This window comes from Rhizobium favelukesii (assembly GCF_000577275.2).
Lineage (GTDB): Bacteria > Pseudomonadota > Alphaproteobacteria > Rhizobiales > Rhizobiaceae > Rhizobium > Rhizobium favelukesii.
Window position 1 is genome coordinate 3,841,605 of the sequence record NZ_HG916852.1, and the last position, 57,671, is coordinate 3,899,275.

The window sequence follows — 57,671 nt, forward strand, 5'->3', positions numbered from 1 at the left end:
GTCGAAATCGGGAATACCCTCCATCACAGGGTCATGGTGGCGCGTGACGTTGACGCGAAAATCGATGATGTTGCCGGGATGGGCGACCCAGGTCACGCCGGAAACATAGCGGAACGGAGCACTCTCTTTGAACGAGGTCGCAAGCGCGCCGTGATGCCCGCCGAGGCCGAGACCGCCGCGCACGGCCTCCACCAACGCATTGGCATGCGCCTTCTCGATCTTCTCGCCGGTGATAACAGGTACCAGCAGATCGGCGGTCGCGATCGCTGCTGAGCCGAAGATGCCAAGGTCGCCGGTCACCTCGACGGCAAAGCCATCCTCCTGCAACAGTTCCCCGACGCGGTGCGCGCACGCTTCAGGCTCGTGGCCGCTCCAACCGCCCCAGACGATGATCGCTTTGCGCATGCGCACCTCCCTTACCGAACGTACTGGGCCGCCGAAAATGGCCAACTCTTCCTTACGACAAGACTGCCGGCATAAGCCAGTGCGAGCCTTTGCCGATCACATTTTTTGGCGGCGGTCGGAAGACGGAACTTTTCCAACCGACACGGCGTTTGTTTGACGGAAAAAGAGGAGTGCTTGCCATGCGCATAAAACTGACGGTGCTTGCATTCGCATATCTCATTGTCAGCGGCCTGCTGCTCGCAACCGCCTATAAGTCGACGGGACCGATCACCACGCCAAAGACAGACAGGGTCGCAGGTTCGACCTTCCTGATGGAACGCTTCGCCGGCTGATCGGATAACTACGCCACCCGAATATCATTGCGCACAGGCTTCCCCCCGGCGATAGCCTGCGCAACCGCTGTTGCGCGTTCGATTTCAGGCGCGGTTGCCACAACGCCTGTCAGCACAACGGCATGGTCCTCAACCGTCACCTTCACATCCGCCGCATCGATGCCGCCTGCCACCGCCAGAGCATTCGCCACGGCCTCCTCGAGCGAAGCATCCTCGTCGCCTGTTTCCGGATCAAAGGGTTCGCCAAAGAAGGTTGGTTGCTTGAAAACCATTGCACTTCCTCCTGTTTCGACTTCAACAAAACGCGGCGATCGCCAGTTGGTTTCGCGCAGGGTCATCGAACCTGATCTGCGAAAGCAGCGAACGCCTAGCCAGCTGCCGGATTTCTGCTGCGCGGCACACTTGCCGCTCATTTCAATCCCCTGTACAGCCAGAGCCAATGCAAGAGTTTTGGCGAAATCACCGATGATGGCACGCGAACGTGCGCCCAGGCGCCTCAGTATTTTTGGCTCAACCGGCTCGATCGGACAAAATACGCTCGACGTTATCGAGCAACTGGGCGGACGGGACGGCTATGAGATCTCGGTCGTAACCGGCAACGAAAACGTCCAGCTTCTGGCGCAGCAGGCCAAGTCGGCGGGCGCCAAGCTTGCGGTCACGGCTAGCGAGGACAAATATCACTCGCTGAAGGACGAACTCTCAGGCAGCGGCATCGCGGTGGCCGCCGGCGTGTCCGGCCTGGCGGAAGCTGCCGACCTCGATGCGGATTGGGTGATGGCCGCCATCGTCGGCACGGCCGGGCTGGCGCCGACACTGGCTGCCGCCCGCAAGGGCGCCACGATCGCGCTCGCCAACAAGGAATGTCTGGTTTCGGCTGGCGATCTTTTCGTCGATGCCGTGGCGAAGGGCGGCGGACGACTGATCCCCGTCGACAGCGAACACAGCGCAATCTTTCAGTCTCTTGACGAGGACCAGCGGCATGCGGTCGAACGGATCATCCTAACGGCGTCCGGCGGTCCGTTCCGCACCTGGTCGCGCGCCGACATGGCGAATGTGACGGCAGCTACAGCGCGCGCGCACCCCAACTGGTCGATGGGACTGAAGATCTCGGTCGGAAGTGCCTCGATGTTCAACAAAGCGCTGGAGATGATCGAGGCAAAGCATCTCTTCGGTGTTCGCCCGGACCAGATCGAAGTGATCGTTCACCCGCAGTCGATCGTCCACTCCATGGTCGGCTACACGGATGGATCGATCATAGCTCAGCTCGGCAGCCCCGACATGAGGACGGCGATCGGCTATGCACTCGACTACCCGCGCCGGCCGACGCTGAACGTCGAGCGGCTGGATTTTGCCAAGCTCTCGCGCCTGGACTTCGAGGCCCCTGATGAAGAGCGCTTCCCGGCGCTAAGATTGGCGCGTACCGCGCTGGAACGCGGCGGCCTGCAGGGTGCCGTCATGAACGCGGCTGAGGAAATTGCCTTTCACGCCTTCGTCGAGGAACGGATCGGTTTCCTGATGATGGCCGATATTGCCGAAGCGGTCATGGACAAGATGATCAAAACGGGCGAAGCGCGGACGATGGACGACGTGTTTGCTGCCGATGCCGAAGCCCGAAGGCTCGCTGCGGAACTGATCGCTCTTAGCGAAAAGGCCGCCTGACGGCGGCCAATCTTTTCGCAAACCAAGAGCGGCGTTAAGCAACGTGCCGGGCGAGCGCGCAGCGCGACCAGAGCGCATGCAGCGCATCCACGAGATGCTCGATGTCGGCATCGCTGTGGAGCGGCGTCGGGGTGATGCGCAGGCGCTCGGTCTTTTTCGGCACCGTCGGGTAGTTGATCGGCTGCACATAGACGCCGCAATTGTCGAGCAGCAGGTCGGAGATCCACTTGCACTTTGCCGCATCGCCAACCATGACCGGAACGATATGGCTTGGGTTTGGCATGTGCGGGATGCCGCGCTGATCGAGCAGCGCCCGCAGCTTGCGGACACGATCCTGGTGACGCGCACGCTCGAAGGGACTGACCTTCAGATGCTGGATCGAGGCGACCGCACCGGCCGCCAGTGCCGGCGGCAGCGCCGTCGTGAAGATGAAGCCCGATGCGAAGGAACGAATGAAATCGCAAAGCGCCGTCGAGGCAGCGATGTAGCCGCCCATGACGCCGAAGGCCTTGCCGAGCGTGCCTTCGATCACCGTCAGACGATCCATCAGGCCTTCGCGCTCGGCAATGCCGCCGCCGCGCGGTCCGTACATGCCAACGGCATGCACTTCGTCGAGATAGGTCATGGCGCCGTACTTGTCGGCCAGGTCGCAGATTTCCTTGATCGGGGCGATGTCGCCATCCATCGAATAGACGGATTCAAACGCGATCAGCTTCGGCGCCTTCGGGTCGGCGGCCGCCAGCTTGGCTTCCAGATCGTGGATGTCGTTGTGCTTCCAGATCACCTTCTCGCACTTGGCATAGCGGATGCCTTCGATCATCGAGGCATGGTTCAGCGCGTCGGAGAAGATGATCAGGCCGGGGATCTTGGCGCCGAGCGTGCCGAGTGCCGCCCAGTTGGACACATAGCCAGACGTGAAGATCAGCGAGGCTTCCTTGCCGTGAAGATCGGCAAGCTCGCGCTCGAGCAGAACGTGGTAGTGGGTGGTGCCAGAGATATTCCGGGTGCCTCCCGCACCCGCGCCACAGTGATCGATGGCATTCTTCATCGCCTCGATCACCTTCGGGTTCTGGCCCATGCCGAGATAGTCGTTGGAGCACCAGACCGTCACTTCTTTCGGACCGTCTACCGTATGGCGCGTGGCGCGCGGAAAGCTGCCGCGGTGACGCTCAAGATCGGCAAAAACGCGATAACGGCCTTCGCTGCGAAGCCCGTCCAACTCGTTTTTAAAGAACGCTTCGAAATCCATCATCTGCTCCAGTTTCGTGCGGGCGTTTGTTGCCAACAGACGCGCGCACGTCAACCCTTTGCCCTCGCTTTACCATCAACTGCGGCAAAAGGCCCATAGTCTTGAATTATTTTAATTAGAAATTGTCTGTTTTGGCCAGACGCAGCGAAAATCGCGAGGCAGAGCTGCCTCGCGATCGGGTGGGTTTCGTCAGCCTGCCACGGCAACGGCACGCTTGGCCATCACTTTGATCAGGTTGGCGCGGTATTCCGCACTGGCATGCAAGTCCGACATCAGCCGAGCAGGGTTGACATCGATGCCAGCGACAGAGCCGGAGGACCAGTTCGCGCTGAGCGCGGTTTCCATGGCCGTCTCGCGAAAGACGCCGTTGGATCCAGCCCCGGTGACGGCAACCCGCACGCCGCCGGCACCTTTGGCAACGAAGACCCCCGTCATCGCATAACGCGATGCCGGATTTGGAAACTTCGAGTAGCCGGCTTTGTCGGGCGCATCGAAACTGATCGCAGTCAGCAGTTCGCCATCCTCCAATGCCGTCTCGAAAAGACCGGTGAAGAAGTCGTCAGCGGCGATCTCGCGCTTGTTGGTGAGGATGCGCGCATTCAGCGCCAGCATCGCCGACGGGTAGTCGGCCGCAGGGTCATTGTTGGCGATCGAACCGCCGATTGTGCCCATGTGGCGGACATGCGGATCGCCGATCATGCCGGCGAGGTCGCAGATCGCGGGACAGACCGCGCGCAGAGCCGCCGACGCAGCGACTTCGGCATGCGGCGTGGCCGCCCCGATGGTCACCTTGCGACCATCGATCCTGATGCCCTGCATCGCGGGAATATGCCTGAGATCGACAAGGTCGCTCGGCGCCGCGAGGCGTTGCTTCATCGTTGGGATCAGTGTCATGCCGCCGGCAACGTATTTGCCTTCCGATGTTCCCGAAATCATCCTGACGGCTTCATCGACCGAGGATGCGCGGTGATAGTTGGTCTGATACATCGTCGTTCCTCCTCAATGAGCCGCGCGCGCTGCCATCCACACCTTCTGCGGGGTGGCGGGCATCGTCAGCATGTTGTTGCCGATGGCATCGGTGATGGCATTGATGAGTGCCGGCGGAGACCCGATCGCGCCGGCCTCGCCGCATCCCTTGATGCCGAGCGGATTGCTCGGGGATGGCGTCACCTGATGCGAGACCTTGAACGAGGGCAGATCGTCGGCGCGCGGCATGGCATAGTCCATGAAGCTCGCCGTCAGAAGCTGGCCGTTTTCGTCATAATGGACGGCCTCGAGCAGAGCCTGACCGATACCTTGTGCGATACCGCCATGCACCTGGCCTTCGACGATCATCGGGTTGATGATGTTGCCGAAATCATCTGCCGCAACGAACTGGATGATCTCGGTCTTGCCCGTTTCGGGATCGACCTCGACTTCGCAGATGTAACAGCCCGCCGGGAACGTGAAATTCGACGGGTCGTAGAAGGCAGTCTCCTTCAACCCGGGTTCCATGCCGCCCGGCAGATTGTGCGCGGTGTAGGCGGCGAGCGTCACCTGGAACCAGGGAAGGCTCTTATCGGTACCGGCAACCTTCAGCTCGCCGTTCTCGATGACGATATCGCCCTCGTCGGCTTCCATCAGATGGGCGGCAATCTTTTTGGCCTTGGCTTCGACCTTGTCCAGCGCCTTGACCACCGCAGACATACCGACGGCGCCTGAGCGTGAGCCATAGGTGCCCATGCCCATCTGCACCTTGTCGGTATCTCCATGCACGATCGACACGCTCTCGAGCGGAACGCCGAGACGGTCCGAAACGAGCTGGGCGAAGGTCGTCTCGTGGCCCTGCCCGTGGCTGTGCGACCCGGTGAGCACTTCTATCGTGCCGACCGCATTGACCCGCACCTCCGCAGATTCCCACAGGCCGACGCCTGCGCCAAGCGAGCCGACCGCCTGCGAGGGGGCGATGCCGCATGCTTCGATGTAGCAGCTCATGCCGAGACCGCGCTTCATGCCGCGGTTCGCCGCTTCGGCCTTGCGCGCCTGGAAACCGTTCCAGTCGGCCGCCTGCATGGCGGCATTGAGCGATGCTTCGTAGTCACCCGCGTCGTAATTCATGATCACGGGTGTCTGATGCGGGAAGGAGCGTATGAAGTTCTTCCGCCGCAGCTCGGCCGGCGAAATGCCGAGTTCGCGCGCTGCCGTTTCCATCGTCCGCTCGAGCAGGTAGGTGGCCTCCGGGCGACCGGCGCCGCGATAGGCATCAACCGGCGCGGTGTTGGTGTAGACCGTGCGCACATTGGCGTGGATGGCCGGGATATCGTACTGGCCCGACAGCAACGTCGCGTAGAGATAGGTCGGAACCGCCGACGAGAAGAGCGACATATAGGCGCCGAGATTGCAGATGGTGTCGACCTTCAGCCCGATGATGCGGTTTTCGCTGTCAAAGGCCATTGTCACCTTCGAGACGTGGTCGCGGCCATGTGCGTCCGTCAGGAAGGCTTCCGTGCGATCGGAATTCCATTTCACCGGCACACCCGTCTTCTTGGAAGCCCAGAGACAAACGATCTCTTCGGGATAGATGTAGATCTTCGATCCAAAGCCGCCGCCGACGTCCGGTGCGATCACCCGCAGCTTGTTCTCGGGCGCGACGTTGTAGAAGGCGCTCATCACGAGACGGGCGACGTGCGGGTTCTGGCTCGTCGTATAGCAGGTGTAATGATCTTCAGCGGCGTCGTAGATACCGAGCGCAGCGCGCGGTTCCATCGGATTGGGCGACAGGCGGTTGTTGTGAATCTCGATCTCGGTGACGTGTGCCGCTTCGGAAACCGCCTTGTCGGTTGCGGCTGCGTCGCCAAGTTCCCAGTCGAAAATCAGATTATTCTGAGCTTCCGGATGAATCTGGGGTGCGCCTGATTTCAGCGCGTCGACCGCTTCGACGACAACCGGCAATTCCTCGTAGTCAATCACGACGGCTTCTGCCGCGTCCCGCGCCTCGGCAAGCGAATCCGCGACCACCACTGCGACGGCATCGCCGACGTAGCGGACGGTCTCTGTCGCAAGCGGGCGCCAGGCGCCCATCTTCATCGGCGAACCATCCTTCGAATGGATCATCCAGCCGCAGATGAGGTTGCCGATTCCGTCGGCGAGCAACTCTTTGCCGTCGAGCACATCGATGACGCCCGGCATCGCCTTTGCCGAGGCTGCATCAATCCCCCCGATTTTGGCGTGTGCATATGGACTGCGGATGAAATAGGCGAATTTCATGCCCGGCACGACCATGTCGTCCGTGTAACGGCCCTTGCCGGTCAGGAACCGCTTGTCTTCCTTTCGCGCAACGCGTGCACCAATTCCTTCAACACCCATAATGTCCTCCCAATGGGGTTTCGGGCCTGGCATTCCGCCAAAGACAATCGTGTTCGGCAGTCAGCCAGACAATTCCTGAGAGCTATTCGGCCGCCTGCTTGGCAGCGCCATGCATCTGCTCGTTGGCAGACAGGACGGCTTTGACGATGTTGTGGTAGCCGGTGCATCGACAGATATTGCCGTCGAGCTCATGGCGAACCGTCTTCTCGTCCAGGTGACCGCTGTGGCGCGCAATCATGTCGACGGCCGTCATCACCATGCCCGGCGTGCAGAAGCCGCATTGCAGGCCGTGATGCTCCTTGAAGGCAGCCTGAACCGGATGCAGTTCACCGTTGGTGGCGAGCCCCTCGATGGTGGTGATCGTCGAACCCGACGCCTGGACGGCAAGGATCGAGCAGCTCTTCACCGACTTGCCATCCATGTGAACGACACAGGCACCGCATTGATTGGTATCACAGCCGACGTGCGTTCCCGTCAGACCGAGTTTTTCGCGAATAAAATGGACAAGAAGCGTACGCTCTTCACAGTCGCCGCTGACTGCCCGGCCGTTCACCGTCAGTTTCACTTTCGCCATGATTTCCTCCTCGCGCCTCCTCCAGGCACGAGCGGTATCATTTGACGTTTTCGCTTTGGGATCAACCACTACTTTAGGGAGGCTCATTAAATTCGGCGTGTTCGGTTGCGCCGAATTTGGGCGAACGTTGCAACAGCAATTGTGTGAAAAGCGAGCATCGAAAACCAGCGCTGCTTTTTTTGCGCCACAGTTTGACGACTAGCATGACAAAAACAAGAATCAGGGACGGCCAGCGCTCTTTGAGAGCGACCAACCTAGGAGAAGAATTTGATAAAGAAGATTGTCGCATTCGCCTTGATCGGCCTGTCGATCGCAAGCTGCACGCCAACCCAGCAGGGCGCTGGCATCGGCGCAGCATCTGGGGCCGTGATCGGCGGGGTGGTCACCGGCAATGTGCGTGGAGCTGCCGTCGGTGCAGCGATTGGCGGTGTTTCTGGCGCCCTCATCGGCCGCGTCGCTGAGCAGCCAGGACAGTGCTACTATCGCGACCAGTATGGTCGACGTTACATCGACGATTGCCGCGGCGGCTATTGAGGCCCGAGCAAAATCATCTCGAAATCCTGGGTTCGCAGCCCAGGATTTCTCATTTTTTCCACCATTTCAGCGGCTAAGCGATTTAAAACGGTACACGCCGAAGAAATTTGCCGCTAAGGTTGCCGCCGGCCGGGGGGCACGAAGCTTAATTCCAATGTAACCAAAAGCGGCGGATGCAAATTAGAGGGAAGGCACCGAAACCGGGTATAGCGTATCGGCGCGCAGGCACCATGTTGGTGATCGCGGCTGCATTTGCGTTTTCGCCGGCTCTCATCTCAGAGGCTTTCGCCTTCAAGCTTTTCGGCATCACTTTGTGGGGCAAGGATGACGAATCGGCCAGCGATCAGGTGCCCGATCCGGTTCGCTACAACGTGACTCTGACGACCGACGCGGACGATCCCGATCTCAAGGAAGCACTCGAAAACAGTTCCCGCCTGGTGGGTGACAAGGACCGACCTGTTTCCGGTGATCTTGGCGTCGTCGTCAAGGCAAGGGACGATCGCGACCGACTGATCGCCGCCCTCTTCGAGAAGGCCCGCTACGGCGGCGTGGTGACGATCAGGGTCGATGGCCGAGATATAGACACCCTTCCACCCAATCCGACCTTCAATCGCTCGCGCCCGATCCCGGTGACGGTCAGTGTGGCGGCAGGCCCCGTCTTCAAGGTCCATGAGGTGCAATTCGGCGGCGACGCCGCGCGACGCGATCCGGCAGATTACGATCTTGCTCCAGGTGAGACGGCCGGTTCGCTGACGATCATCAAGGCTGGCGACAAGATCGTCGAGCAGCTGAAAAGCGAAGGCCGCCCGCTGGCGACGTTGACGACCCGCAAAGTCATAGCCGACCACAGGACGAACACGGTCGACATCGTGCTCGCCGCCGAGGGTGGTCCGGTCGCGCCGATCGGCGACGTCGGCGTCGCGGGTGAGAAAACCGTTCGACCGGGCTTCATCCAGCGCTATTCCCGGTTGAACAAGGGCGAGCAGTATTCGCCGGAGGCATTGAAGAAAGCCGGTGAACGACTGCGCGCACTGGGCGTCTTCTCGAGCGTCACCATTCATGAGGCAGACGCTCTGGCGCCGGACGGAACATTGCCGATGACGATCGAAGTATCGGAGGGCAAGCAGCGCTACCTCGGCGTTGGCGCCCAGTATTCGACAACCGACGGCTTCGGCGTCAACGGCTACTGGGGTCATCGCAATCTCTTCGGAGAGGCCGAAGCGCTGCGCGTCGAAGGGTCCGTGGGCCGATTGGGCGAAACGACCAATATCGGCGATCTCGACTATTCAGCCGGCGTCACCTTCACCAAACCTGGCGCGTTCTTGCCGGCCGCGACGTTACGGGCCAGTATCCTTGCCAAAACCGAGAACCCGGACGCCTACACTGCAAAGCTCGTCACTGCCTCCCTCGGCCTTTCCTACGAGCTGTCAGATCTGGATACGATCACCGGCGCCGGCGAAGTCAGCTGGGAACGGGACGACGATGCCTTCGGCAACAACAGCTACCTGACCTTCGCGCTGCCCTTTCAGTACGATCGCGACGCCCGCGACAACAAGTTCGATCCGACCGAAGGCTATCGGGCGACGCTCAAGGCAACGCCAAGCTACGAGGCCTATAACGGGACCTTCTTCTCCGGTTTCGAGGGCTCGATCACCGGATATCAGGGCCTGGGGGCGGAGGACCGCATCGTTCTTGCCGGCAAGCTTTCCGCAGGTTTTCTCCTCGGAGCAGACGATCTCCAGAACATTCCCGCCACACGCCGTTTCTTTGCCGGCGGTGGTGGCTCGGTTCGCGGCTACGGCTACCAGGAGATCTCGCCTCGCAACGCTGACAATGAAGAGACCGGTGGCGCCTCTTATGTCACTGCCTCGTTCGAGACCCGGGTAAAGGTCACCGATACGATCGGCATCGTGCCCTTCATCGATGTCGGGACGGTTTCAGCCGACATAGCACCGGACTTTTCCGACATTCGGGCCGGTGCGGGTATCGGCATCCGCTATGCGACACCATTTGGTCCGCTGCGGCTTGATTTTGCCGTACCGCTGAACAAGTACGAGGATGGCACGGATTACGGCATCTATGCCGGCATCGGACAGTCATTCTAACACACTCGCAGCTCACTGCGCTCGTGCGCCTTGAGCCGCCATAGAAACGGAGTAATGTCCGCGACCATGCAGACACTGGCGAAAATCTTGAACTGGATCGTGCGGCTGCTCGGTTTTTCCATCGGCGCCCTCCTGGTCCTGCTTGCCATCGCCATCGGTGTCTTCGGCTTCACGTCTTTCGGCGCACGCATCGTCACCGACAGGGTCGCCTCGAGCCTCTCAAACCGGGATATGACCATCAAGGTTCAGGACCCCGAGGGGCTGCTGACTGGCGGACTACGCGCCAGCCAGATCGTGCTCTCCGACACCAAGGGCGTCTTCGCACAGGTCGACGGCCTTGCCATAAGTTGGAATCCCCTAGCGCTCTTCACCGGCAGGTTCCACGCCAGAAGCGTCGAAGCTGCGGCAATCCACGTCCTTCGGCAACCGGTGCGCACGCTCCCGTCGCGTCCGGCCGCAGCAGGCGAAGCCGACAGCGGCTTTTCACTGCCGCTCAAGATCGACATCGACAAGATCGCCTTGCCGGAAATCAACCTTGCCCAGCCTCTGATCGGGCGGGCCTTCTCGCTTGCAGCGGACGGCAGCGTGCGCGCCGACAACGAAGGTGGGAACGCATCGATCAACGTCCACCGTCACGATGCTCCGGATGCAAAGCTGATCGCCGATGTCGCTTTCATGCCGGATCGCAATCAGTTGCGACTGAAGGCAAAACTGACGGAACCGAAGGGCGGACTGCTCGCAGGTGTCCTGGCGCTGCCCGGCAACCCGGCTGTGGAAATCAGCCTGACGGGTGACGGACCGATCTCGGACTGGCGAGGCCAGTTGCAGGCCGCTCTCGACGGACAGCAACGCGCCTCGATCGAGGCGCACCACACCCTGACACCTGAGAGCCTTCACCACCTTGACCTCAAGGGCGGCGGCGACCTTAACTCACTGTTGCCGGCTGCCTTCCGCCCGCTCTTTGCGGGGCAGACGAACATCGACGTCGCCGCGAACTTCGATAACAAGGGCAAGATCGACATCCAGACCGGCAATCTGGCAACCGGCGCCGTTGTTATCGCCGCATCAGGCACCTTGGATCCGAAGGGCAAAAACAGCCTGAACGCCAATCTTTTGGGAACGTCGGGACCGGTTGATTTCCGTTGGCCGCTGGCCGAGGGTGAAGTCCGCTTCCTGATCTCCGGCGTCAATCTTTCGTTGACCGGCGATGCCAAGGCCTCTCGCCTCAACGCCAGCGCCTCGCTCGATTCCGCCGTGCTGCCGCAGGCGACGATGGGCAACGTGAAGCTGACAGCAAAGAGCGACAACTTCAACCTCTCCGGCCGCTCGGGAAGCGTTCAGATTACGCTCGCCGCAGGTGACACATCGTTCGTCAATCCCGACATCAACCGGGCAATCCAAGGCCCCGTCACGATCACGCTGCCGCTGCAGATCTCGCCGGATGCGCTTGGCTTCAATGGCGCCACAATCGAAAGCGCCGCTGCCAACGCAAGCCTCAACGGTTCCTATAAATTGAGTGCCAGTTCGTTGACCGGTAACGTCAAGCTGACCGTCCAACCGGCGGCGCTGCCGCCTGCGGTCGCAACGCGTTTCAATTCGCCGATCGTGATCGAGAGTCAGGTTGCGGGAACGGTTCCCTCGAAATTCAACATGTCGAATCTCTCCATCAAATCCAACGCTCTGGAGGCCACAGGAGGAGTGCTGCTCGATGAGGACACGCTCGATGCCAATCTCTCCGGTCGCGTCCCAAATGTTCAGGCGCTGCTTGAAAGCGCGACAGGCGAGCTAACCTACCAGCTGAGCGCAAAAGGCAATGTCTCGGCTCTTGCGGTGGCGGCTGATATCAAGGGCCCGTCACTCGTGATGGCCGGCCGGCCGGTCAGGCAACTCGAGGTCAACCTTTCCGCAACAGCGGACCCGAAGGCGCCACGGGCCGAAATCACGGCCAAGGGCACGATCGATGACCATCCAATCAATGTCAGCACTGCTGTTCAGGTCGTGGATGGAAAAGTGCAGCTTCCATCGATCGCTGGCGACGTCGGCAACAACCGCCTGACGGGCCACGTCGAACTGTCGGCGGCTTTCCAGCCGACCGGAGAGGTGACCTTTGATTTCCCCGATCTCGGCCTTCTTGCGGCGCTCGGTGGACAGAAGGCGGAGGGCGACCTCAACGGTTCGATCGATATTGCCAACGACAACGGCAAGATCGCCCTTAAGGTCGTCGCATCTGGCAGCGGCCTGAAGCGCGATACGTTTGCCGTGGTCAGACCAGACATCAACGTCGCGGTCACCGACCTCCAGGCTTTTGCCGCGACCGGCACGATCAAGGCGGACGAGCTTGCTTCCGGGCCAAACAAGGCGCAAGGCCTGGCGCTGAGTTTCACGCAGCAACAGAACCGGACGAACTTCGATCTCAGCGCCACCTATGATGCCAATCCCTTGGTCGCGTCAGGCAATGTCGAGGTGAATGCCGGCACGACGCTGCTTCGCCTCGACCGCTTGTTGGCGAAGCCGCGCAGCATCCTCGTAGAACTTGCGTCGCCGTCGGAGGTATCGATCAGTGGCGGCACCGTGACGCTGAGCGCCGTGGAACTGAAGGCCGGCGACGGCTCGGTTCACGTCAGCGGTTCGGCCGGCGAAACTCTTGATATCAAGGCCGACATACGCAATCTGCCCGCAAGCCTTGCCAATAGTTTCGTCCCAAAGCTCGATGCCGCCGGCACGATCTCCGGCAAGGTCGCCGTGACCGGCACACCGGCAGCGCCGATTGCCAACTTTGACCTGGATTGGAAGGACGCGGCCACCAGTCAGACAAAGGGCGCCGGCCTTTCGCCACTGGCGATCGATGCAAACGGGAAATTCGCCGACAACACGCTCGACTTTGAAGCCAACGCCAGCGGCAAGGGCGGCGTATCGCTGAAGGCCGGTGGCAGTGTCGTGACCGGCCCGACTGCCCAGTCGCTGAACGTCGACGCCAATATCGTCAACATCCCGGCCGGATTGGCGAACGCATTTGTTCCGGATCTTGATGCCGAAGGTTCGATCTCGGGCAATGTCACAGCCGCCGGAAAGCTGCCGGCGCCTGCGCTCGACTTCAAACTGAATTGGAAGAACGCCGCAACAAGCCAGACCAGAAGTGCCAAGCTCTCATCGCTTGGTGTAACGGTGAACGGCAACCTCAAAGACAATATTCTCAGCTTCGATGCCAACGCGCGCGCTAGTGGCGGCATGTCGCTAAAAGCCGCTGGCAACTACGTCGTGACAGGCGCCGACGCCCAGACGCTGAAGCTGGATGGGCAGCTCGCCAACATTCCGGCTGCTCTTGCCAACAGCTTCGTCCCGAATCTCACCGCCGAGGGCGTGATATCGGGAACCGTATCGGCTTCCGGCAAATTGCCGAGGCCCACCGCAACCTTCGATCTTACGTGGAAGGATGCAGCAACCAGCCACACCAAGGCGGCCCGCCTTTCCGGGATCAGCTTGACGGCAAAGGGCAGCTTCGCAGATGAAAAGTTGACCGTCCAGAGCGACCTTGCGGCGAACGGCGGCGTGGCACTGAACGTCTCCGGCAACGTCTCGCTGGCGGGAACGAAAATCGAGAACCTCACGGCAGATGCGACGATACACAACGTTCCCGCGAGCCTGGCAAACGCCTTCGTTCCAAACCTCGGCGCCAGCGGCACGATCGCCGGCACGGCCTCCGCTTCCGGAACGCTGCAACAGCCGACGGTAAGCTTCGACCTCACCTGGACGGACCTCGCAACCACGCAGACGAAGGCGGCACGCCTCTCTGCCCTCGCACTCGGTGCAAAGGGCACATTCGCCAACAACACACTGGACTTCGAGACCAATCTCGACGGCGATGGCGGCTCCGCCCTGAAGGCGAAGGGAAAGGTTACGGTTGAAGGAACGGTCGTGAAGGGCCTGCAGGCGGATGCGACGCTGAGCAACCTTCCCGCCGCGTTGGTCAACAATTTCATGCCGGATCTCGGTGCCGAAGGAACGATCTCGGGGACGGCGACCGCGTCCGGCTCGCTCCCGGTTCCTGCTGTCGACTTCAAGCTCGACTGGAACAATGCCGGAACCCGTCAGACCAAGGCTGCCGGCCTTTCGAACCTCCGGCTGAACGCGGCCGGCAAACTCGCCGACAACAAGATCTCGTTTGACGCGACGCTGAACAGCAGTCGCAATACGCTGCTGAAGGCAAAGGGAACGGCCAATCTGCAAGGCGCCAGCGTCCAAGGTCTCTCGGTCGACGCCGACATTTCGGATCTGCCTGCAAGCCTCGCCAATGGCTTCGTCCCGAACCTCGGCGCCGAAGGAACGATATCAGGCACGGCGAAGACGTCAGGGACGCCGACCAATCCGATCATCGATTTTAAGCTCGACTGGAAAGACGCCGCAACGAAGCAGACGAGGGCATCCGGCATCCGGCCGCTTTCGGCAAACGCGAGCGGGAAGCTTGCGGACGGCAGGCTCGACTTTACAACGAATTTGAGCGGTAGCGGCGTGTCGATGAAGGCCGGTGGCAACTTCGTCATCGCTGGGCAGAATGCCCAATCGCTCGCGGTCGATGCCGACATCTCCAGCCTGCCTGCCGGCCTTGCCAACGCGTTCGTGCCTGGACTGGCCGCCGAGGGCAACATTTCGGGCTCGGTCAAGGCATCAGGCAAGCTGCCTTTGCCCGCGGTCGACTTCAATCTTGACTGGAGGGGTGCCGCCACCAGCCAGACCAGAAGCGCCGGGCTTTCGCCCTTAACCATCGCCGCAAACGGAAGACTGAAAGACGATCGCTTGACGATCGACACCAATCTGGCCGGCGATAGCGGCCTCTCCCTGAGAGGCGGCGGCAGCGTCACAGTCACAGGCAATCGCGCGCTGGACATGCGCTTTTCCGGCAATCTGCCATTTTCCGTGCTCGGCACGCAGCTTGCCGCCCAGGGCTTCGTCGCCGACGGCACGGCCAATCTCAATCTGCAGATCAGCGGAACCGCCGCGGCACCGTCCGTCAACGGTACGGTGACGACCAGCGGCGCAAGGGTCGTCGATGTCCGCCGCAACCTTGCGATCAACAATCTGACGGCAGATATCCGCTTCACCGGCAACGAGGCCGTGATCTCGCGCCTTACCGGTCAACTCGCCAGCGGCGGCAGCGTCTCGGCGTCCGGTAGCGTCGGGATCCAGCCGGCTTCCAACTTCCCTGCCAACATCGACGTCAAGCTCGACAGGGCCGTCTATGTCGATGGGACGCTCGTAGTAGCAACCGTCGACGGGACGCTCGGTTTGCGTGGTCCGCTGCTCGCGAACCCCACCCTGAATGGCAGGCTGCGGCTGGAGAGAGCATCGATCACCGTCCCCGAGAGACTGCCAACCTCGCTGCGAGAAATCGACATCAGGCACGTCAACGCCCCGAAGGCGGTTCTCTCGCAGCTCCGAGACGAGACACAACAGGGCGCGCGCGCGAAATCCAACACCATCAATCTCGATCTTCAACTGGATGCTCCCTCACAGATCTTCGTGCGTGGTCGCGGTATCGATGCCGAACTCGGCGGCAGCGTCACGATCAGGGGAACGGCGGCAGAGCCGATCGTTTCGGGCGGCTTCACCATGCGGCGCGGTCGCCTGACGATTTTGAACCGGCGCCTCGATTTCACCAACAGAAGCCGTATCACCTTTGCCGGCGATCTCACGCCTGCCCTTGAGATGGAAGCCAGCTCGACCTCGGGCTCCACGACGCTGACCGTCGATGTAACCGGGCTGGCAACCGATCCCTCGATCACTTTCTCTTCGTCACCCGCACTGCCGCAAGACGAGGTTCTGGCGCAACTGATCTTCGGACAGTCGATGTCGAGGCTGTCGCCGGTCCAGATCGCTCAGCTCGCCGATGCCATCAGTCAGCTGGCCGGCGGTCGTTCCGGGTCACTGTTCCAGGGCCTGCGTAACCAGCTTGGCGTAGACGATTTCGACATCAGTACCGATGCCAAGGGCCGCACCAACGTCAGCGTCGGCCGCTATCTCAACGACCGGACCTATTTCGAACTGCAGCAGACCACCGGCAAGGGCGGCGCGAAGGCGATTATCAATCTCGATGTCGGCCGCGGTGTGAAGCTGCGCGCCGGCGCGGGCGGCGACGGCGCCGGGGAAGCCGGCATCGTTTACGAGCACGAATACTAGAAGCTGGCCTTCCTGGTCTTCAGCAGGATGTTGGTTTCTGTCGTATTGATGCCATTGATCAGCCGGATGCGGCGCAGCGTTTCGTCGAAGGAGACGAGATCGCGGTCCTCAAGTTCGGCAATGAAATCCCATTTCCCGTTGGTGCTGTGCAACGCACGCACCTGCGGCAGACCGCGAAGCTGATCGGCGACCTTGTCCGCAAGCTTGCCCAGCACCTCGATCATGACGATCGCGCGCACGCCGGCGGCGCGGGTTTCATGGCCGGTGCGGACGGTGAATGCAGCAATGGTGCCGTTGGCAACCAGCCGGTCGATGCGCGCCGCGACCGTCGCACGGGATGCACCGGTCATTGCCGCCAGCGAAGAAACCGGGATGCGCGCATTGTGCCGCAAAGCACTGAGAAGTTCCTGATCAAGATCGTCCATGGCTTTCACTTTGTCAAAATGCGCTTATCAAACTGATCGATGATAGCGCATTATTGGCACTTTTTCATCTATTTGTCGCCGTGCCGATATTTCAATATGTCTTCCGAAACGCAAGCTGGAGAAAAAGCATGCAGCCACAGGCAAGATCGGTCACGCTCATCGGAGCACCGCTGGAAGAGGGTTCGGGACGCAGAGGCGCCGCCATGGGGCCGGCTGCGCTTCGCATTGCAGGCGTCGATCAGACGCTGGTCGATCTTGGTTATGATGTGGTCGATGCCGGCGACGTGCATGTCGTTCCGGCACGCGACCTGCCGAACCATCCGAAGGCGCACAATCTGCGCATCATAGGCGCATTTACCCGCGCGCTCGAGGCAGGTGTCTACGAAGCGGCCGCCGCCGGCCGCTTTCCGCTGATCCTCGGCGGCGATCACAGCCTGTCGATGGGCACCGTATCCGGCATGGCGCGCTACGCGGCCCAGCAAGGCCGGCCGCTCTTCGTTCTCTGGCTCGACGCTCATTCGGATTTCAACACGCCCGCCACGTCGCCCTCCGGCAACATCCATGGCATGCCGGTCGCCTATTTCTGCGGCCAAGCCGAACTTGCCGAGATCCTGCCCAAGGAACGTCCCCTGGTTGATCCGCGCAACGTCTTCCAGGTCGGGATCCGGTCGGTCGATGCGCCGGAGCGCGAGCTCATCAAGGAGCATGGGATCAATGTCTTTGACATGCGCTGGCTCGACGAACAGGGCGTCGCGGCAACGATGCGTCAGATCCTTGGCATCGTCTCCGATGCAAACGGCCTGCTGCACGTAAGCCTTGATGTCGATTTCCTCGATCCGGAGATCGCGCCCGGCGTCGGCACGACGGTGCCCGGCGGCGCGACCTTCCGTGAAGCGCATCTCATCATGGAAATGCTCTGCGATAGCGGTCTCGTCTCCTCACTCGATCTCGTAGAACTCAACCCCTTCCTCGACGACCGCGGCAAGAGCGCCCGGATCCTGGTGGAGCTGACGGCAAGCCTCTTCGGCCGTCGCATCTTCGACCGCCCGACCCGCGCCGCCTGAGGAGAGTCGACATGAGCAATTCCAAGAACCTGATCGATACCGAACAGCGCCTCGGCGCGCACAACTACAAGCCGCTCGACGTCGTATTGACCCGGGGCGAAGGCGTCTATGTCTGGGATACCGACGGCAAGCGGTATCTGGACTGCCTGTCGGCCTATTCGGCTGTGAACCAGGGGCATTGCCATCCGAAGATCCTGGCCGCCATGGTTGAGCAGGCGGGCAAGCTGACGCTCACCTCGCGCGCCTTCCGCAACGACCAACTCGCCCATCTCTATGAAGAACTGGCAGCGCTGACTGGCTCGCACAAGATCCTGCCGATGAACTCGGGCGCCGAAGCCGTCGAGACCGCGATCAAGGCCGTGCGCAAGTGGGGCTACGAAGTGAAAGGCGTGCCGGAAGGCAAGGCCGAGATCATCGTTTGCGCCGACAATTTTCACGGCCGGACGCTGAGCATCATCAGCTTCTCGACGGACCCCGATGCACGCACCGGCTTTGGGCCCTATACGCCTGGTTTCCGGACGGTTCCATTCGGCGATGCCGACGCATTCGCGGCCGCCATCAATGAGAACACGGTCGCAGCGCTGATCGAGCCGATCCAGGGCGAAGCAGGCGTCATCATCCCGCAAACCGGTTACTTCAAGCGCGTGCGCGAACTCTGCACCGACAACAAGGTGACGCTGATCCTCGACGAAATCCAGACCGGCCTCGGCCGCACCGGCAAACTACTTGCAGAAGAGCACGAGGGGATCGAGGCCGACGTGACGCTGATCGGCAAGGCGCTATCCGGCGGTTTCTATCCGGTCTCCGCCGTGCTCTCCAATTCCGAGGTGCTCGGTGTCCTGAAGCCCGGCCAGCACGGCTCGACGTTCGGCGGCAATCCGCTTGCCTGCGCGGTGGCGCGCGCGGCATTGAGGGTGCTGACGGAGGAAGGCATGATCGAGAACGCAGCCGTCATGGGCGACTATTTCCTGGAGGGGCTGCGCTCCATCCGTTCCAACATCGTCAAGAACGTGCGCGGTCGCGGGCTGATGATGGCAGTCGAGCTCGTGCCGGAAGCCGGCGGCGCCCGCCAATATTGCTATACGCTCAAGGATCGCGGCCTGCTTGCCAAGGACACGCACGAGAACACGATCCGCCTCGCCCCGCCGCTGGTCATCACCAAGAGCCAGGTCGACTGGGCCGTGGAGCAGATCGAAAAGACCCTTGCCTGAGGCGACAAACGGATAGGACTGCGGAAGCGGCATCCTGGCGTTTCCGCCGGAGTTGCTGGCGATTGTGGGGTCATTCGGCTCTGCGCCTAGCCAAAAGTCAGCTGCCTCAATTTAGATTTGGGCAACACTCTTCCATTAAGGTCTGGAGCAACCGTATCGATACTCCTCCTCGGGAAGAGCACGCGCGGTTTGAAGGCAAAGTCCATCCGCGCCAATGGTGGCGCGGTTGCTTCTGCCCTGGCTTTCGACGGTTGGGACAATACTCATGGCTACGATCAATTCCACGAACTTCAGCGGCGATATGCTGGAGATCATTGCCTTCAGACTGCACGATCAGGAATTCTGCGTTAAGACGACGACGATCCGCGAAATCCGCGGCTGGGCACCGTCGACGCCAATCCCGCATGCACCGGCGGACGTCATCGGTGTCATGAACCTGCGAGGCTCGGTGATCCCGATCATCGACCTCGCCTTCAAGCTCGGCATGAAAAGCACGGTCGCCAACGAGCGCAGCGCCATCGTCGTGGCCGAAGTCCACAACATGGTCATCGGCATGCTGGTCGATCGCGTCTCGGACATCCTCACGATCTCCTCCAGCCAGGTGCAGCCGGTCCCGGAAGTCACGGCTTCCTTCGACCGCGCATACTGCGAGGGCATCATCGCCTCCGAAAACGGTATGATCTGCTTCCTCAACCTCGCCAAGATGTTCAAGGAAGGCGAAACCGACGACTTGGCCGCCTAACGCCAGGCCAACTGATGCTAAAAAGCCGCCTTCTATGGTTAATGCAGTTCACTTAGTGAGCTGCGGGCAAGTTTGATGGTTCAGGATGAGGATTCGTTTTCCCATCCTGTTTTTGTTTGTGATGTCACGCACCCTTGGACATTCGGCCGAATTATCGGCTCTTTCGCAGGCGATCGACCCGGACTGGATCGCTCAGGCTCTCGCCACGACAGGCAAGGCGAGCATCCGCAAGCGCAAGCTGCCAGCCGAGCAGGTCGTCTGGCTGGTGATTGCGTTGGCCCTTTATCGTCATCAGTCGATCCCGGAGGTGGTGGCCCATCTTGATCTGGTTTTGCCCGATGAGGTCAACGCGGATATTGCCAAGAGCGCGTTGACACAGGCACGGCAGCGCTTGGGTCAGGCACCGTTGGCGCAGTTGTTTGCAATGAGTGCATCATGCTGGGATGAACGCCACCAATCCGGGCGTGCCTGGCGGGGTCTTTGTCGTTATGCCGTGGACGGCAGCACGCTGCGGACGTCCGACAGCCCGGAGAACCGGGCGCATTTTGGAGCGCAGGCCTACGCGTCTGGCGTTGTCGCAAGCTATCCGCAATTGCGGCTGCTGACGCTGACGGCGCTGGCGACGCATCTGGTGCGTGATGCGGTGTTCGGAGCCTATGGCACAAACGAGATGCTCTATGCCAAAAGCCTGCTCGACCGGGTTCCGGACCATTCGCTGACGGTCTTCGACAAGGGCTTCTTCAGTGCCAGCCTTCTCTTGCAATTGCAGACGAAGGGACATGAGCGTCACTGGCTGATTCCGGCCAAAGCCAACAGCACATGGGAACGACTGGATCCGCACCCCACCGATTATCGGGTGCGCATGAAGGTCTCGCCCCAGGCGCGGCAGGCAGAACCGGACTTGCCGGCCTTCTGGGAGGTCAGGGCCATCGAGACGACCACCAGCCATGGCAAAAAGCGCATATTGTTGACATCGCTGATGGACAGACAAACTTATCCGGCAAGCGAAATCGTCCATCAGTATGAAGAGCGATGGCGCATCGAGACAAGTTATCGCGAACTCAAGCAGGAGCTTCTCGGTAGCGAACTGACCCTGCGAAGCGGCACGCCGGAGACTGTCTATCAGGAGGTCTGGGGCGCGTTGCTGGCCTACAATCTGGTGCGGCTCGAAATGGCAGAGGTCGCGACCGAAGCCCAAGTCGAGCCAACCCGACTAAGCTTTATCACAGCCCTGCATTACCTGCGTCACGAATGGGGATGGATGGCGATCGAAGCACCCGGCAAAATCCCCGCCCACCTCACCAGATTGAGAAACAGATTGGCAGACTTGCTGCTGACAGAAAAACGGGGGCGATCATGCCCCCGTGTCGTCAAAAAACTGCCTGCCAGATACCCGATAAGAGCCGTAAGCAAACCTAAGTGAACTGCATTAGCCTTCTATGGTGGCTTTTTGTTGATGGATATAATCGTCGGAAATCCGTGGCGGCTCCAGACTGGCCAGACAGCGTCGTGGATGTCGGTTGACCATCGGTGGCCGACCCCGGATGCAACCGATTTGCCCGGTTCGACAGACTTCGGCAATGCAGCGGAAGTCGGACCCCGAGACCCACCAAAAACTCTTGTCGCTATCGAGACATGTCTGCGACGCTAGCGCCCATGCCACCGAAGTCTTAGTGAGGCACGCTCGCTACAGGCTCCGGCCGCTTGATCAGCGGTGCTGCGCTGACAACGAGTGGGTTGAGACCGTGGCCTTCCCTCTCCATGATCTCGAATAGCTGACGCCGCATCCGCGGCTCCCAGAACTTGTTGATATGCGTCGCCACACCTTCCGCAGCTTCGTTCTCCGGCTGGCTCTTGAAGAACGTCGCGATCTGGTTGGCCATGTAGACGAGTTTGGACTGCGTATCATGCGACATCGGAGATGGTTCCCGGCTGAATGCGCTGCGGATGCGTGAAAATCTCGAAATCCTCGCCACGCACCAAGGCGACGAGGGTCATTCCCGCCTCATCGGCCGTGCGAATTGCAAGGGCGGTCGGCGCGGAGATGGCAACGAGGACGGAAGTGCCGAGGATTGCCGCCTTCTGCACCATCTCGACGGACAGGCGGCTGGTAACAGCGACAATGCCGTCGGCTCCGGATTGCCCTTGACCAATAACCGCGCCACAAAGCTTGTCGAGCGCATTGTGCCGGCCCACATCCTCGCGCACCGCAACCAGCCCCTTGCCCGGCAGGTAGAAACCAGCTCCGTGCACGGCGCGCGTCTCGCGATGCAGCGGCTGCGCTCCGTTCAACAGCAAAACGGCCTCGACGATGTCGCGACAGGTCACATTGAGCCACACCGCAGCCACATCCGGAACCTTGCGAACGGCCTGTTCGATCGACTCGATCCCGCAGAGCCCGCATCCGACCGGACCTGCCATGCTGCGGCGGCGTGCCGTCAGCGCAGCGGCGACCTCGTCGACGAGAGCGATCTGCACATCGATGCCTTTCTCACCATCGACGATCTCGATTGCCGCGATCTGCCCGACATCGGAAATGATCCTTTCCGTCAGGCTGAAGCCGACCGCGAAATCCTCGAGATCATCCGGCGTTCCCATCATCACCGCATGGGTGCTGCCGCCATAGGAAAAGGCGATCGGCACCTCCTCCGGAACGATTCGCACGCCGGACGTCACGACGCCGCCGCTGCGGGCGGTGCGCTTCACGGCAATGCGGGCCGGACGATCGATCATCACTCAGCGGGCTCCAGCTTGCCGACGATTCGCCGGCTCTGGCGCGACTGCTCGTCGTAGACGCGCTGCCAGTCGGTCGGACCGTTGGAGGGTGAAACCTGCACGGCTGTCACCTTGTATTCCGGGCAGTTCGTCGCCCAGTCGGAGAAATCGGTGGTGATGACGTTCGCCTGCGTGTCCGGGTGATGGAAGGTCGTGTAAACGACGCCAGGCGCGACGCGGTCGGTGATCAGCGCACGCAGCGCCGTGTCGCCCGAGCGGCTCATCAGCTTCACCCAATCGCCGTCGCGGATGCCGCGCTGTTCGGCGTCATGCGCATGGATCTCCAACCGGTCTTCCGAATGCCAGACGACGTTTTCCGTGCGGCGCGTCTGAGCGCCCACGTTATACTGGCTGAGAATGCGCCCGGTCGTCAGCAGCAGCGGGAAGCGCGGTCCCGTTCGCTCGTCTGTCGCGACATATTCCGTCCGGATGAACTTGCCTTTGCCGCGCACGAAGCCATCGACATGCATGATCGGCGAACCCTGCGGATGAGCCTCGTTGCAGGGCCACTGCACGGAGCCCATCGTGTCGAGATAGTCGTAGGAGACGAGCGCGAAGCTCGGCGTCGTCGCTGCGATTTCGTCCATGATCTCGGAGGGATGGTTGTAGTTCCAGGCAAGCCCCATGGCCTGCGCCATCTTCTGGGTGACCTCCCAGTCGGCGTAGCCGTTCTTGGGACTCATGACCTTGCGCACCCGGTTGATGCGGCGCTCGGCATTGGTGAAGGTGCCGTCCTTTTCGAGGAAGCTGGATCCGGGCAGGAAGACATGCGCGTAATTCGCCGTCTCGTTCAGGAAGAGATCGTGGACCACGACGCATTCCATCGCGGCAAGACCCGCCGCAACATGCTTGGTGTCTGGATCAGACTGCAGGATATCCTCGCCCTGGACGTAGAGCCCCTTGAAGGTGCCATCAACCGCCGCATCCAGCATGTTCGGAATGCGCAAACCCGGCTCATTGCTGATCTTGACGCCCCAGAGCTTCTCGAAGATGTCGCGTGTCGCGTCGTCGGAGATGTGGCGATAGCCGGGCAGTTCATGCGGGAACGAGCCCATGTCGCACGAACCCTGCACATTGTTCTGGCCGCGCAGCGGGTTCACGCCGACGCCGGGCCGCCCGATATTGCCGGTGACCATGGCAAGGTTGGCGATCGCCATGACCGTCGTCGAGCCCTGGCTATGTTCGGTGACGCCGAGACCGTAGTAGATCGCGCCATTGCCGCCTGTCGCATAGAGACGCGCCGCACCACGCACAAGATCGGCCGGAACGCCGGTGAACTTCTCCGAGGCTTCCGGGCTGTGATGCGGCTCGGCAACGAAGCTTGCCCAGTCCTCGAACTCGGACCAGTCGCAACGCTCGCGGATGAAGGCCTCGTTGAACAAGCCCTCGGTCACGATCACATGCGCAAGCGACGTCAGGATCGCGACGTTCGTGCCGGGCTTCAGCGGCAGATGATAGGACGCCTCGACATGCGGCGAGCGCACGATATCGGTGCGGCGCGGATCGATGACGATGAGCTTGGCGCCTTGCCGCAACCGCTTTTTCAAGCGCGAGGCGAAGACCGGATGCCCGTCGGTCGGATTGGCGCCGATGATGACAACGACATCGCTCTGCTCGATGCTATCGAAGTTCTGGGTGCCCGCCGAGGTGCCGAAGGCCTGGCCGAGACCATAGCCGGTCGGCGAATGGCAGACGCGGGCGCAGGTATCGACGTTGTTGTTGCGGAAGCCGGCGCGCACCAGTTTCTGCACGAGATAGGTTTCCTCATTCGTGCAACGCGACGAGGTGATGCCGCCGACGGAATCGCGGCCATACTGAAACTGGATGCGGCGGAACTCGGAGGCGACATGCGCGAAGGCCTCGTCCCAGGTGACCTCGCGCCATGGATCGGTGATCTTGTCGCGGATCATCGGATTGAGGATGCGATCCTTGTGGCTGGAATAGCCATAGGCGAAGCGGCCTTTGACGCAGGAGTGACCGCGGTTTGCCTGCCCGTCCTTCCACGGCACCATGCGCACCAGTTCTTCACCGCGCATCTCGGCCTTGAAGGAGCAGCCGACGCCACAATAAGCGCAGGTGGTGACAACGGAATGCTCCGGCTGGCCGATCTCGATCACCGACTTCTCAGTCAGCGTCGCCGTCGGGCAGGCCTGGACGCAGGCGCCGCAAGAAACGCATTCCGACGACACGAAATCCTCATGCATGCCGGCCGAAACACGAGAATCGAAACCCCGGCCTTCGATGGTCAGCGCAAAGGTGCCCTGCACCTCCTCGCAGGCGCGCACACAGCGCGAGCAGACGATGCACTTCGCCGGATCGAAGGTGAAATAGGGATTGGATTCGTCCTTCGGCGCCCACTTGAGATTGAGGTCGCCGTTGTTGCGCGCACTGACGTGATTGTCGCCATCATAGCCGTAGCGCACGTCGCGAAGACCGACCGCGCCGGCCATGTCCTGCAACTCGCAATCGCCATTGGCCGCACAGGTCAGACAGTCGAGCGGGTGATCGGAGATGTAGAGCTCCATTACCCCACGGCGGACATCCTTCAGTCGGTTGGTTTGCGTCGAGACCACCATATCAGGCGCAACGGGCGTCGTGCAGGACGCCGGCATGCCGGCGCGCCCCTGCACTTCCACCAGACAGAGCCGGCAGGAGCCGAAGGCTTCCATCATGTCGGTGGCGCAGAGCTTCGGGATCTCGATGCCGGCATCCATCGACGCGCGCATGATGGAGGTCCCCTCGGGCACCGTCACCTGATTGCCATCGATGGTGAGCGTCACCATGGTTTCGGAGGTCGAGGCCGGCGTGCCGTAATCGGTTTCGTGGACGAGAGGCATAGTCTTACTCCGCCGCTTCGATGAGAGGTGTGGGAACGAAGTCTTCGGGGAAGTGTGTCATGGCGCTCATGACGGGATAGGGCGTAAAGCCCCCGAGCGCGCAGAGCGACCCGAATTTCATGGTGTTGCAGAGATCGGCGAGCAGCACACGGTTCTTCTCCGGCTCGATGCCACGCGCGATCTTGTCCGCCGTCTCGACACCGCGCGTCGAGCCGATGCGACAGGGCGTGCACTTGCCGCAGCTTTCGACGGCGCAGAACTCCATCGCGAACCGGGCCTGTTTCAGCATGTCGGCCGTATCGTCGAAGACGACGATGCCGGCGTGACCGATCAATCCATCCTTGGCCGCGAAGGCTTCATAGTCGAACGGCGTGTCGAACAAGGAGCGTGGGAAATATGCGCCGAGCGGACCGCCGACCTGGACCGCCTTCACCGGCCGTCCGGATGCAGTTCCGCCTGCGATGTCATCGACCAATGCGCCAAGCGAGATGCCGAAGGCCGTCTCGAAGAGACCGCCATGCTTCACATTCCCGGCGATCTGGATCGGGATGGTTCCGCGCGACCGCCCCATGCCGAAATCGCGATAATAGGCCGATCCCTTGTCCATGATCACGGGCACGGATGCGAGCGAAATGACGTTGTTGATGACGGTCGGGCAGTCGAAGAGGCCCTTGTGCGCCGGCAGCGGCGGCTTGGCGCGCACGATACCGCGCCCGCCCTCGAGGCTGTTCAGAAGCGCCGTCTCCTCGCCGCAGACATAGGCGCCGGCGCCGGTGCGGACCTCCATATCGAAGGCCTTGCCGGAGCCGAGAACCGAGGTGCCGAGAATTCCGGCGCTGCGGGCAATGTCGATCGCCCGGCTCATCGCCGCAATCGCATGCGGATATTCCGAGCGGGTGTAGACGAAGCCCTTGGTCGCCCCGGTTGCAAGCCCTGCGATTGCCATGCCTTCGATCAGCACGAAGGGGTCGCCTTCCATGATCATCCGGTCCGCGAAAGTGCCGCTGTCGCCTTCGTCGGCGTTGCAGACGATAAATTTACGCTCGCCCGGAGCATCGAGAACCGTCTTCCACTTGATGCCTGTCGGGAAGCCCGCACCGCCGCGCCCGCGCAAGCCGGAATCGGTGACCTGCTTGACGATGTCGGCGGGCAACATCGAAATCGCCCGGCGCAGGCCGGCAAGGCCACCATGGGCTTCATAGTCATCCAGCGAAAGGGGATCGGTGATGCCGCAGCGCGCGAAGGTAAGGCGCGTCTGACGCTTGAGGAATGGCAGCTCCTCCACTTCGCCAAGACAGCGGGCGTGGTCGCCGCCCGATATCAATCCGGCATCGAAGAGCGAAGCGACGTCCTTCGCCTTGATCTGCCCGTAGCCAATCCGCTTGCCGGCGACTTCGACCTCAATCAGCGGCTCCAGCCAGTGCATGCCGCGTGAGCCGTTGCGCACGATCTTGGCGTCGAGACCGCGAGCCGCAATCTGCTCGGAGATTGCCTTTGCAACGCGCTCGGCACCGAGTGCCAGCGCGGCAGCATCACGGGGGACATAGATCCGGACGGTCATCGACGTGCCTCCGAAATCAGCGCCTCGAGATCCGCGGCATCCAGCCGGCCATGAACCTCGTCATCCATCATCGCGGATGGCGAGCACGAACAGAGCCCGAGACAGAAGACCGGTTCGAGGGTAATCGCCCCATCGGGCGTGGTACCGTGCCAATCCACGCCGAGCAGCGCCTTGACGCGCTCGGCCAGCGCATCGCCACCCATCGACTGACAGGCCTCGGCGCGACAGACCTTCAGCACGTGCCGGCCGGCCGGATGATCGCGATAGTCGTGATAGAAGGTGACGACGCCATGCACTTCGGCGCGCGAAAGATTGAGCTCCCCGGCGATAACAGGCAGGGCCTCCTGCGGCACATAGCCGAATTCATCCTGAATCTCATGGAGGATCGGCAGCAACGGGCCTTCGAGATGTTTGAGATGATCGATGATCGCGTAAGTGCGCGTCGCGATATCGCCTTTGGCGACATGAATATTCATCAGCAGCCCTCCCACGGCCTGCAAATTGCACGTCGCGGCCTCGGGCAGGCGGGCTTTCTTTAGAACCCCATGGCCGACAGAACCGCTCGCGTTCGTTCATTATAGAACCTTCTCAGGGATGGACGAAGCGATCAATAATGCTGTTCCGTCAAACGATAGAAGTTTTCTATCAAGATTCCGGGTCGTCGGCGAGGATCCGGGCCTCATGCAGCAGGGCAGAAACCAGCGGCGTAAAGGGCTCACGATGCGTCGCGACCAGACCAACAAGGTGGTGCGCTTTCGGCTCGATGATGGGGATCATTCGGATCTCGGCGGGAAAGCCGAAGGATTTCGCAACATTACGTGGCATGATGCTGGCCCAGCGTCCGGTTCGAACATGCGAGAACAACACGATCATCGAATTCGATTCGAGCGTCGGATGCGCCGTCACGCCGGCTTCGGCCAAATGATGATTGATGATCCGGCGGTTCTGCATGTCCGCCGTCAATAGACAAAGCCGAAGATTACCCACTTCCTTCCATGTGACGCTGTCACGATCCGACAGAGGGCTGCCGGCAGCGGTAATCAGGTTGTAGTGCTCGGCATAGAGTGGCACGCTGGTCACGCGTCCAAGCGGCTCGTTTTCGAGGTAGGTGATCCCGGCATCGATCTCGAGATTCTCCAGCATGCTGAGCACCTGCAGCGAATTGCGCGAGACGATGGAAAAGGTCACATCCGGATGCCGCTCCTGAAATGGCGTTGTGATGCGCGGCAGCATGGCGAGCGCCGTCGGGATCACAGCGATCCTGATATGTCCGGACAGGCCCTTGCGAGCCGCCCGCATCTCTTCGCGCATCGTGCGGGCGTCGCCAACAATGCGCCGCGCCCATTCGAGCACGCGCTGACCCTCGGGCGTCAGCCCCTGGAAACGTGAGCCGCGCTGCACCAGCATGACGCCAAGCTGATCCTCGAGCTGGCGAATGGCAGCAGACAGCGTTGGCTGCGAGATACCGCATTCCTCCGCAGCGCGGCCGAAATGCTTCTCATTGGCGAGCGCGATGAAATATTCCAACTTATCGATCATTCGGCCTCTCTGCCGAACTGCGGCAAGCCGCCATCTTCACGCCAGAGAAAGCGGTCCGCAAGGCCGATTGTCAGTTGTCCTGTGTCCCCGGAAACATCGCGAACAGAAAATGCAGCAGCGAGGTCGTGTGAGGATGAGCTACGCTGTAATAGATGAGACGTCCTTCGCGACGACCGGAGACCGGCCCGTCCGGTCTGAGACGCGCCAACTGCTGCGACACCATCGCTTGCTGAATGCCAAGGCTTTCCTCCAGCTGGCCCACCGTCTTTTCTCCCTCCGTGAGGAGGCAGAGAATGATCAATCGCGTGTGATGGGAGAGTGCCTTGAGAAAGTCGCTGACGTCCCGCGCTGTCGCAGAAAGCTTCTGCAGATCCCGATCGGTCATGCCTGATTTCGGTGCAGGCACGTGCATTCGCATCTCTGGTTGCATAAACAATATGCAGGAAACGAAACCATAACATATTCGCAGCAGCCAGCGGTTTGGATCTGTCAAAATGCCAAAAAAGTCCCCCGCTCAGCAGATGAGCTGGCCGCCGTTGATCTCGAGCACCTGGCCGGTGATGTAGCCGGAGAGGGAAGGTGCCGAAAGGAAGAGGTACGCAGGTGCGCAGTCCTCCGAGGTGCCCAGTCGCTGCAAGGGAATGGTCTTGCGGGTCTGCTCCAGCTTATCCGGCGACGAGTACCGCTGGTGGAAGTCAGTTTCGATCGTTCCAGGCGACACGCAGTTGACGCGAATGCCGTCGGGCGCGAGCTCCCTTGCCAGCGCTTTGGAATAGGTTGCGACAAATGCCTTCGACGCCGAATAGATTGCCGAACCGGGGCTGCCGCCGGTCAGCGCAGAAATCGAGACGGTATTGACAATCGCCGCCTCCTGCGATGCGCGCAGGGCCGGGAGAAGCGCGCGCGTCACCTCGACGACCGAGGTCTGGTTCAGCCGCAAAATCGTTTGATACTGCTCGTCGCTCAGGTCCCCTGCCGGAAAGCGGCCGACCATGGTTCCGGCATTGTTGATGAGCACATGGATCCGGTCGAATGTTGCAAGTGCCTTCTGCGCAAATCCGCTGGTGCCGCCCGGCGTTGAAAAGTCGGCGGCAACGAGAACCGCCCGGCGGTCCTCTTCGGCTGTCAGCAGGAAATCAGGCAAATCGCGGTCGGCGCCGCGGCCGAGATGCACCAGCACTCTCGCCCCACAATCGAGAAATTGCCGCGCCACCTCTAGGCCGATACCCCTACCCCCGCCAGTCACGACCACGTTGCGGTTTTCGAACAGCTTGGGGTGAAACATCCAGTCCTCCACGGCGTGATTGAGCCGTTTGCGGCTCCTGCGTTGTTGTGATGCAGCGAGGGGAACGTTGTCTAATCATCGGTTTCCAGCAGACGCGGACCCGGCCCATCCTTTGCCAGCCGGTCATAGGGATTGCGCAGCGGGCAGCTTTCAACCGAGAGGCAACCACAGCCGATGCAATCCGTCAACCGGTCGCGCAGGGCGACGAGGCGATTGATGCGGGCATCGAGGTCCTCCTTCCACAGTACCGACAGCCGCTGCCAATCCGTAGCGGTCGGCGTGCGGCCCTGCGGTAGCGTATCGAAAGCAGCCTGGATCTCCGCCAAGGGAATCCCGACACGCTGCGCGACCTTAATGATACCGAGACGCCGGAGCACATCGCGGCCGAAGCGGCGCTGATTGCCACGCGAGCGGATGCTGGAAATGAGGCCTTTCGCTTCGTAGAAATGCAGCGCAGAGACGGCGAGCCCGCTGCGTTCGGCGACGTCGCCGACCGTGAGCAGTTTCCTGAAGGGATTGGTGAAGCCTTCTTCCACGGCGCAAACCTCAAGTTTGCTTGAGGTAATCTAGTCGCGCGCTTCGCGGGTGTCCACTTGCCATTCGTTCTCGCAACGACCGAGAACGTGAGAACACATAAAAAAAGCGGCCAAAAGGCCGCTTCAGGATGCGAGAGTTTAGCGTGGATCAATCCGGATTGATCACACCCTGCAGGTGCGTCAGTTCCATGATGTAGTGTTCCAGACGCGACCTGTGCTCATGATGCACAGCGTCTTCGCTTTCTCTCTTCGCCGCGTCGATGCGAAGCGTCAGTTCGTCCTTCGAGAGATCCTGAACGATGACCGCGGACTCAGCCAACAGCGTGCATCCGGTCGGCAGAATGTCGGCGAAGCCGCCAAAAACCACGTAATCCTGCTTCGAACCGTTGGCCGAACGAACGCTGACGATGCCAGGCTTGATCGTCGTCATCGTCGGGGCGTGGTTCGCCATAACGGTCATCTCGCCGTCGGTTGCCGGAATGACAACTTCTGTCACCATCTCCGAAAGGAGCAAGCGCTCGGGAGATACGAGTTCAAAATTGAAATTGTCAGCCATTAGTGACTTACCTTCTCGGCGGCTTCTGTATCTTGTAAATTGGTCCCGCAGAACGGGCAGTGCGCTATCACCTGATCGAGATACCCAAGACCTTCCTCGGTCTGGATCAGTCCCACCACCATCATCAGCTTGCCATCGTCCGATCTATAGATCGTCGGCGCTGCCGGAGCGGGAAGCTCTGCTGCGACTTCCCGAAGGGCGTCGCAGCAGAAGATCTCGTTGAGAGCGTCGCTCATCAGGCAGCTGCGGACAGCTTCTTGGCCTTCTCGATGGCTTCGTCGATCGAGCCGACCATGTAGAAGGCAGCTTCCGGCAGGTGGTCGTATTCGCCGTTGACGAGGCCCTTGAAGCCCTTGATCGTGTCTTCGAGCGCGACGAGCTTGCCCGGCGAACCGGTGAAGACTTCCGCGACGAAGAACGGCTGCGACAGGAAGCGCTCGATCTTACGGGCGCGGGCAACGGCCAGCTTGTCCTCTTCGGACAGTTCGTCCATGCCAAGGATGGCGATGATGTCCTGCAGGGATTTGTAGCGCTGCAGCGTCGACTGAACCTTACGAGCCACTTCGTAGTGCTCTTCGCCGACAACGATCGGGTCGAGCATGCGCGACGTGGAGTCGAGCGGGTCGACGGCCGGGTAGATACCCTTTTCAGCGATCGAGCGCGACAGAACGGTGGTTGCGTCCAGGTGGGCGAACGAGGTTGCCGGAGCCGGGTCGGTCAAGTCGTCGGCCGGAACGTAAATCGCCTGAACCGAGGTGATCGAACCGGTCGTCGTGGTCGTGATGCGTTCCTGCATCTGGCCCATGTCCGTGGCGAGCGTCGGCTGATAGCCGACGGCCGAAGGAATACGGCCGAGCAGTGCCGACACTTCGGAACCTGCCTGCGTGAAGCGGAAGATGTTGTCGACGAAGAACAGAACGTCCTGACCCTGGTCGCGGAAGTTTTCAGCAACCGTCAGACCGGTCAGAGCGACGCGAGCGCGCGCACCCGGCGGTTCGTTCATCTGGCCGTAAACGAGCGCAGCCTTGGAGCCTTCACCACCGCCGTGCTTGTTGACGCCGGATTCGATCATTTCGTGGTAAAGGTCGTTGCCTTCGCGGGTGCGTTCACCCACGCCAGCGAAAACCGAGTAACCACCGTGCGCCTTGGCGACGTTGTTGATCAGTTCCATGATGAGAACGGTCTTGCCGACGCCTGCACCGCCGAAGAGGCCAATCTTGCCGCCCTTTGCGTAAGGAGCGAGGAGGTCGACGACCTTGATGCCGGTGACGAGGATCTGTGCTTCCGTGGACTGATCGACGTAGGCAGGCGCGTCCTGGTGGATGGCGCGCTTCGAGGCGGTCACCAGCGGACCTGCTTCGTCAACCGGCTCGCCGATGACGTTCATGATACGGCCGAGCGTTTCCGGACCAACCGGAACGGCGATCGGAGCGCCGGTGTCAGAAACTGACTGACCGCGAACCAGACCTTCGGTCGAGTCCATGGCGATCGTGCGAACTACGTTCTCGCCGAGGTGCTGTGCGACTTCGAGAACCAGGCGGTTGCCGCCGTTGCTCGTCTCAAGCGCGTTCAAAATCGCCGGCAGTTCGCCTTCGAAAGCAACGTCCACGACGGCGCCGATAACCTGCGTGACCTTGCCGGCAGAGCCTGCCGCAGTCTTCTTGGGGGTAGCTGCCTTAGCCATCTTCTTACCCTCTTTCCCTAACCTCAGAGCGCTTCCGCGCCCGAAATGATTTCAATGAGTTCCTTGGTGATCTGAGCCTGACGCTGACGGTTGTAGTTGAGCGTCAGCTTGTTGATCATTTCACCAGCGTTGCGCGTTGCATTGTCCATCGCGCTCATCTTGGCGCCCATTTCGCCGGCGACGTTCTCAAGGAGCGCGCGGAAGATCTGGACGGAGATGTTGCGCGGGATCAGATCCTCGAGGATCGATGCCGGATCCGGCTCGTATTCGTAGACTGCGCCGGCGTGCGCCGCATCTTCGACAACGGCCGTAGGAGCCGATGCCGGGATGAGCTGCTGTGCCGTCGGAACCTGCGAAATCACCGACTTGAATTCGGAGTAGAACAACGTGCAGACGTCGAACTCGTCGGCCTCGAACATCTCGATGACGCGCTTGCCGATCTGGTCGGCATTCTCGAAGCCGACCTTCTTCACCTCACGCAATTCCTTGCGCTCGACGATGAGCGAAGCAAATTCACGGCGCAGAACGTCGTAACCCTTCTTGCCGACGGTAAAGATCTTAACCGTCTTGCCTTCGGCGAGAAGCTTGCGAGCGTGATCGCGCGCAAAGCGCGAGATCTGCGAGTTGAAGCCGCCGCACAGGCCGCGTTCGGCCGTGCAGACGACCAGCAGATGAACCTGGTCCTTGCCGTTGCCCGTCATCAGAGCCGGCGCACCGTCGGCCTCCGTCATCGCACCAGCAATGTTTGCCAGAACGGCACCCATGCGCTGCGAGTACGGACGGGCGGCCTCAGCCGCCTCCTGGGCACGCCGAAGCTTCGCCGCGGCGACCATCTTCATCGCCTTGGTGATCTTCTGCGTCGCCTTGACGGAGGCGATCCGGTTTTTCAGATCCTTAAGTGAAGGCATCCGTTATCCGTCCTTTGGGTCCGATTAGGCGAAGGACTTCGCGAAGCTATCGATGGCAGCCGTGAGCTTACCCTTCGTATCGTCGCTGATTGCCTTGTCCGTGCGGATCGTGTCGAGGATAGCCGAGCCTTCCGAGCGAAGGTACGACAGCAGGCCCTGTTCGAACTTGCCGACCTGTGCGACCGGGATCTTGTCGAGGTAGCCGTTGACGCCGGCGAAGATCACCGCAACCTGCTCTTCCGTCTTCAGCGGCGAGAACTGCGGCTGCTTCAGGAGTTCGGTGAGGCGTGCGCCGCGGTTCAGCAGGCGCTGCGTCGAGGCGTCGAGGTCGGAACCGAACTGAGCGAAGGCGGCCATTTCGCGATACTGTGCGAGTTCGCCCTTGATCGAGCCGGCAACCTGCTTCATCGCCTTGACCTGCGCGGCGGAGCCGACGCGTGAAACCGACAGACCGACGTTAACAGCCGGACGGATACCCTGATAGAACAGGTCGGTTTCGAGGAAGATCTGACCGTCGGTGATCGAGATCACGTTGGTCGGAATGAAGGCCGAAACGTCGTTGCCCTGGGTTTCGATGACAGGCAGAGCCGTCAGAGAGCCAGCGCCCTTTTCGTCGGAGAGCTTTGCAGCGCGCTCGAGGAGACGCGAGTGCAGGTAGAAAACGTCGCCCGGATAAGCTTCGCGGCCCGGCGGGCGGCGCAGCAGGAGCGACATCTGGCGATAAGCAACTGCCTGCTTGGACAGGTCGTCGTAACCGATCAGCGCGTGCTGACCGTTGTCACGGAAGTATTCGCCCATCGTGCAGCCGGCGAACGGCGCCAGATACTGCATCGGAGCCGGATCGGAAGCCGTTGCGGCAACGACGATCGAGTACTTCATTGCGCCGCGTTCTTCGAGAACCTTGACGAACTGGGCAACGGTCGAACGCTTCTGGCCGATAGCGACGTAGACGCAGAACAGCTTCTCGCTGTCCGGGCCGTTGTCGTGGATCGCCTTCTGGTTCAGGATCGCGTCGAGAATGATCGCGGTCTTGCCTGTCTGGCGGTCACCGATGACAAGCTCGCGCTGGCCACGGCCGACCGGGATGAGCGCGTCGATAGCCTTGAGGCCGGTCGACATCGGCTCATGAACCGACTTACGCGGAATGATGCCCGGAGCCTTGACGTCGACGCGCGCGCGGCGGGTCGAATTGATCGGGCCCTTGCCGTCGATCGGATTGCCGAGAGCATCGACAACGCGGCCGAGCAGCTCCGGACCAACCGGAACGTCAACGATGGCGCCGGTCCGCTTGACGGTGTCGCCTTCCTTGATGTCGCGGTCCGAACCGAAAATAACAACACCGACGTTGTCCGATTCCAGGTTCAGCGCCATGCCACGGACGCCACCGGGGAACTCGACCATTTCGCCTGCCTGAACATTATCCAGACCGTAAACGCGAGCGATACCGTCACCGACGGAGAGAACCTGACCGACTTCCGAGACTTCTGCCTCTTTGCCGAAGTTTTTGATCTGGTCTTTGAGAATTGCGGAAATTTCCGCAGCGCGGATATCCATCAGCCGACCTCTTTCAATGCAAGCTTAAGGGTAGAGAGTTTCGTACGAAGAGACGTATCAATCTGACGGGACCCGACCTTCACGATCAAACCACCAAGAATTGACGGATCAACCGTGACGGCAATCGCCACGTCTTTGCCGGTGACGCCCTTGAGCGCCGCCTTCAATTCGGTTTCCTGCGCTGCATCAAACGCACGGGCCGAGGTGACCTCGGCAGTAATTTCGCCACGCTGGTTTGCAGCAATGATGCGGAAGGCCTTGATCATGCCCGGGAGGGCAAAGAGGCGGCGGTTACGCGCCACGACCTTCAGGAAGTTCGCGAAGAGGCCGCTGATTCCAGCCTTCTCGCTGATGGCAACGATCGCCTTGAGCTGGTCGTCGGCCGAGAAAACAGGGCTCGAAACGAAACGCTTCAGGTCGTCGCTCTCGTCGAGCATCGCCTGAAACTGGTCGAGGTCCTTGGTGACGCTTTCGACGGCGCCCTGCTCGAGCGCCAACTCAAACAGCGACGAGGCATAGCGCTCTGCAACACCAGAAGTAAGCTGGGATGTGTCTGCCACTGGCCCAAATTTCCCTGATTTCAACTCAAGAATCCGGTCCCCGGCGGGCGCCTGACCTAGGATCTTGAATTCGTTATGATTTCCCCCAGAAATCGCAAGAGAAGCCTCTTGCTTCTTCCGAAATTCGGGGTCCGTCTAACATAGGATGTTCGGACTCGCAACACGCGTAACGCCCGAATACGGCTTTCGTCTCGATTTCTAACGCAAAAATGCTCAAAGCCCGGCAAACAAAAGCTCAACGGGAGAAATATCCACTCAACTCAAGCGGAAAAGAAACCGAAAACATAAGCGAGCGGAAGAGCTGCCAGAACGATCTGCACAACCAGAAGTAAATAGTTGAGAATCGTGCTCCCCTTATCTGAAAGGAGCGAGATGATGCGCGCAAATGCGGCCATGGCGAAGGAGACACCAAGGGCCATGTAGATCCAGTCCTGTGCCAGCATGATGGCCGAGAGACCGAAGCCGAGATAGAAACCGCCAACGGAGCGTTGTTCGGCATAGCCGTCGCGCCGGCCCTCGCGTGGCATCACGCCGACCAACCGCATCGCATAGCCCGGCGCAAACATGATGATGAAGCCCGCCAACGCGGTAAATGCGGCTGCTGCGAAAGCGAGCTGTTCGCCCAGTTCCGTTGGAAAATAAAAGTCCATGACCGACCCCGAATCCCCTGTTTCGCCGTCCTTATGCCATGATTGCCGTACCGGGCAAAAGCCCGTAGGACAGCGATCTACAGGAAGCTTTGCGGGTCCACGTCGAGCTGCACATGCACCGACCCGCGCTCCTTTGGCGCTTGCGCAAGCATGGCCCTGAGAAATCCCTGCATGTCGGAGTTTCGCCGGCCATGCACGAGAAGCCGGAAGCGATAGCGGCCGCGCACCAGCGCAAGCGGTGCTTCCGCAGGTCCGAGCACGGAGATGCCGGAGACATCCGGTGCGGCGTTTCTAATGCCGCGGGCATGGTTTTCCGCATCGTGGCGCGTTTCCGCCGAGACGATGATCGACGCCAGCCGTCCGAATGGCGGCAGGATCGCCCGTTCGCGCTCGGCAATCTCGCGTTCGTAGAAGGCGCTCGCATCGCCTGACACGATCGCCTGCATGACGGGATGTTGCGGCTGGTAGGTCTGCAACAGGCCGTGGCTCTTCAGGCCGGTACGGCCGGCGCGGCCCGTCACCTGCGACAGAAGCTGAAAGGTGCGTTCGGCGGCGCGCGGGTCGCCATTGGCAAGCCCGAGATCGGCATCGACGATGCCAACCAGCGTCATCAGCGGGAAGTTATGCCCCTTTGCGACGAGCTGCGTACCGATGACGATATCGGCCTCCCCTTTTGCAATGGCCTCGAGCTCGAACCGCAACCGCTTGACGCCGCCCATGATGTCGGACGAGAGCACGATCGTTCGCGCCTCGGGGAAATGGCGCTCCACTTCTTCAGCGATGCGCTCAACACCGGGCCCGCAGGCAACGAGATGATCGAGGGTGCCGCATTCCGGACAGGCTTCCGGCGTGCGTTCGGCATGACCGCACTGATGACATTGCAACTGTCTTTTGAACCGGTGCTCGACGAGCCAGCTGGAGCATTGCGGGCACTGGAAGCGATGTCCGCAGACGCGGCAGAGCGTCAGCGGCGCATAACCCCGACGGTTGAGGAAGAGAAGCGCCTGCTGCTCTTTCTCGATCGTCTTGCCGATCGCGCGGATCAGGACCGGCGACAGGAAGCCGCCGCGCTCAGGCGCATGACGGCGCATGTCGATGAGGTGTAGATCGGGTAACGCCGCGTCGCCGAAGCGGGTCGGCATGTGAACGGTACTGTAACGTCCGCTCTGCCCATTGACCTGGCTTTCGACCGAGGGCGTGGCGGAGACGAGAACCACTGGAAAATCAGCGATCCGTGCGCGCACGACGGCCATGTCGCGGGCATTGTAATAGACCCGATCTTCCTGTTTGTAGGCAGGATCATGCTCTTCATCGACAATGATAAGGCCTAAATCCTCGAACGGAAGAAACAGGGCCGAGCGAGCACCGGCAACGACGCGCACCTCGCCCGTGACCGCCTGACGCCAGACCTTCTCGCGGGTGCGCGGCGCCAGGTCGGAATGCCATTCGGCGGGCTTTGCGCCGAAGCGATCCTGAAAGCGCTCCAGAAAGCTCGCCGTCAGCGCGATCTCCGGCAGGAGGATCAGCACCTGCTTGCCCCGCTTCAGCGTTTCCGCGATCGCTTCGAAATAGACTTCCGTCTTTCCCGAACCGGTGACACCATCGATCAGCGATACGGCAAACTCACCCTTTCGAACCTCGGCCAGAATCTCGTCTGCCGCGTCCCTTTGCGGGCCTTCGAGCCGCGCGGCCGTGAAGTCGGGATCGGGTTTGGCAACCAAGGGCGGCGGTGGCAGGAATACGGTTTCGAAAATGCCCTGACTTACCAGACCGTCGACCACGCTTGTCGATACGCCGGCGGCATGGGCAAGCCCGCTTCGCGTCCAGGAGAGCCCATCACCGGCGATATCGAGCACACGGGCGCGCGCTGGCGTCATCCGTTCCGGTTCGCCGCCGACGAAGCGCAGGCCCTCAACCATCGGCTCCGGCTCAAAGGCATTTGGCGCCCGCAGCGCCATGCGCGCCACGAGACCGGGCGGCGAGAGCGTATAGCTTGCCACCCAATCGACGAAGTCGCGCATCTCCTTCGTAAGCGGCGGGCAATCGAAGACATGGCTGATCGGCCTCAGCTTCTTCGGATCGACCCCGTCCTCGTCGCCATCCCAGACGACACCGATCACCTGCCTCGGGCCGAGCGGCACCTGCACGACCGAGCCCGGCTCGACGGCCATTCCCTCGGGCACGGCATAGGAATAAGGCTTCGGCGCAGGCATGGGAACGAGAACCGGCACCGTGCGGTTGGCCGGCGGCGTCTTAAACAGCGCTCCAAAGAGATCGGACGAATCGGTGCTCATCGGGCGAGACCATGCCCGGATCGGCGTAAAAAGAAAACCTGGAAGACCCTGCGCACCGACTTACTCGTCCTCGTCGATGACGCCGGTGAGCCGCATACCCTCGATCCAGGTGGCGCCGTCCTGCCGCACGACATGGCGTGCGCGTGCACCGCACCGCTCGCGCACGGCCGCCGCCAGCGGTTCGGAATGGGTGACGATCCAGATCTGGCTGCTCTGCGCCGCGTCCGCGATCATGTCGGCGAGCGGCGGCAGCATATCCGGATGCAGGCTTGCCTCCGGTTCGTTCAGCGCAATCAGCGGCGGCAGGCGGTAGGACATCAGCGCCGCGGCTAGGCCGAGGAAACGAACCTGTCCGTCCGACAGCTCGCGCGGCTGAAACACCCGGTTCGGAAACTCCGGGAAGGAAAGGCCGAACTCCGCCGTCTCTTCAGGTAGCGGCACGACGAGCCGCGCACCGCCGAGGGCCGCGGCGATCGCCCGATCGAGGTCGACAGTGTCCTCCCGCGTATGCACCAGCGTTGCAAAAACCGCGGCGATATTGTTACCGTCCTCGTCCAACAGCGGCGCCGTCACGGCAAGGCAGGGCGCACGCAGCGGTGAGAGCCGATCCGTCCGGAAACCGTGAAAGAAACGCCACCCATCGATCGCGCGGCGAAACGTTCCAATCTCGGGGTAGTGCCCTGCATCGCCAAGAAGCGCGATTGCCGTTTCCGAGGTCAGCGCCTGCTCCGGGTAATCTTGCATCCGGCCATTCGGCCCCCGAACGGCGATGGCAGGGCCAGCGCGCTTCATCATCGTCACCGGTCGCGTCCCGGTCTCGACCGAGAGCTCTTCGGCCTTGATCTGTGGTTCGAAGGGAAAGCCCGCCGCAGCCGTGGGCGGCCGCAAACCGGCCTCGACGCGATAGCGGAAGGTGATCGCCCTTTCCTCGTCCAGAAGCTCGGTTTCCAGGCGGATCCGAAACGCCCCCTCAGCGTCCCGGCGCGGACCGAACCACAGCGCCGAGAACATCCCGCCTTCGGCCGCGATCTCATGTGCCAGCCGCCCGCGCGTTGCCGCCTGAATGAGCTGCAGCGCGCGGTAGAGATTGGATTTCCCGACCCCGTTCTCGCCGATGAAGAGGTTGATGGCCGAGAGATCCATGCGGATCGATCGCAGGGATCGGTAGTTCTGGGCAAACATCGAGCGGAGCAGCATGCCTTGCTTTAGCCGATCCGATCAGGGAATTGAATGGGCACTGGCCAGTTCCGGCTCCGCCGGCGGTACCAGCGGCAGGAATTGCGCGTCGTCATCCATATCGAGGGCGCGCACCGTATGGTCTTCCAATGCCTTGGTCACCTCGTTGATATCGCCCTCGAGATTTCCCACCGGGATCAGATTGCCGACCACGAAGTCGAAGCGGTCACCCCGCTTGTTCAAAAGCTCGTGAAAGACGGTCATGTCCCTGAGCTCCGTCGACCACTTTGCAAGCCAGTAGAAAAGGCCGGAATTGCGCGCCGTCATGTGCACCGGCAGGATCGGGAGATTGTACTTGCGGGCAAGACCAACGGCGGAGGTTTTCCAGGGACGTTCGTTCAGCCGGCCATTCGCCCAATAGGCAATGCGCCCGGACGGAAAAAGCACAGTTGCCTTGCCTTCCCTGACCGCACGGTTGGTGATCTGCAGCGTCTCGCGGGTCTTGAGCTTGCTTTTATACTCTTCACGCCATTCGACCGGAATGATGACCTCGGCAAAGCGCGGATTGACGCGTATGGCATCGCGGTTGGCAAACACCATGATGTCGGGCCGCTTGCTCTTCAAGAGATCGAAGACGGCCACCCCGTCGGCAATGCCGGTCGGATGGTTGCTGACGAGGATGAAGCCGCCGGCATCAGGAATGCGTTCGCCATGCCTGACATTGATCTCGAGCTTCAACAGGTTGCTCATGTACTCGAAGCACTGAAAGCCGGGCATGTTCGCGACGTCGTTGGCGAAGCTGATGGCCCTGTGGTAGCGCAGGAGCGTGTGGAGAAAGGGCCGCATAATCGGCCAGAGCGGGTGTTTGACGATTCTCTGTCCGCGCTCGGCGATCAACGTATCAACGATATGTCCCGGCTTGCCATGGGAGACGAGGGCAATCACTTCCGCGAATTGTCCGAAAGCGGTCGTGGGATGGCGCCGTGGCATGCAAGATCCTGCGTCGTTGGGAAACCAGTTACGTCGATTAATATGATGGAACCATGACAACCACTTGGGCGGTATTAGCAATTCCATAACTGTCGTCCTTCAGAATTGGCAGCCGGATTGGCAAATTCAAGGGCCAGACACGTGAACGAACTCCTGATCATCGCCGACCCGCGCCTGATGGCGGAACGCACCGCCTGGCTCGACAGCCTGGCCCACGAGCGTCGCTTTTCGAAGCACACGCTGGATGCCTATGAGCGCGACACCCGCCAGTTCCTGACCTTCCTGACCGGTCACCTCGGCGGTCCTGCGACGCTCAAAGATATCCACGCGCTGCGGCCTACGGACTTCCGGGCATTCCTCGCCGCCCGCCGCAAGGAGGGATTGGGAGCGCGCTCGCTTGGCCGCAATCTTGCCGGGCTACGCTCACTGCTGCGTTACCTCGAAAAGAAAGGGCTGGTGAATGCCGCCGGCGCCGGTGCGATCCGCTCGCCAAAGCAACCGAAGTCGCTGCCGAAGCCACTTTCCGATCGGCAAGCCATCACCGTCGTCAGCACCGAGGCGCAACTGCACGAGGAACCCTGGATTGCGGCGCGCGATGCCGCCGTTTTTGCCTTGCTATACGGCTGCGGCCTGCGCATTTCCGAAGCACTCGACCTGACACCTGATGATTTCAACCGCGGCGCGGCAACGCTGCGCATCACCGGCAAGGGCAACAAGACCCGCCTCGTGCCGCTGCTCACCGTGGTCTTCGAGGCGGCCGAAACATATCGGTCTCTGTGTCCATACCATCTCGAAGGCGAGCAGCCTCTCTTCCGCGGCGCGCGCGGCGGCAAGCTGCAGGCGGCGATCATCCAGCGTACCATGCAGAAGATGCGAAGCGCCTTCGGACTGCCGGAGACGGCGACGCCGCACGCCCTGCGACACTCCTTCGCGACCCACCTGCTGGCCGGTGGTGGCGATCTCAGAACCATCCAGGAACTCCTCGGCCATGCCAGTCTTTCGACCACCCAGGTCTACACAGGCGTGGATTCCTCACGTTTGCTTGAAGTTTACGACCGTGCCCATCCGCGGGCGTAATCTTTTGTTAACAGCTTCTCTTAAAGGAATATCCGCACGCGAAGCGTAGAACTTAGCGATCCATAGTGACCGGAATACCATCATGACGATCTCCATCGGCCACCGCAGCCTGCACATCGCATCGCCGGGCAATCTCCTGCTCTGGCTGATCGCTGCATTTCATATGCTGCTTGCGGCAACGCTGATCGCAGTTCTGTTCTCGGTCTCGCCGGCAGCGGCTGCAGATGACGACGCCTGCACCGGCCGCAATGTCCTGACCGATCTGAAGCAAAGCGACCCGGCGCGCTACGCCGAGGCGGTCAAGGAAGCGGACGCCGTGCCAAACGGCAAGGGCATTTTCTGGAAGATCGAAAAGCCGGGCGTGAAACCATCCTGGTTGCTCGGCAGCATGCATGTCACCGATCCGCGTGTGCTGCAACTTCCGCCACGCACGCAGGCAGCCCACGATGCTGCCGACACCATCGTGATCGAATCAGACGAGATCCTCGACGAGAAAAAGGCCTCCGCCGCTCTATTGATGAAGCCGGATCTGATGATGTTCACGGACGGGACGACGATTGAAAAGCTTCTATCCCACGAAGACTACATCCGCCTGGAAGAAGGACTGAGGCAGCGCGGAATCCCGCTTGCCGCGGTCTCGCGCATGCGCCCCTGGATGATATCGAGCGTCGTTGCCCTGCCCGGCTGCGAAATGGCCCGCAAGGCAAAGGGCGTACAGTTCCTCGACCAGAAGATTGCCGCCGACGCCGTTGCCGAGGGCAAGCAGGTCAAAGGCTTGGAAACGCTCGCCGAGCAGCTGCAGGCGATGGCCGACCTGCCGACCGAATTCCACATGAAGTCGCTGATTGAAACGCTGGCTTTGGGATCGAAGATGAACGATGTCGTGGAAACGATGACCGATCTTTATCTCTCCGGTGATATCGGCATGACCATTCCGATGCTGAAGACCGTCTCGCCCGACGGCAAGGACGAGGATAGCGATTATGCCGCCTTCGAGCAGCGCATCATCCTCGACCGCAACAAGGTGATGGCCGAGCGAGCAGCCCCGATCCTTGCCAACGGCAACGTCTTCATGGCCGTCGGTGCGCTCCATCTTCCCGGCGAAGGCGGCGTTATCGAGCTGCTGCGCAAAAAGGGTTTTACGCTGACGGCCGTGAACTAGCGCCCAATCGTCATCCGTCGAAGAACGTTGCTCTTCCAGTAGAATTGGTGGACGAGGGCACCGGCTACATGTGCCGCGATCAAGGCCCACAGGACAACCTTCAGCACGTCGGCGTGCAGCGATCCCGCCGGATCGACCCCGAAGTAATAGGCAGCAATCCCGGTCACCGGCATCGCGAAGATGAACGCATACAGGCCGATATGGACGACCTTTGCCACAAGGCGGAGGATTGCCGGTTCCTGGCTGACCACCGGCGGCGCACCCTGGACGAGACGCAGACACACGCGAACAATCGCAAGTGCCAATATGGCGATGCCGACATAGGCGTGAATGTTGGCCGCCGAGAGCTGGTCGGGGGACGCAATGGCGCCGCGACGCATCGCCCGATGCCATTCGTTCATGCCATCGGGAAACAGCAGATTAAAGAAGATGAGCAGAGCCACCCCCCAGTGAAGGAGGCGCTGCGGCAGGCTGTATGCATCGACAGGTGTGGACTGCATAGGCTTCCCCTCGAACGATTTTAGAATCATTTGAAAGTAAAACGGCCACCTGTCCGGGGACAAGCGGCCGATCGCATATTGCCGAAATTTAAGATTACATGTGGATCGGCTTGAAGAACGCGGCGAGAGCGGCTTCCTTCACCGCTTCCGACATGGTCGGGTGAGCATGGCAGGTGCGGCCAAGATCTTCTGCGGAACCGCCGAATTCCATGAGGACGGCAATCTCGTGGATCATCTCGCCGGCTCCGAAACCGACGATATGACCGCCCAGGACACGGTCGGTTTCCTTGTCGGAGAGGATCTTCACGAAACCGTCGATCGCCAACATGGCGCGGGCGCGACCGTTCGCTGTGAAGGGGAACTTCCCCACCTTGAAGGTGATGCCGGCAGCCTTCAGCTCTTCCTCGGTCTTGCCGACGGAGGCGACTTCCGGCTGCGTGTAGACGACGCTCGGGATGACGTCATAGTTCACATGGCCATGCTGACCGGCGAGGATTTCTGCCAGCGCAACGCCTTCATCTTCGGCCTTGTGGGCCAGCATCGGCCCCTTCACCACGTCGCCGATCGCGTAGATGCCGGCAACGTTGGTGCGGAAGCGACCGTCGATTTCGACGCGGCCACGGTCATCAAGCTTTACGCCTGCTTCTTGCAGACCAAGGCCTGCCGTGTAGGGGGTGCGGCCGGTCGCGATCAGAACGACCTCGGCTTCGAGTGTCTGCGCATCGCCGCCCTTGACCGGCTCGAAACTCACCTTGGCACCTTTGCCGCCCTTCTCGACGCCCGTCACCTTCGAGCTCAGGTTGATGGCGATGCCCTGCTTGACGAGCATCCGCTGGAATTGCTTGGAGACTTCGCCATCCATGCCGCCGAGAATCGTATCGAGATATTCGACCACGGTGACCTTGGCACCGAGGCGAGACCAGACGGAGCCGAGCTCGAGGCCGATGACGCCCCCGCCGACGACGATCATTGTCTCCGGCACCTTCTCGAGCGCGATCGCGCCCGTCGATGAGATGATCACCTTCTCGTCGATATCCACCTTCACGCCCGGAATGCCGGCGACGTCGGAGCCGGTGGCGATGACGATGTTCTTGCCTTCGATTTCCTGCACCTTACCGTCTTCGCCGGCCACGGAAACCTTGCCTGCCGACACAATCTTGCCGGCGCCCTGGAAGGCATCGATCTTGTTCTTCTTGAAGAGGAAGGCAACGCCGTCGACGTTCGACTTCACCGTCGCATCCTTGTGCGCCAGCATCTTTCCAAGGTTCAGCTTCGGCGCAGCGACTTCGATGCCGAGCGCGTCCATGCCGTGGCCAGCCTGATGAAACATTTCGGAGGCATGAAGCAGCGCCTTGGACGGGATGCAGCCGACGTTCAGGCAGGTGCCACCGAACGTTGCACGCTTTTCAACGACAGCGACCTTGAGGCCGAGCTGCGCAGCCTTGATGGCAGCGACGTAGCCGCCAGGGCCGGTTCCGATAACGATTACATCATAGGACATTGTTCTTTTCCTTTTCGTTATTTGCTTAGTCGGCCGCGCGGGCGAGCGCGAGGCGGAAACCGAAGCCGACCAATGCGGCGCCGGTGATGCGGTTGAACCATTTGCCGCTTGCGATGAAGCGGTCGCGAATGGGCTTGACGGTGAAGAAGGTGGAAACGCCCGCAAACCAGGCGACGAGCGCCGTTGCCATGCCGATGCCGTAGCTAAACTGGATGAGCGCCGGGGTGTCGTGATGCACCAGTGTCGAAAACAGCGACAGGAAGAACAGGACGGGTTTCGGATTGAGCGCATTGGTGATGAAGCCCATGCCGAGGCACTTGAGTGCCGAGATTGGCTTACGGTCCTCATCGGAAATTTCGATCTCGTTCACCTTGAAGCCCGGCTCGCGGAACGACTTGATGCCGAGGTAGACGAGATAGGCGACGCCCGCCCATTTGATCATCGCAAACATCATCAGCGATTGGGAGACGATGAGGCCGAGACCTAGGATGGTGTAGCTGATGTGGAAGAGCAGCGAAAAGCCCATGCCGAGACCGGTCATCATGGCTGCCCGGCGGCCATGCACGATGCTCTGGCGCAAGATGACGGCGAAGTCGGCGCCGGGTACGACGATGAAGATCGAAAAGACGGCCATCAGGCCCAAAAATTCGAAGAAGTATTGCATGGTGATATGGTCTCCGCGTCCTAACGGCCGCCGCTTACATTGAGTATGGCGCCCGTTATATAGGAAGCCGTCGGCGAGAGAAGGTAGAGGACCGCATCGGCGATTTCCTCCGCCGTGCCGGGCCTCTGCATCGGGATGCTCGGCGCCAGGTCGCGCGCGCGGTTCGGCAGGCCGCCGGATGCATGAATATCGGTATCGATGACGCCGGGACGGATGGCGTTCACGCGCACGCCCTCGTTCGCCACTTCTCGAGACAGACCGATGGTGAAGGTATCGATCGCGGCCTTCGACGCGGCGTAATCGACATATTGCGATGCCGAACCCAGAACCGCTGCCATAGACGAAATGTTGACGATCGCCCCGCCTTTGCCGCCGTGCCTCGACGACATCCGCCGAACGGCTTCGGCCGCGCATAGAATCGAGCCGGTCACGTTGATCCGCATCATCCGCTCAAGGCGCTCGACGCTCATCTCATCGACGCGCTGCTGCGCATCGACGATACCGGCGTTGTTGACCAGCCCGTCGAGCCGCCCGAAATGCTTGTCGACCGCCTGGAACATCGAAACGATATCCTTCGCGCTGCCGACATCGCCCTTGATCGCGATCGCGTCGCCGCCCTCTGCCTTGACCTCCGAGACGATCGCATCGGCCGCCGTGCGGTTCGCGGCATAGTTCACCGCCACGTTCCAGCCCTGCCGGGCAGCGAGGCGGCAGACCGCAGCGCCGATACCCCGGCTGCCGCCGGTGACGAGAAGAACCGGTCGTTGTGTCATTTCGCGCACTCCTTGAATGCCAGGACATCCCACGGCGCAACCTTAGCCTTGTCGTTGCCCCAGATCTGCGATTGGCGGATCGCCGGACCGAGACCCGGCAGAAAGACGCTGTCGGCCGCGACTGCCGCTTCCGGCTGAAGGTTGTCGATCTCGCCCTTGGCATTCGCGCCGTAGATCGTGCCCTGCCAGATCGTGCAGGCGTCCAGATCCGCGCCTGTCAGGTCACCGCCGGGGCATTTAAACATCACGATACCGACGGCACGCTCCGGATCGTCCGAGGGCATGACATAGCCGTCGAGTTCGATCGAGGTTTTCAGCACTTTCAGCATGAACCGGTTGCTGGCAGCCGCCGCTTCCGAATTGATCGGCGTGAAACGCAGTTCGTAGGCGCCATCCCGGTCGGCATAAACGGCGCTCGCCTGCCTGCAGTCGGGAGTGCCGACAGCGGCCGCGGGCAGTGCCAGCAAAAACGCGAGCGACGCCCCGATCCTGCCGATGGCAAGGAGAGGCATCATGGTCATACGCCCTGTGGAGATTGCCAGCGACATCGCGCGCCCCGCTGAGGTGGAAAGGGCCGCTCACGCGGCCCAGTCGATTGCTTAGAGATCGAGAACCAGACGCTCCGGATCTTCCAGGCTTTCCTTGACGCGGACGAGGAAGGTCACGGCTTCCTTGCCGTCGACGATGCGGTGGTCGTAGGAGAGCGCGAGATACATCATCGGACGAATGACGATCTGGCCGCCGACGACGACGGGACGGTCCTGGATCTTGTGCATGCCGAGGATACCGGACTGCGGAGCGTTGAGGATCGGCGAGGACATCAGCGAACCGTATACACCGCCATTGGTGATGGTGAAGGTGCCGCCCTGCATATCGGCCATCGACAGCGAACCGTCGCGAGCAGCCTTTGCCAGGCGCGCCAGTTCCTTCTCGACTTCGGCGATCGACATCTGGTCGGCGTCGCGGATAACAGGGACGACGAGCCCCTTGTCCGTGCCGACGGCCATGCCGATGTGGCAGAAGTTCTTGTAGATGATGTCAGTGCCATCAATCTCGGCGTTGACAGCCGGAAGTTCCTTCAGCGCGTGGGTGATGGCCTTGGTGAAGAAGCCCATGAAGCCGAGCTTCACGCCATGCTTCTTTTCGAAGACGTCCTTGTACTTGGCGCGCAGATCCATGACCGCCTTCATGTCCACCTCGTTATAGGTGGTGAGCATGGCAGCGGTGTTCTGGGCGTCTTTCAGGCGCTTGGCGATCGTCTGGCGCAGGCGCGTCATCTTCACGCGCTCTTCGCGGGCCGCATCCTCGACCGTTGACGGGCCGCGGGCAGCAGCCGGTACGGCAGGGGCAGCAGCGGCAGCCGGGGTGGAGATGCCCTTGGCAACAGCGGCGATCACGTCACCCTTCAGCACCTGGCCGCGCTTGCCGCTGCCGTCGACCTGATCGGCCGACAGGTTGTTCTCGGCAAGCATCTTGGCGGCAGCCGGTGCCGGCGGCATGGCGGATACGGACGCAGCCGGCGCAGCGGCAGCGGCAACGGGTGCCGGTGCAGCGGCTGCGAGCTCGGCAACCTTCGCGGGGGCGGCAGCAGCAGCCGGGGCAGCGGCAGCACCAGCGCCTGCGGCGATCTGGCCTAGCAACGCACCGAGACCGACGGTTTCGCCTGCCTGCGCAACGATTTCAGACAGCGTACCCGAAGCCGGCGCCGGCACTTCGATGGTCACCTTATCGGTTTCAAGCTCGAGAATCGGCTCGTCGGCCTTGATGGCGTCGCCAACCTTCTTGAACCAGGTGCCGACGGTTGCCTCGCTGACGGATTCACCGAGAGTTGGAACGCGGATTTCTGTGGCCATTGTTCAAATCCTGATTTGCTTGTGTTCGTTTATTCGTTTCCGGCTGCAGACGGCCGGAGAATGATCGAGGGCATTGGCAATATGTCAAAGCGAAAGCCGTGACCGGACTGGATGATCGGATCGGCATCGGCGAGCGCCTGCGCCGCCTGCTGATCCAGCGCCGAAACGAGTGCCATGCCCCAGGCTCCCTCGCCTTCGAAGACGGGACCGACGGCAATGGCCGATCCGTCTTCTGCGTTGCGGTGCCAATAGGCGACATGGTGCTTCATCGCGGCCATTTCCTCCCCGGTCGCGTCATGCGGAAAAGCGGGGACGAGGCGGCACAAGTCTGAAGAAGAAGTATGCCATCGCCCCGATCCCTTAGCCGCCCAGCGCGTCCTCGAGGAATGCGGCGAGCTGCGATAGATGCTTGGACATCAGACCCGTTGCCGGCGAAGCGGCAGCTGGGCGGCCGGTGTAACGGACGCGCTGGTACTTCGCATCGATATGGGCGAGAACCCACTCCAGATACGGGTCGATGAACGACCATGCGCCCATGTTCTTCGGCTCTTCCTGGCACCAGACCATCTCGGCGTTCCGGAAGCGCGAGAGCTCGTTGATGAGCGCCTTTGCCGGGAACGGATAGAGTTGTTCGACGCGCAGCAGGTAGATGTCATCGATGCCGCGCTTTTCGCGCTCTTCCAGAAGATCGTAATAGACCTTGCCGGTGCACATGACGACGCGGCGGATCTTGTTGTCCTTCTGCAGCTTGATCGGGCCGTCCTTGATGACCTCCGCATCGTCCCAGAGCAAACGATGGAAGGAGGATTCGCCGGCGAGTTCCGCAAGGCTGGAAACAGCCCGCTTGTGACGCAGCAGGGACTTCGGCGTCATCAGCACGAGCGGCTTGCGGAAGTCGCGCTTCAGCTGACGGCGCAGGATGTGGAAGTAATTCGCCGGCGTCGTGACGTTGGCGACCTGCATGTTGTCTTCAGCGCAGAGCTGCAGGAAGCGTTCGAGGCGGGCCGAGGAGTGCTCAGGCCCCTGCCCTTCGTAGCCATGCGGCAGCAGGCAGACGAGACCGGACATGCGCAGCCACTTGCGTTCTCCCGACGAGACGAACTGGTCGAAGACGACCTGCGCGCCGTTGGCGAAATCACCAAACTGGGCTTCCCAAAGGGTCAGCGCGTTCGGGCGAGCCAGCGAATAGCCGTATTCGAAGCCGAGCACTGCTTCTTCCGAGAGCATCGAGTTGATGACTTCGTAGCGGGCCTGGTTGGACGACAGGTTCGCAAGCGGGATAAAGCGCTCTTCCGTCTCCTGATCGTAGAGAACCGAATGACGTTGCGAAAACGTGCCGCGTTCGCAATCCTGACCGGAGAGACGGATCTTGTGGCCTTCGACCACCAGCGAACCGAAGGCAAGCGCTTCTGCCATCGCCCAGTCGAGGTTCTCACCCGTCTGGATCATGTTGGCGCGGTTTTCCATGAAGCGCTGTATCGTGCGATGGGCACGGAAGCCTTCCGGAATTTCCGAAAGCTTGCGGCCGATATCCTTGAGCGTCTTCATCGGTACGGCGGTCTTGCCGCGGCGCTGTTCGTCGGCGTTGTCAGCCGTGCGCAGACCCGACCACTCGCCATCCAGCCAGTCAGCCTTGTTTGGCTTGTAGCTCTGGCCGGCGTCGAATTCCTGTTCGAGATGCACGCGCCAGTCGGCCTTCATCTTCTCGACGTCGCCGTCGGTCAGCAGGCCCTCGGCAACGAGACGATCCGCATAGATCTGCAGGACGGTCTTGTGGGCGCGAATGACCTTGTACATCTTCGGCTGCGTGAAGGACGGTTCGTCGCCTTCGTTGTGGCCGTAGCGACGGTAGCAGAACATGTCGAGGACGACAGGCTTATGGAACTTCATGCGAAATTCCATTGCGATCTTGGCTGCGTAGACAACGGCTTCCGGGTCGTCACCGTTCACATGCAGGATCGGCGCTTCGATCATCTTGGCGACGTCGGACGGATAAGGCGACGAGCGTGAGAAGGCCGGATTGGTGGTGAAGCCGATCTGGTTGTTGATGATGACGTGCATCGTGCCGGCAACGCGGTGACCGCGCAGGCCCGACAGGCCGAGGATTTCGGCAATCACACCCTGGCCGGCAAACGCCGCGTCACCATGGATGAGCAGCGGCAGAACCTTCGCGCGCTCGGAGAGCGGAATGGTGTCGCCGTCCCAGACGGTGGCGCCCATGTCCTGCTTGGCACGCGCCTTGCCCATGACGACAGGGTCGACGATCTCAAGGTGCGACGGGTTGGCCGTCAGCGACACGTGGACCTTGTTGCCGTCGAACTCGCGGTCGGAAGAGGCACCGAGATGGTACTTGACGTCGCCCGAACCCTCGACCTCGTCAGGCGCGTAAGAGCCGCCCTTGAACTCGTGGAAGATCGCGCGATGCGGCTTGCCCATGACCTGGGAAAGGACGTTCAGGCGGCCGCGGTGGGCCATGCCGAACACGGCTTCGCGAAGGCCGAGATGACCGCCGCGCTTCAGGATCTGCTCCAGCGCCGGGATGAGCGATTCACCGCCATCGAGACCGAAACGCTTGGTACCCTTGAACTTCACATCTAGGAACTGCTCATAGCCTTCGGCTTCGACCAGCTTGGCGAGAATGGCCTTCTTGCCTTCCGGGGTGAAGGCAACACCCTTGTCCGGACCTTCGATGCGTTCCTGGATCCAGGCTTTTTCTTCCGGGTTGGAGATGTGCATGAATTCGACGCCGAGGGTCGAGCAGTAGGTGCGCTCAAGGATCTCGATCATCTCGGGCAAGGTGGCGTATTCGAGGCCGAGAACGTTGTCGATGAAGATCCTGCGGGAATAGTCGGCCTCGGTGAAACCGTAGGCTTCGGGCGACAGTTCCTTGTAGTCGTCGACGGGTGCCGCGATACCGAGCGGGTCGAGCTTGGCGTGCAGGTGACCGCGCATGCGGTAGGCGCGGATCATCATGATGGCGCGAACGGAGTCGCGCGTCGCCTGCAGGATGTCGGCGCCATCGGTCGGCTTGCCGGCGGCTTCCGCCTTGCCCTTGACCTTGGTCTCGATGATCTTCTCAACGGTACCCCAATCGCCATCGAGCGCCGAAACGAGGTCGCTCTTGGGCTGCAGCGGCCAATCCTTCTTGCGCCAGGATGCACCCTTGGCCGCCTTCTTCACATCTTCCGGATTGTCTTCCAGCGCCTTGAAGAAAGACCGCCATTCCTCGCCGACCGAGTTCGGGTCTTCCTCATAGCGCGCATAGAGCTGCTCGATATACGCAGCATTGGCGCCATCCAGAAACGAGGTAATCTGAAACTGCTCGTTGGCTTCTTGCCGTGCCATGGTTTTACGCGGACGCTTTCGTCCGCCTCCTGACTTGTGATTCCGCCGGATACTCGACCGGCTTGCCGCATCTGTCGTTAGCCGCCTGTCCGCGGCTCATTCCATTTCGAAGTCGAGACCCGGGCAGACGGTGAGAACCGGTGCCCGGGGTATAGATTGGATCAGCCCTTGAGGACTTCAACCAGCGTCTTGCCAAGGCGGGCCGGCGACGGCGAGACGCGGATGCCAGCCGATTCCATCGCCGCGATCTTCGATTCTGCGTCGCCCTTGCCACCGGAAACGACGGCACCGGCATGACCCATCGTGCGGCCCTTCGGGGCCGTACGACCAGCGATGAAGCCGGCCATCGGTTTCTTGCGGCCCTTCTTGGCTTCATCCTTGAGGAACTGTGCTGCGTCTTCTTCTGCCGAGCCGCCGATTTCGCCGATCATGATGATCGACTGGGTGGCTTCGTCAGCGAGGAACATTTCCAAGACGTCGATGAACTCGGTGCCCTTGACCGGATCGCCGCCGATGCCGACAGCCGTCGTCTGGCCGAGGCCTTCGTTCGAGGTCTGGAACACGGCTTCGTAGGTGAGCGTGCCCGAGCGGGAAACGATACCGACTGAACCCTTGCGGAAGATCGAGCCCGGCATGATGCCGATCTTGCACTCTTCCGGCGTCAGGATGCCCGGGCAGTTCGGTCCGAGCAGGCGTGACTTGGAGCGGTCGAGGCGAGCCTTGACGCGCACCATGTCCAAAACAGGGATGCCTTCGGTGATGCAGGTGATGAACGGGATCTCGGCGTCGATCGCTTCGATGATCGCGTCGGCTGCGCCTGCCGGGGGAACGTAGATCACGGTCGCGTCGGCGCCGGTCTTTTCCTTGCCTTCGGCAACGGTTGCGAAGATCGGCAGGCTTTCGCCCTTCGAGCCCGTCCAGGTTTCGCCACCCTTCTTCGGGTGGATACCGCCGACCATCTGCGTGCCGTAGTAGGCAAGCGCCTGTTCGGTATGGAAGGTGCCGGTCTTACCGGTCAGGCCCTGAACGAGGACCTTTGTGTCTTTATTGACGAGAATGGACATTTATTTCCGGTCCTTCAAAATTAGGCGTTGATCGCCGCGACGATCTTCTTGGCCGCATCGTCCAAGTCGTCAGCTGCCGTGATCGCGAGACCCGACTCGTTCAGGATCTTCTTGCCAAGCTCGACATTGGTGCCTTCGAGACGCACGACGAGCGGAACCTTCAGGCCGACTTCCTGCACAGCCGCGACAACGCCTTCAGCGATGACATCGCACTTCATGATGCCGCCGAAGATGTTGACGAGGATGCCTTCGACCTTTGGGTCCGCCGTGATGATCTTGAAGGCCGCAGCGACCTTGTCCTTGCCGGCGCCGCCGCCGACGTCACAGAAGTTCGCCGGCTCCTTGCCGTAGAGCTTGATGATGTCCATCGTCGCCATGGCGAGGCCGGCACCATTGACCATGCAGCCGATGTTGCCGTCGAGCGCCACATAGGCGAGGTCCCACTTCGAGGCCTCAATTTCCTTGGCGTCTTCTTCCGTCTCGTCGCGCAGCGACTTGACGTCGTCGTGACGGAAAATCGCGTTGCCGTCGAACGACATCTTGGCGTCGAGGACGCGCAGGTGGCCGTCCTTCATCACGATCAGTGGATTGACCTCGAGGAGAGCCATATCCTTTTCGCCGAAGGCCTTGTAGAGCGCCGGGAACAGCGACTTGGCGTCTTCTGCGGCAGCGCCATCGAGCTGCAGCGCCTTGGAGATCGCGGCAACATCGGCGGCCGTGACACCGGCCTCAGGATCGATCGCAATCGTGTGGATCTTTTCGGGCGTGTCGTGCGCGACGGCCTCGATGTCCATACCGCCTTCCGTCGAGACGACGAAGGCAACGCGGCCGACGGAGCGATCGACCAGCAGCGAGCAATAGAGCTCGCGAGCGATGTCTGCGCCGTCTTCGATGTAGAGGCGGTTGACCTGCTTGCCGGCTTCACCCGTCTGCGCCGTTACCAGCGTGTTACCGAGCATTTCCTTGGCGTGGGAAACGACTTCCTCGATCGACTTGGCGAGGCGAACGCCACCCTTGGCGTCAGGGCCGAGTTCCTTGAACTTGCCCTTGCCGCGCCCGCCGGCGTGGATCTGGCTCTTGACCACGTAGAGCGGGCCGGGGAGCGACTTGGCGGCAGCTTCGGCCTCCTCGACCTTGAGGATCGCCACGCCTTGCGCGACCGGCGCGCCATAGCCCTTCAGCAGAGCCTTGGCCTGATATTCATGAATATTCATGGGTCTATTCCTGTTTGGATGACGTCAGCGCGCGGTCCGATTACTTGAGCGCAGGCGCAATGTTGATGCAGGCTTCGCATAGGCCGGCGACAGCGCCGACAGACTTGTCGAAAGCTTCCTTCTCGGCCTTGTTGAGGTCGATCTCGATGATGCGCTCGACGCCGCCAGCACCAATGACCGTGGGAACGCCGACATACATGTTTTTGACGCCGTACTGGCCGGTCAGCTGTGCTGCGCAGGGCAGAACGCGCTTCTTGTCCTTGAGGTAGGATTCAGCCATTTCGATCGCCGAGGCAGCGGGTGCGTAGTAGGCTGAGCCGGTCTTCAGCAGGCCGACGATTTCGGCGCCGCCGTCACGGGTGCGCTGGATGATTTCTTCGAGGCGCTCCTTGGTGACCCAGCCCATGGTCACAAGGTCAGTAAGCGGGATGCCCGCTACCGTAGAGTAGCGAGCCAGCGGCACCATCGTGTCGCCATGGCCGCCGAGCACGAAGGCGGTGATGTCCTGTACGGAAACGTTGAATTCCTTGGAAAGGAACAGACGGAACCGCGAGCTGTCAAGCACGCCGGCCATGCCGACGACCTTATTGGCCGGGAGGCCGGAGAACTTCTGCAGCGCCCAGACCATCGCGTCGAGCGGATTGGTGATGCATATGACGAAAGCGTTCGGGGCGTACTTCTTGATGCCGGCGCCGACCTGTTCCATGACCTTGAGGTTGATGCCGAGAAGATCGTCGCGGCTCATGCCCGGCTTGCGGGCGACGCCTGCGGTGACGATGCAGACGTCCGCGCCTTCGATCGCGGAATAGTCGCTGGCGCCTGTCAGGTTGGCGTCAAAGCCCTCGACCGGAGAGGACTGAGCAATGTCGAGGCCCTTACCCTGAGGAATACCGTCGGCGATATCGAAGAGAACGATGTCACCCAGTTCCTTCAGGCCGGCGAGATGCGCCAGCGTGCCACCAATCATGCCAGAACCAATGAGTGCGATCTTGTTACGCGCCATTTCGCTGTTTCCTTTGCGATCAAAATTCGTCAGGCGACGCGCGGAGGGGGGCATCGCCCAATGCCGCCATCGCATAGCCCCAAAGCCAAAAAATGGCAAACGATTATTTTTGAGCGAGGAATTTCAATCGTTTAGATCATTAAATTCTTACGTAAACGTAAGATAATTCGCCACCAAATCGTTACTCTGCAGCCCGTCGCTCGTGGTGCAATGCGAGATACTCGGCACTGCGCATTTCGAAAAGGCGCGAGACAGTGCGGTCGAATTCGAAGCCTTCGATACCACGCGCTTGTGTCAACAAATTTTCAGGCATCGCTGCAGCGGACACATAGAGCCGCACCGCGTGATCGTAAAGCGTATCAATCAGAATGATGAAGCGCTTGATCTGGTTTCGCTTATCAGGCCCCAGCAATGGTACACGGTCGACGAAGATGGCGTCAAAGCGCTCGGCAACGGCGAGAAAGTCGGCCGCGCCCAATGGCCTTTCGCAGAGATCGGCAAATGAGAAGCGCGCCAGGCGATCGACTGCCAGCGGCACATGGATCGACCGCCCCCTCATCGGAATTTCCAGCGGCTGTGCCCTGCGGCCATGCAGTGCCTGCATCCAGGATGCATCCATGGCCATGTCGGTCCGGTCATCGAGCGGCGTCAGATAGACCGGCTGGCTGTCGAGCTTCTCCATCCGGTAGTCGGTCGGCGAGTCCAGGGTCACGATCTCGACGTGTTGCTTCAGAAGATCGACAAACGGCAGGAACAGGCTTCGATTGAGGCCGTCCTTGTAGAGATTGCCCGGCTCGACATTCGATGTCGCGACCAGCAGGCATCCGCGCCGGAAAAGTTCGGAGAAAAGCCGCGACAGGATCATCGCGTCGGCGATGTCAGTCACGGTGAACTCATCGAAGCAAAGCAGTTCGGCCTCGTCATAGAGCGCAGCAGCGACGACCGGAATAGGATCGGCCTGCTTGGTCTCGCCCTGCTTGAGCTTCAGTCGGTGCGCCGCGATGCGGTTGTGCACGTCGGTCATGAATTCATGAAAATGCGCGCGCCGCTTCTTCGCGCAGGGTGCCATTGCGAAGAACATGTCCATCAGCATCGTCTTGCCGCGGCCGACGCTGCCGTGAATGTAGAGCCCCTTGACCGATTCCGACGGCTTCTTCTTGTTGGCGAACAGCCAGCCGAGGGCGCTCGCCTTTGCCGCCGGCCGCCGCTGCTTCAACCCCGACAGTACCCGATCCAGGCATTTGGCAACATGCATCTGGGCTGAATCGATTTGAAGCGCGCCCGAAGCCGTCAGCGACTTCAACTGCTCGCTGACGCTAAGCGTGTAGTCTGGCATGGGTTGCATAAAGGAGGTCCGCCTATGCAGGATCGGCGGCCTTCGCCGCCCAATCTTTTAACGGCTGAGGCTGATCGCCTGCCCGGTATTGGTCTGGCCGCTAAAGGCGTTGTCGGCAGTCTTGTAGACGCTGCCGATCTGGTTGCCGCTGCGGTCTTTCAGGATGACCTGCTTGCCCGTGACTTCCCAGGAGCCCATCGCCGTCAGTTCGCCGACGCAGCCGCGCGTACCGCCGCGCGAGCCGCTGCCGAGATTGGTAAGCGTCAGGAACATGTCGCAGGACCCGTTGACGCGCCAGCTGCCGACCATCGATTCCTTGGTGACATCCATCGCATTCGCAGCCATCGCGCCGGGCTGGCCACCGGCGACGGGCGCCGCAGTCGTCGGGGCAGCGGGGAACTGCGAAGAGCCGGAAGGCGGCGGAAGCTGCCCGCCCTGAACCGAGGGAACCGGCTGCGCTGTCAGCGGCGACGGGGCAGAATAGCTTGCATCATTATATGCGGTGCGCTGGCAGCCAGCTAACGACAGAATAACCACGAGACCTGTCGCCATATGTCTGAACTGCATCATGATACTCCTGATTTTTCCAGTATTGTCCTGAAGCTGCCGCTCAATCACGGCGGAATTATCTTGAAAGGCTGTATTGAATCAAGCCAGCGCGAGGAGAAATTGTGTCGATGTGGGAGCAACGCCGTAAAACCGAGACAAATTTGGCGCAATCCCGGGCAAATCAAGGTTTCGTGATCGGATAAAGAAAAGGGCCGCATCTGCGGCCCCCTTGCTGGATCGATCAGACGCGACGCTCGACCATCATCTTTTTGATTTCGGCGATTGCCTTGGCCGGGTTCAGACCCTTCGGGCAGGTCTGCGCGCAGTTCATGATCGTGTGGCAACGATAAAGGCGGAACGGATCCTCGAGATTGTCGAGGCGCTCGCCGGTCGCTTCGTCTCGGGAGTCGATCAGCCAGCGGTAAGCCTGCAAGAGAACGGCTGGGCCGAGGTAACGGTCACCGTTCCACCAGTAGCTCGGACAGGAGGTCGAGCAGCAGGCGCAGAGAATGCACTCGTAGAGGCCGTCGAGCTTCTGGCGATCCTCGTGGCTCTGCTTCCACTCCTTGGCCGGTGTCGGCGAGACTGTCTTCAGCCACGGCTCGATCGAGCGGTGCTGGGCGTAGAAGTTGGTCAGGTCGGGAACCAGGTCCTTGACGACAGGCAGATGCGGCAGCGGATAGATCTTTACCGCGCCCTGGATGTCGTCGAGGCCCTTGGTGCAGGCCAGCGTATTGGTGCCGTCGATGTTCATCGCGCAGGAACCGCAGATGCCCTCGCGACAGGAACGGCGTAGCGTCAGCGTCGGATCGATCTTGTTCTTGATGTATAGCAGGCCGTCGAGCACCATCGGGCCGCAATCGTCGACATCGATGTAGAAGGTGTCGATCGACGGGTTCTGGCCGT

At 61.2% G+C, this 57,671-nt stretch carries 50 protein-coding genes and 1 pseudogene (2 of these 51 cut by a window edge); 11 read left to right on the forward strand and 40 right to left on the reverse strand.

What is annotated here, in order from left to right; all coding sequences use genetic code 11:
• Positions 1 to 405, reverse strand: the 5' portion of a protein-coding gene (locus LPU83_RS57520) for a ThuA domain-containing protein (protein WP_024316150.1). The gene continues 240 nt to the left of window position 1, outside the view; 405 of the gene's 645 nt are visible here — the first part of the coding sequence; the start codon lies at positions 403 to 405; its stop codon lies beyond the left edge, outside the window.
• A 179-nt stretch (positions 406 to 584) separates the two neighbouring features.
• Between LPU83_RS57520 and LPU83_RS73150 the strand changes: the two genes are divergently transcribed.
• Complete coding sequence (locus LPU83_RS73150) at positions 585 to 737, forward strand: hypothetical protein (RefSeq protein WP_167546212.1); 153 nt, start codon at positions 585 to 587, stop codon at positions 735 to 737.
• A gap of 8 nt (positions 738 to 745) precedes the next feature.
• Here the strand turns inward: LPU83_RS73150 and LPU83_RS57525 are convergent, their stop codons facing one another.
• On the reverse strand, positions 746 to 1,009 hold the full coding sequence (locus tag LPU83_RS57525; RefSeq protein WP_024316149.1) for a BON domain-containing protein: 264 nt from the start codon (positions 1,007 to 1,009) through the stop codon (positions 746 to 748).
• A gap of 193 nt (positions 1,010 to 1,202) precedes the next feature.
• Here LPU83_RS57525 and dxr point away from each other — a divergent pair, with 193 nt between their 5' ends.
• Positions 1,203 to 2,396, forward strand: a complete 1,194-nt coding sequence (dxr, locus tag LPU83_RS57530; protein ID WP_024316148.1) for a 1-deoxy-D-xylulose-5-phosphate reductoisomerase — start codon at positions 1,203 to 1,205, stop codon at positions 2,394 to 2,396.
• A gap of 34 nt (positions 2,397 to 2,430) precedes the next feature.
• Here dxr and hemA read toward each other — a convergent pair whose 3' ends face one another.
• From hemA to LPU83_RS57550, 4 genes are all read right to left on the reverse strand, one after another.
• A complete protein-coding gene (gene hemA / locus LPU83_RS57535) occupies positions 2,431 to 3,645 on the reverse strand; it encodes a 5-aminolevulinate synthase (protein WP_024316147.1) in 1,215 nt (404 codons plus the stop codon).
• A gap of 189 nt (positions 3,646 to 3,834) precedes the next feature.
• Positions 3,835 to 4,632 carry an FAD binding domain-containing protein gene (locus LPU83_RS57540; protein ID WP_024316146.1) on the reverse strand — a complete coding sequence of 266 codons (798 nt, stop codon included), beginning with the start codon at positions 4,630 to 4,632 and terminating at the stop codon, positions 3,835 to 3,837.
• A 12-nt stretch (positions 4,633 to 4,644) separates the two neighbouring features.
• Positions 4,645 to 6,990: a xanthine dehydrogenase family protein molybdopterin-binding subunit gene (locus LPU83_RS57545; protein ID WP_024316145.1), complete on the reverse strand. Its 2,346-nt coding sequence runs from the start codon at positions 6,988 to 6,990 to the stop codon at positions 4,645 to 4,647.
• 82 nt (positions 6,991 to 7,072) lie between these two features.
• The gene (locus LPU83_RS57550; RefSeq protein ID WP_024316144.1) at positions 7,073 to 7,564 is read right to left on the reverse strand and encodes a (2Fe-2S)-binding protein; all 492 of its coding nucleotides are present in this window, start codon (positions 7,562 to 7,564) and stop codon (positions 7,073 to 7,075) included.
• 270 nt (positions 7,565 to 7,834) lie between these two features.
• Here LPU83_RS57550 and LPU83_RS57555 point away from each other — a divergent pair, with 270 nt between their 5' ends.
• The 3 genes from LPU83_RS57555 (at position 7,835) to LPU83_RS57565 (ending at position 16,377) form a co-directional block, all read left to right on the forward strand.
• On the forward strand, positions 7,835 to 8,098 hold the full coding sequence (locus LPU83_RS57555) for a YMGG-like glycine zipper-containing protein (RefSeq protein WP_024316143.1): 264 nt from the start codon (positions 7,835 to 7,837) through the stop codon (positions 8,096 to 8,098).
• Positions 8,099 to 8,271: 173 nt separating this feature from the next.
• Positions 8,272 to 10,203 carry an autotransporter assembly complex protein TamA gene (locus tag LPU83_RS57560; protein WP_024316142.1) on the forward strand — a complete coding sequence of 644 codons (1,932 nt, stop codon included), beginning with the start codon at positions 8,272 to 8,274 and terminating at the stop codon, positions 10,201 to 10,203.
• 66 nt (positions 10,204 to 10,269) lie between these two features.
• Positions 10,270 to 16,377, forward strand: a complete 6,108-nt coding sequence (locus LPU83_RS57565; protein ID WP_024316141.1) for a translocation/assembly module TamB domain-containing protein — start codon at positions 10,270 to 10,272, stop codon at positions 16,375 to 16,377.
• Here LPU83_RS57565 and LPU83_RS57570 read toward each other — a convergent pair.
• A complete protein-coding gene (locus LPU83_RS57570) occupies positions 16,374 to 16,802 on the reverse strand; it encodes an Lrp/AsnC family transcriptional regulator (RefSeq protein ID WP_024316140.1) in 429 nt (142 codons plus the stop codon). The two genes, LPU83_RS57565 and LPU83_RS57570, sit on opposite strands and share 4 nt — an antisense overlap.
• Positions 16,803 to 16,930: 128 nt before the next feature.
• Between LPU83_RS57570 and rocF the strand changes: the two genes are divergently transcribed.
• From rocF to LPU83_RS57590, 4 genes are all read left to right on the forward strand, one after another.
• Positions 16,931 to 17,866 carry an arginase gene (gene rocF / locus LPU83_RS57575; RefSeq protein ID WP_024316139.1) on the forward strand — a complete coding sequence of 312 codons (936 nt, stop codon included), beginning with the start codon at positions 16,931 to 16,933 and terminating at the stop codon, positions 17,864 to 17,866.
• Positions 17,867 to 17,877: 11 nt separating this feature from the next.
• On the forward strand, positions 17,878 to 19,077 hold the full coding sequence (gene rocD / locus LPU83_RS57580) for an ornithine--oxo-acid transaminase (protein ID WP_024316138.1): 1,200 nt from the start codon (positions 17,878 to 17,880) through the stop codon (positions 19,075 to 19,077).
• A gap of 265 nt (positions 19,078 to 19,342) precedes the next feature.
• Positions 19,343 to 19,819, forward strand: coding sequence for a chemotaxis protein CheW (locus LPU83_RS57585; protein ID WP_024316137.1), 477 nt, complete (start codon positions 19,343 to 19,345; stop codon positions 19,817 to 19,819).
• A gap of 85 nt (positions 19,820 to 19,904) precedes the next feature.
• Positions 19,905 to 21,242: an IS4 family transposase gene (locus tag LPU83_RS57590; protein ID WP_197901940.1), complete on the forward strand. Its 1,338-nt coding sequence runs from the start codon at positions 19,905 to 19,907 to the stop codon at positions 21,240 to 21,242.
• 247 nt (positions 21,243 to 21,489) lie between these two features.
• Here LPU83_RS57590 and LPU83_RS57595 read toward each other — a convergent pair whose 3' ends face one another.
• From LPU83_RS57595 to LPU83_RS57685, 19 genes are all read right to left on the reverse strand, one after another.
• Entirely contained in the window at positions 21,490 to 21,735 is a 246-nt protein-coding gene (locus LPU83_RS57595; protein WP_024316849.1) for a formate dehydrogenase subunit delta, read from the reverse strand.
• Positions 21,725 to 22,552 (reverse strand): formate dehydrogenase accessory sulfurtransferase FdhD, encoded by an 828-nt coding sequence (fdhD, locus tag LPU83_RS57600; RefSeq protein ID WP_037070100.1) that lies wholly within the window; start codon positions 22,550 to 22,552, stop codon positions 21,725 to 21,727. The genes LPU83_RS57595 and fdhD overlap by 11 nt, the downstream gene beginning before the upstream one ends.
• Entirely contained in the window at positions 22,552 to 25,431 is a 2,880-nt protein-coding gene (gene fdhF, locus LPU83_RS57605) for a formate dehydrogenase subunit alpha (protein WP_024316847.1), read from the reverse strand. The genes fdhD and fdhF overlap by 1 nt, the downstream gene beginning before the upstream one ends.
• A 4-nt stretch (positions 25,432 to 25,435) precedes the next feature.
• Entirely contained in the window at positions 25,436 to 26,992 is a 1,557-nt protein-coding gene (locus LPU83_RS57610) for a formate dehydrogenase beta subunit (RefSeq protein WP_024316846.1), read from the reverse strand.
• Positions 26,989 to 27,468 (reverse strand): formate dehydrogenase subunit gamma, encoded by a 480-nt coding sequence (locus LPU83_RS57615; RefSeq protein WP_024316845.1) that lies wholly within the window; start codon positions 27,466 to 27,468, stop codon positions 26,989 to 26,991. Before LPU83_RS57615 ends, LPU83_RS57610 begins: the two co-directional genes overlap by 4 nt.
• A gap of 169 nt (positions 27,469 to 27,637) precedes the next feature.
• The gene (locus tag LPU83_RS57620) at positions 27,638 to 28,531 is read right to left on the reverse strand and encodes a LysR family transcriptional regulator (RefSeq protein ID WP_024316844.1); all 894 of its coding nucleotides are present in this window, start codon (positions 28,529 to 28,531) and stop codon (positions 27,638 to 27,640) included.
• Between the two features lie 70 nt (positions 28,532 to 28,601).
• On the reverse strand, positions 28,602 to 28,943 hold the full coding sequence (locus LPU83_RS57625; RefSeq protein WP_024316843.1) for an ArsR/SmtB family transcription factor: 342 nt from the start codon (positions 28,941 to 28,943) through the stop codon (positions 28,602 to 28,604).
• Positions 28,944 to 29,045: 102 nt separating this feature from the next.
• Complete coding sequence (locus LPU83_RS57630; protein ID WP_024316842.1) at positions 29,046 to 29,816, reverse strand: SDR family NAD(P)-dependent oxidoreductase; 771 nt, start codon at positions 29,814 to 29,816, stop codon at positions 29,046 to 29,048.
• A 71-nt stretch (positions 29,817 to 29,887) separates the two neighbouring features.
• The gene (soxR, locus tag LPU83_RS57635; protein ID WP_024316841.1) at positions 29,888 to 30,352 is read right to left on the reverse strand and encodes a redox-sensitive transcriptional activator SoxR; all 465 of its coding nucleotides are present in this window, start codon (positions 30,350 to 30,352) and stop codon (positions 29,888 to 29,890) included.
• Between the two features lie 148 nt (positions 30,353 to 30,500).
• Positions 30,501 to 30,908 (reverse strand): F0F1 ATP synthase subunit epsilon, encoded by a 408-nt coding sequence (locus LPU83_RS57640; RefSeq protein ID WP_024316840.1) that lies wholly within the window; start codon positions 30,906 to 30,908, stop codon positions 30,501 to 30,503.
• Positions 30,908 to 31,144, reverse strand: a complete 237-nt coding sequence (locus LPU83_RS57645) for a hypothetical protein (RefSeq protein WP_024316839.1) — start codon at positions 31,142 to 31,144, stop codon at positions 30,908 to 30,910. Before LPU83_RS57645 ends, LPU83_RS57640 begins: the two co-directional genes overlap by 1 nt.
• Positions 31,144 to 32,592 carry a F0F1 ATP synthase subunit beta gene (gene atpD, locus LPU83_RS57650; protein WP_024316838.1) on the reverse strand — a complete coding sequence of 483 codons (1,449 nt, stop codon included), beginning with the start codon at positions 32,590 to 32,592 and terminating at the stop codon, positions 31,144 to 31,146. The genes LPU83_RS57645 and atpD overlap by 1 nt, the downstream gene beginning before the upstream one ends.
• 23 nt (positions 32,593 to 32,615) lie before the next feature.
• The gene (locus LPU83_RS57655; RefSeq protein WP_024316837.1) at positions 32,616 to 33,500 is read right to left on the reverse strand and encodes a F0F1 ATP synthase subunit gamma; all 885 of its coding nucleotides are present in this window, start codon (positions 33,498 to 33,500) and stop codon (positions 32,616 to 32,618) included.
• A gap of 24 nt (positions 33,501 to 33,524) precedes the next feature.
• Complete coding sequence (gene atpA / locus LPU83_RS57660) at positions 33,525 to 35,054, reverse strand: F0F1 ATP synthase subunit alpha (RefSeq protein ID WP_024316836.1); 1,530 nt, start codon at positions 35,052 to 35,054, stop codon at positions 33,525 to 33,527.
• The gene (locus LPU83_RS57665) at positions 35,054 to 35,614 is read right to left on the reverse strand and encodes a F0F1 ATP synthase subunit delta (RefSeq protein ID WP_024316835.1); all 561 of its coding nucleotides are present in this window, start codon (positions 35,612 to 35,614) and stop codon (positions 35,054 to 35,056) included. Before LPU83_RS57665 ends, atpA begins: the two co-directional genes overlap by 1 nt.
• A 260-nt stretch (positions 35,615 to 35,874) precedes the next feature.
• Positions 35,875 to 36,264, reverse strand: coding sequence for an AGROH133_08824 family phage infection protein (locus LPU83_RS57670; RefSeq protein ID WP_024316834.1), 390 nt, complete (start codon positions 36,262 to 36,264; stop codon positions 35,875 to 35,877).
• A gap of 77 nt (positions 36,265 to 36,341) precedes the next feature.
• On the reverse strand, positions 36,342 to 38,558 hold the full coding sequence (locus tag LPU83_RS57675; protein ID WP_024316833.1) for a primosomal protein N': 2,217 nt from the start codon (positions 38,556 to 38,558) through the stop codon (positions 36,342 to 36,344).
• Positions 38,559 to 38,618: 60 nt separating this feature from the next.
• Positions 38,619 to 39,755: an AAA family ATPase gene (locus tag LPU83_RS57680; protein ID WP_037070103.1), complete on the reverse strand. Its 1,137-nt coding sequence runs from the start codon at positions 39,753 to 39,755 to the stop codon at positions 38,619 to 38,621.
• 21 nt (positions 39,756 to 39,776) lie between these two features.
• Complete coding sequence (locus LPU83_RS57685) at positions 39,777 to 40,724, reverse strand: GNAT family N-acetyltransferase (RefSeq protein ID WP_024316831.1); 948 nt, start codon at positions 40,722 to 40,724, stop codon at positions 39,777 to 39,779.
• Positions 40,725 to 40,865: 141 nt separating this feature from the next.
• On the opposite strand from LPU83_RS57685, the gene LPU83_RS57690 reads away from it, so the two are divergent.
• Together LPU83_RS57690 and LPU83_RS57695 are read left to right on the forward strand one after the other, a co-directional pair.
• Complete coding sequence (locus LPU83_RS57690; RefSeq protein WP_024316830.1) at positions 40,866 to 41,801, forward strand: tyrosine recombinase XerC; 936 nt, start codon at positions 40,866 to 40,868, stop codon at positions 41,799 to 41,801.
• 82 nt (positions 41,802 to 41,883) lie between these two features.
• Entirely contained in the window at positions 41,884 to 42,963 is a 1,080-nt protein-coding gene (locus tag LPU83_RS57695; protein ID WP_024316829.1) for a TraB/GumN family protein, read from the forward strand.
• On the opposite strand, the gene LPU83_RS57700 is transcribed toward LPU83_RS57695, so the two are convergent.
• The 14 genes and pseudogenes from LPU83_RS57700 to LPU83_RS57765 form a co-directional block, all read right to left on the reverse strand.
• Positions 42,960 to 43,463, reverse strand: a complete 504-nt coding sequence (locus tag LPU83_RS57700) for a cytochrome b (protein ID WP_024316828.1) — start codon at positions 43,461 to 43,463, stop codon at positions 42,960 to 42,962. The two genes, LPU83_RS57695 and LPU83_RS57700, sit on opposite strands and share 4 nt — an antisense overlap.
• A 94-nt stretch (positions 43,464 to 43,557) precedes the next feature.
• Positions 43,558 to 44,964, reverse strand: a complete 1,407-nt coding sequence (lpdA, locus tag LPU83_RS57705) for a dihydrolipoyl dehydrogenase (protein WP_024316827.1) — start codon at positions 44,962 to 44,964, stop codon at positions 43,558 to 43,560.
• Positions 44,965 to 44,989: 25 nt separating this feature from the next.
• Entirely contained in the window at positions 44,990 to 45,628 is a 639-nt protein-coding gene (locus LPU83_RS57710) for a LysE family translocator (RefSeq protein ID WP_024316826.1), read from the reverse strand.
• 20 nt (positions 45,629 to 45,648) lie between these two features.
• Complete coding sequence (locus LPU83_RS57715; protein ID WP_024316825.1) at positions 45,649 to 46,401, reverse strand: SDR family oxidoreductase; 753 nt, start codon at positions 46,399 to 46,401, stop codon at positions 45,649 to 45,651.
• Positions 46,398 to 46,922 carry a hypothetical protein gene (locus LPU83_RS57720; RefSeq protein ID WP_167546221.1) on the reverse strand — a complete coding sequence of 175 codons (525 nt, stop codon included), beginning with the start codon at positions 46,920 to 46,922 and terminating at the stop codon, positions 46,398 to 46,400. Before LPU83_RS57720 ends, LPU83_RS57715 begins: the two co-directional genes overlap by 4 nt.
• A gap of 78 nt (positions 46,923 to 47,000) precedes the next feature.
• On the reverse strand, positions 47,001 to 48,254 hold the full coding sequence (gene odhB / locus LPU83_RS57725; RefSeq protein ID WP_024316823.1) for a 2-oxoglutarate dehydrogenase complex dihydrolipoyllysine-residue succinyltransferase: 1,254 nt from the start codon (positions 48,252 to 48,254) through the stop codon (positions 47,001 to 47,003).
• A 29-nt stretch (positions 48,255 to 48,283) separates the two neighbouring features.
• A pseudogene (locus LPU83_RS57730) lies at positions 48,284 to 48,602 on the reverse strand (YciI family protein).
• 12 nt (positions 48,603 to 48,614) lie between these two features.
• On the reverse strand, positions 48,615 to 51,599 hold the full coding sequence (locus tag LPU83_RS57735) for a 2-oxoglutarate dehydrogenase E1 component (RefSeq protein ID WP_024316822.1): 2,985 nt from the start codon (positions 51,597 to 51,599) through the stop codon (positions 48,615 to 48,617).
• 161 nt (positions 51,600 to 51,760) lie between these two features.
• Positions 51,761 to 52,663: a succinate--CoA ligase subunit alpha gene (gene sucD / locus LPU83_RS57740; protein WP_024316821.1), complete on the reverse strand. Its 903-nt coding sequence runs from the start codon at positions 52,661 to 52,663 to the stop codon at positions 51,761 to 51,763.
• 20 nt (positions 52,664 to 52,683) lie between these two features.
• Positions 52,684 to 53,877 (reverse strand): ADP-forming succinate--CoA ligase subunit beta, encoded by a 1,194-nt coding sequence (gene sucC, locus LPU83_RS57745; RefSeq protein ID WP_024316820.1) that lies wholly within the window; start codon positions 53,875 to 53,877, stop codon positions 52,684 to 52,686.
• A 40-nt stretch (positions 53,878 to 53,917) separates the two neighbouring features.
• Positions 53,918 to 54,880, reverse strand: coding sequence for a malate dehydrogenase (mdh, locus tag LPU83_RS57750; RefSeq protein ID WP_024316819.1), 963 nt, complete (start codon positions 54,878 to 54,880; stop codon positions 53,918 to 53,920).
• A gap of 181 nt (positions 54,881 to 55,061) precedes the next feature.
• A complete protein-coding gene (gene zapE / locus LPU83_RS57755) occupies positions 55,062 to 56,225 on the reverse strand; it encodes a cell division protein ZapE (protein WP_024316818.1) in 1,164 nt (387 codons plus the stop codon).
• Between the two features lie 48 nt (positions 56,226 to 56,273).
• Positions 56,274 to 56,783 carry a protease inhibitor Inh/omp19 family protein gene (locus LPU83_RS57760; protein WP_024316817.1) on the reverse strand — a complete coding sequence of 170 codons (510 nt, stop codon included), beginning with the start codon at positions 56,781 to 56,783 and terminating at the stop codon, positions 56,274 to 56,276.
• 223 nt (positions 56,784 to 57,006) lie between these two features.
• A protein-coding gene (locus LPU83_RS57765) for a succinate dehydrogenase iron-sulfur subunit (protein ID WP_024316816.1) crosses the window boundary here: on the reverse strand, positions 57,007 to 57,671 show its 3' portion. It continues 115 nt past the right edge of the window; 665 of the gene's 780 nt are visible here — the last part of the coding sequence; its start codon lies off the right edge, out of view — the gene reads right to left on this strand; its stop codon occupies positions 57,007 to 57,009.

Excerpts from the sequence above, each read along its gene's own strand:
- LPU83_RS73150 (WP_167546212.1), top strand. The coding sequence starts at position 585 with ATGCGCATAAAACTGACGGTGCTTGCATTCGCATATCTCATTGTCAGC.
- LPU83_RS57525 (WP_024316149.1), bottom strand. The coding sequence starts at position 1,009 with ATGGTTTTCAAGCAACCAACCTTCTTTGGCGAACCCTTTGATCCGGAA.
- dxr (WP_024316148.1), top strand. The coding sequence starts at position 1,203 with ATGATGGCACGCGAACGTGCGCCCAGGCGCCTCAGTATTTTTGGCTCA.
- hemA (WP_024316147.1), bottom strand. The coding sequence starts at position 3,645 with ATGGATTTCGAAGCGTTCTTTAAAAACGAGTTGGACGGGCTTCGCAGC.
- LPU83_RS57540 (WP_024316146.1), bottom strand. The coding sequence starts at position 4,632 with ATGTATCAGACCAACTATCACCGCGCATCCTCGGTCGATGAAGCCGTC.
- LPU83_RS57545 (WP_024316145.1), bottom strand. The coding sequence starts at position 6,990 with ATGGGTGTTGAAGGAATTGGTGCACGCGTTGCGCGAAAGGAAGACAAG.
- LPU83_RS57550 (WP_024316144.1), bottom strand. The coding sequence starts at position 7,564 with ATGGCGAAAGTGAAACTGACGGTGAACGGCCGGGCAGTCAGCGGCGAC.
- LPU83_RS57560 (WP_024316142.1), top strand. The coding sequence starts at position 8,272 with ATGCAAATTAGAGGGAAGGCACCGAAACCGGGTATAGCGTATCGGCGC.
- LPU83_RS57565 (WP_024316141.1), top strand. The coding sequence starts at position 10,270 with ATGCAGACACTGGCGAAAATCTTGAACTGGATCGTGCGGCTGCTCGGT.
- LPU83_RS57570 (WP_024316140.1), bottom strand. The coding sequence starts at position 16,802 with ATGGACGATCTTGATCAGGAACTTCTCAGTGCTTTGCGGCACAATGCG.
- rocF (WP_024316139.1), top strand. The coding sequence starts at position 16,931 with ATGCAGCCACAGGCAAGATCGGTCACGCTCATCGGAGCACCGCTGGAA.
- rocD (WP_024316138.1), top strand. The coding sequence starts at position 17,878 with ATGAGCAATTCCAAGAACCTGATCGATACCGAACAGCGCCTCGGCGCG.
- LPU83_RS57585 (WP_024316137.1), top strand. The coding sequence starts at position 19,343 with ATGGCTACGATCAATTCCACGAACTTCAGCGGCGATATGCTGGAGATC.
- LPU83_RS57590 (WP_197901940.1), top strand. The coding sequence starts at position 19,905 with ATGAGGATTCGTTTTCCCATCCTGTTTTTGTTTGTGATGTCACGCACC.
- LPU83_RS57595 (WP_024316849.1), bottom strand. The coding sequence starts at position 21,735 with ATGTCGCATGATACGCAGTCCAAACTCGTCTACATGGCCAACCAGATC.
- fdhD (WP_037070100.1), bottom strand. The coding sequence starts at position 22,552 with ATGATCGATCGTCCGGCCCGCATTGCCGTGAAGCGCACCGCCCGCAGC.
- fdhF (WP_024316847.1), bottom strand. The coding sequence starts at position 25,431 with ATGCCTCTCGTCCACGAAACCGATTACGGCACGCCGGCCTCGACCTCC.
- LPU83_RS57610 (WP_024316846.1), bottom strand. The coding sequence starts at position 26,992 with ATGACCGTCCGGATCTATGTCCCCCGTGATGCTGCCGCGCTGGCACTC.
- LPU83_RS57615 (WP_024316845.1), bottom strand. The coding sequence starts at position 27,468 with ATGAATATTCATGTCGCCAAAGGCGATATCGCGACGCGCACTTACGCG.
- LPU83_RS57620 (WP_024316844.1), bottom strand. The coding sequence starts at position 28,531 with ATGATCGATAAGTTGGAATATTTCATCGCGCTCGCCAATGAGAAGCAT.
- LPU83_RS57625 (WP_024316843.1), bottom strand. The coding sequence starts at position 28,943 with ATGCACGTGCCTGCACCGAAATCAGGCATGACCGATCGGGATCTGCAG.
- LPU83_RS57630 (WP_024316842.1), bottom strand. The coding sequence starts at position 29,816 with ATGTTTCACCCCAAGCTGTTCGAAAACCGCAACGTGGTCGTGACTGGC.
- LPU83_RS57640 (WP_024316840.1), bottom strand. The coding sequence starts at position 30,908 with ATGGCTGACAATTTCAATTTTGAACTCGTATCTCCCGAGCGCTTGCTC.
- LPU83_RS57645 (WP_024316839.1), bottom strand. The coding sequence starts at position 31,144 with ATGAGCGACGCTCTCAACGAGATCTTCTGCTGCGACGCCCTTCGGGAA.
- atpD (WP_024316838.1), bottom strand. The coding sequence starts at position 32,592 with ATGGCTAAGGCAGCTACCCCCAAGAAGACTGCGGCAGGCTCTGCCGGC.
- LPU83_RS57655 (WP_024316837.1), bottom strand. The coding sequence starts at position 33,500 with ATGCCTTCACTTAAGGATCTGAAAAACCGGATCGCCTCCGTCAAGGCG.
- atpA (WP_024316836.1), bottom strand. The coding sequence starts at position 35,054 with ATGGATATCCGCGCTGCGGAAATTTCCGCAATTCTCAAAGACCAGATC.
- LPU83_RS57670 (WP_024316834.1), bottom strand. The coding sequence starts at position 36,264 with ATGGACTTTTATTTTCCAACGGAACTGGGCGAACAGCTCGCTTTCGCA.
- LPU83_RS57675 (WP_024316833.1), bottom strand. The coding sequence starts at position 38,558 with ATGAGCACCGATTCGTCCGATCTCTTTGGAGCGCTGTTTAAGACGCCG.
- LPU83_RS57680 (WP_037070103.1), bottom strand. The coding sequence starts at position 39,755 with ATGCTGCTCCGCTCGATGTTTGCCCAGAACTACCGATCCCTGCGATCG.
- LPU83_RS57685 (WP_024316831.1), bottom strand. The coding sequence starts at position 40,724 with ATGCCACGGCGCCATCCCACGACCGCTTTCGGACAATTCGCGGAAGTG.
- LPU83_RS57695 (WP_024316829.1), top strand. The coding sequence starts at position 41,884 with ATGACGATCTCCATCGGCCACCGCAGCCTGCACATCGCATCGCCGGGC.
- LPU83_RS57700 (WP_024316828.1), bottom strand. The coding sequence starts at position 43,463 with ATGCAGTCCACACCTGTCGATGCATACAGCCTGCCGCAGCGCCTCCTT.
- lpdA (WP_024316827.1), bottom strand. The coding sequence starts at position 44,964 with ATGTCCTATGATGTAATCGTTATCGGAACCGGCCCTGGCGGCTACGTC.
- LPU83_RS57710 (WP_024316826.1), bottom strand. The coding sequence starts at position 45,628 with ATGCAATACTTCTTCGAATTTTTGGGCCTGATGGCCGTCTTTTCGATC.
- LPU83_RS57715 (WP_024316825.1), bottom strand. The coding sequence starts at position 46,401 with ATGACACAACGACCGGTTCTTCTCGTCACCGGCGGCAGCCGGGGTATC.
- LPU83_RS57720 (WP_167546221.1), bottom strand. The coding sequence starts at position 46,922 with ATGACCATGATGCCTCTCCTTGCCATCGGCAGGATCGGGGCGTCGCTC.
- odhB (WP_024316823.1), bottom strand. The coding sequence starts at position 48,254 with ATGGCCACAGAAATCCGCGTTCCAACTCTCGGTGAATCCGTCAGCGAG.
- LPU83_RS57735 (WP_024316822.1), bottom strand. The coding sequence starts at position 51,599 with ATGGCACGGCAAGAAGCCAACGAGCAGTTTCAGATTACCTCGTTTCTG.
- sucD (WP_024316821.1), bottom strand. The coding sequence starts at position 52,663 with ATGTCCATTCTCGTCAATAAAGACACAAAGGTCCTCGTTCAGGGCCTG.
- sucC (WP_024316820.1), bottom strand. The coding sequence starts at position 53,877 with ATGAATATTCATGAATATCAGGCCAAGGCTCTGCTGAAGGGCTATGGC.
- mdh (WP_024316819.1), bottom strand. The coding sequence starts at position 54,880 with ATGGCGCGTAACAAGATCGCACTCATTGGTTCTGGCATGATTGGTGGC.
- zapE (WP_024316818.1), bottom strand. The coding sequence starts at position 56,225 with ATGCAACCCATGCCAGACTACACGCTTAGCGTCAGCGAGCAGTTGAAG.
- LPU83_RS57760 (WP_024316817.1), bottom strand. The coding sequence starts at position 56,783 with ATGCAGTTCAGACATATGGCGACAGGTCTCGTGGTTATTCTGTCGTTA.